The sequence below is a fragment of the Streptomyces sp. CB01635 genome (genome assembly GCF_002803065.1).
Classification (GTDB): Bacteria; Actinomycetota; Actinomycetes; order Streptomycetales; family Streptomycetaceae; genus Streptomyces.
In genome coordinates this window covers 43,532-101,202 of sequence record NZ_NNBL01000026.1, presented here as the reverse complement: position 1 = coordinate 101,202, position 57,671 = coordinate 43,532, and the positions used below count along the sequence as shown (strand labels likewise).

Genomic DNA, 57,671 nt, shown 5'->3' with positions numbered 1-57,671 from the left:
GGGTACTGCTCGGTGACGGTCTTACGCGTCATCGTGCGGAGGGTGACGGCGAGGCCCTTGGCGAGACCTGCGCCTGGGATCGGAGCCACTAGTTGATCGCCACCTTCACGATTCCGGTGAGCGCGATCTGCGCGAGTGCGAGGGGGACGAGGAGGGTCCAGGAGAGTTTCTGGAGCTGGTCCTCGCGGAGACGGGGGTAGGTGACGCGCAGCCAGATCACGACGAACGCGAGGACGGCCGCCTTCAGCAGCGTCCAGACCCAGCCGAGGCCGTCGGCGCCCCACGGCCCGTGCCAGCCGCCCAGGAACAGGACGGTGGTGAGGCCGCACAGGACGACGATCCCGGCGTACTCGGCGAGCAGGAACAGGGCGAAGCGCAGGCCCGTGTACTCGGTGTACGCGCCGAAGATGATCTCGGAGTCGGCGATCGGCATGTCGAAGGGCGGGCGCTGGAGTTCGGCGAGGCCCGCCACGAAGAAGACGAGGGCGCCGACGATCTGCCACGGCACCCACCACCACTCGAACGCCTCGATGATGCCGGGCAGCGAGACGGTGCCGGCGGCCATCGCGACCGAAGCGGCGGCGAGCAGCATCGGCAGTTCGTAGGCGAGGAGCTGAGCGGCGGTGCGCAGGCCGCCCAGGAGGGAGAACTTGTTGGCCGACGCCCAGCCCGCCATGAGCGAGCCGAGCACTCCGACGCCCATGACGGCGAGCACGAAGAAGATGCCGGCGTCGACGACCTGGCCGACCGCGCCCTCGCTCGGGCCCACGGGGATGGCCAGCAGGACGAGGAGGTACGGCAGGAGGGCGACGGCGGGCGCGAGCTGGAAGATGCGGCGGTCCGCGTCGGCGGGAACGACGTCTTCCTTCTGCGCGAACTTCACGCCGTCGGCGACGAGCTGGGCCCACCCGTGGAAGCCGCCCGCGTACATGGGGCCGAGGCGGCCCTGCATGTGCGCCATCACCTTGTGCTCGGTCTGGCCGACGACAAGGGGCAGGACGAGGAAGGCGACGAAGACGACGATGAGCCGCAGAGCGACGTCGAGCACGTCGTTCACTCCGTTCCTCCTGAGGGGGTTTCGGGGGTTTCGGGGGTGTCGGGGGTGGCGTCGGGGGCTTCTTCGGCCTCCGTGGTTTCGGGGGTGGCCGGTGCCTCCGGTGCCGACTCCGGGGTGGCCGGTGCCTCCGGTGCCGACTCCGGGGTGGCCGGTGCCTCCGGTGCCGACTCCGGGGAGGCCGGTGCCTCCGGTGCCGACTCCGGGGTGGCCGGTGCCTCCTCCGGTGCCGACTCCGGGGTGGCCGGTGCCTCAGGCGTGGGCTCCTCCGGCGCGGCCGGTTTCGGCTCGTCGAAGGCCGGGCGGGCGTGGTGCCAGGGCGCGTCGCCGGTGGCGCCGGGCTTGCCCGCGGCGTCCGGCTTGGGCACGGCAGGTGTCTCAGGCGCCGCAGGGGCCCCAGGAGTTGCAGGTGTCTCAGGAGTTGCCGGCGTCTGCGAAGCCGACCCCTGCGACGCACTCCGCGAACGCCTCGGCGGCGCGGCGGCCGCCGCATCCGTGCCCGGCGCGGCGGCCTGACTGGCCGACCCCTCCCCCGCCGTGCGCGTCCGCCGCACCGGACGGTCGCCCGCCGCGCGGCCCGCGCCACGGGCCGGACGGGCCGGGGCGGGCGGAAGCTGGCCCTTCATCGGACCCCACTCGTTCGGATCCGGAACACCCGGCGGCAGCATCTGCCGCCGCTTCGGCCCACCGTGCCCCGCACCCGCCGCAGGCTCACCCGGCTCCTTGGCCCCCGGCCACGCCTTCACGACGCGCGCCGCGAGCACGAAGTCCTTGCGCAGCGGGTGGCCCTCGAAGCCGTCGGGAAGGAGGAGCGGCACCAGGTGCGGGTGGCCCTCGAAGCGGACGCCGAACATTTCGTGCGTCTCGCGCTCGTGCCAGCCGGCGCCCGCGTACACGTCGACCGCGGTGGCCAGGACGGGGGCGTCGTGCGGAACGGTGGTGCGCAGGAGCAGGCGGCGTACGGGAGACAGGGCGACGACGTGCGCGCAGACGCGGAAGCCCGTGCCGGGCTCGTCGACCGCGCTCAGCCAGTCGAAGTAGGTGCAGCCCAGCGTGGTGCGGGCCGTTTCGAGGGCGGCGATCCAGGTGTCCGCGAGAACGTCGACGGTGAGGACCTCGTACGACTCCTCGGCCGTGGCGTCCGGGCCGAAGAGCTCCTCGACGGGTCGGGGCAGCCAACCGGTCACCGCTCTCCCTCCCCGGAGTCGTCGCGCGTGGGGACCGGCGGCTTCACGAGACCACTGCTGAGCGCGGCCGCCGAAGGCCGCCCGGCCGCCGCGTCAGCCGACGCGTACCGCTCGCCCAGCGACTCGCGCGCGATCTTCTCCTGAAGCTTCAGAATCCCCTGGAGCAGCGCCTCCGGCCGGGGCGGGCACCCGGGCACGTACACGTCGACCGGAATGATCTGGTCGACGCCCTTGGTGACCGAGTACGAGTCCCAGTACGGGCCGCCGCAGTTGGAGCAGGCGCCGAACGAGATGACGTACTTGGGCTCGGGCATCTGCTCGTACAGGCGCTTCACGGCCGGGGCCATCTTGTCCGTGACCGTGCCGGAGACGACCATCAGGTCGGCCTGGCGCGGGCCCGGTGCGAAGGGGATGACGCCGAGGCGGATGAAGTCGTGCCGCGCCATGGACGCCGCGATGAACTCGATCGCGCAGCAGGCCAGGCCGAAGTTGAAGACCCAGAGCGAGTAGCGGCGGCCCCAGTTGAGGACCACCTTCATCGGCTCGGGGGCCAGGCGGGACAGCACGCCCAGCTTCTTCGGGCTGACGGGATCCGGCAGGAGCACGGGCTCCGAGGGGGTCACGTCCATGTGAGGACGCCCTTCTTGTATGCGTACAGCAGGCCCACGGCGAGGAAGCCGAGGAAGATGAACATCTCCACGAGCGTCGCCGCGCCGAACTGTGGATCGGCGAAGACGGTCGCCCACGGGAAGAGGAAGATCGAGTCGACGGCGAAGATCACGTAGAGGAACGCGTAGACGTAGTAACGGACCTGGGTGTGGGCCCAGCCGTCGCCGACGGGGTCGACGCCGCACTCGTACGTCAGGAGTTTCTCGGGGGTCGGCACGACCGGCCGCAGCAGCCGTCCCGCGCCGAAGGCGACGGCCACGAACAGGACGCCCACGACGGCGAGCACGCCGACGACGGAGTACGTCTGGAAGTAGTCCGCGGCGACCATGGTCGGTTCCGGCACGTCCGCCCCTCGCTCCGTGGTGTTCGACGATCTGTACGCACGGGAGTCTAGGGCCTGTTAAAGAGACGGTAAGCAGGCGTCCAGGGTTGAGGTGGGGTTATCCCCCGTCGGGTCCGGCAGCCCGCCTCATGGCGCCCCGGCGCCCGGCCGGGCACGCTGTCGCATATGACCGCTCGCATCGTCACCACAGAGCCGGACGTGGACCGTCCGCCGGCCCCGCGCTTCGCCTTCGACCGGCACACCTGGAAGGAGATCGCGTATCTCCTCAGCAATCTGCCGGTCGCCGTGCTCGGCTTCGCCTATGTCGTGACGATGCTGGCCACCGGCGTCGGCCTGGCCGTGACGGTGATCGGTCTGCCCGTGCTCGCGGCCGGTCTGCTCGGCGCGCGTCAGCTCGGGAAGGCGGAGCGCGGACGGGCCCGCGCGCTGCTCGGGCTGCGCATCGAGGAGCCGAGCCCGCTGCCGCGCAGGCGCGACGAGGGCTTCTTCGGCCGGCTGTGGTCCGGCCTGAAGGACCCGGTGGGCTGGCGGGCGATGCTGTACGAGTTCATACGGCTGCCCTGGGGCGTGCTCACGTTCGCGATCACGCTGACCGGGCTCTTCGTGCTGTGGCCGGTGCTTCCGTTCATCGTGCGGGGGCTGACCAACGCGGACCGGGCGATGGCGCGGGCGCTCCTGTCACCCTCGGACGAGCTGGAACGGCGGATCGCCGAGCTGGAGTCGGACCGCGGCGTCGTCGTCGACACGGCCGCCGCCGACCTGCGCCGCATCGAGCGCGACCTGCACGACGGCGCACAGGCCCGCCTGGTCAACCTCGCGATGGGCCTCGGCCTCGCGAAGGAGAAGCTGCTCGAGGACCCGGACGCCGCCGCCGCCATGGTCGACGAGGCACACGGCGAGGTGAAGCTGGCCCTTCAGGAGCTGCGCGATCTGGCCCGCGGCATCCACCCGGCGGTCCTGACCGACCGCGGCCTGGACGCGGCCCTGTCCTCCGTGGCCTCCCGCTGCACGGTCCCGGTGAAGGTCACGGCCGACCTGCCTCAGCGGCCCGCCGCGGCGATCGAGGGCATCGCGTACTTCACGGTGTCCGAGCTGCTCCAGAACGTCAGCAAGCACAGCGGGGCGCGGTCGGCGTCGGTCGACGTGTGGCGCTCCGGGGACCGGCTGCTGATCCAGGTGGGGGACGACGGGCACGGCGGCGCGAGCCTCGACAAGGGCACGGGCATGTCGGGCCTCGCGGACCGGCTCGGCGCGGTGGACGGCCTGTTCGTCGTGGACTCGCCGGAGGGCGGCCCGACGACGGTGACCGCCGAGCTGCCCTGGCGCGACCGCACGCCTGCCTGAGCGGCACCGTGGGGGTAGGGAAAACCCCCGGTCCAAGACGCCGACCGGCTCCATGGCCGCGAGGCGCCGCCACGAGGAGTCTGGAAGTACCAGGCGGACGAGCAGAACGGACGGACCCCACCGATGATCACGCCCACGCAGTACGGACAGGGACATGGCTACCGCGACGACGCGGTGGCCGGGGAACGGCGTCACCTTCTCCCGGCCGGGCTGCGCGCGCCGTTCGAGGGCCGTACGTTCCGCGAGTTCGGCTATCTGCTCCTGAGCCTCCCGATCAGCATCATCACGTTCGTGTACGCGGTGACGATGGTGTCGCTCGGCGCCGGCCTGCTGATCACGTTCCTCGGCATCCCCGTGCTGGCCGGCGCCCTCGCCGGGGCGCGCGGGTTCGCCGCGATGGAACGGGCCAGGGCGCGCGCGCTGCTCGGCATCGACGTCGGCACCCCGGCTCCGCTGCGGCCCCGCGCCCACGGTCCGATGGCATGGATGGGCGCCCTCCTCAAGAGCGGCGAGTCCTGGCGCAACCTGCTGTACACGGTCGTGCACTTCCCGTGGGCGGTCTTCGCTTTCAACGTCGCGCTGGTCTTCTGGACGGTCGGCTGGTCCCTGCTCACGTATCCGCTGTGGCAGTGGGTCTTCCCCATGTACGCGGGCCAGGGCGGCATCCAGCTGTACGGCGACGGCGCGCACAACGTGTACCTGGACAACCCCTTCGAGATCACCGTCACCGCGGCGGTCGGCCTGCTGATCACGCTCGCGACACCGTGGATCATCAGGGCGCTGGCCTCCGTGGACCGGGCGCTGGTGAGCGGGCTGCTCGGCCCCTCGCGGCTCGCCACGCGCGTCGTGGAGCTGGAGTCGGACCGCGGCGTCGTCGTCGACACGGCCGCCGCCGACCTGCGCCGCATCGAGCGCGACCTGCACGACGGCGCACAGGCCCGCCTGGTCAGCCTCGCGATGGACCTGGGTCTCGCCAAGGAGAAGCTGACGGAGGACCCGCGGGCGGCGGCGCGCATGGTGGACGAGGCGCACGGCGAGGTGAAGACGGCACTCCAGGAGCTGCGGGACCTGGCCCGCGGCATCCACCCGGCCATCCTGACCGACCGCGGCCTGGACGCGGCCCTGTCCTCCCTGGCCTCGCGCTGCACGGTCCCGGTACAGGTCGAGGTCGACCTGCCCGCACGGCCCGCGCCGGCCATCGAGGGCATCGCCTACTTCACGGTCGGCGAGCTCCTGCAGAACGTCAGCAAGCACAGCCGGGCGACCCGCGCCACGGTCGACGTGTGGCGGGTCGAGGACCGGCTGATGCTCCAGGTGATGGACAACGGCGTGGGCGGCGCCGACGCCTCCGCCGGTTCAGGCCTCGCGGGGCTCGCCGAGCGGCTCGACGCCGTCGACGGGATCCTCCTGGTGGACTCGCCGACGGCGGGCCCGACGCGGATCACGGCCGAACTGCCGTGGCGGCGCGCCTGACGACCAGCTCCCGCGTGTGCGGTGCACCCTTCCCCGGGGCGCACCGCACACGCGTGTCCTCCCTCTTCCCGGCCAATCCCGGCACCACAGCCCAGGACCGTCCGGATGCTGGGATGCTGATGACTGTTGAACGGGTGGGACGGGCTGTGGGGGGCCGAGAAACGTGGAGGACAGAGTGCGAGTGGTCATCGCCGAGGATTCAGTGCTGCTCAGGGAGGGCCTGACCCGGTTGCTGACCGACCGCGGGCACGACGTGGTGGCGGGCGTGGGCGACGGGGACGCGCTGGTCAAGACCATCACCGACCTGGCCGCGCAGGACGCGTTGCCGGACGTGGTGGTCGCCGACGTGCGGATGCCGCCGACCCACACGGACGAGGGCGTGCGCGCCGCGGTCCTGCTGCGCAAGCAGCACCCGGGGCTCGGGGTGCTGGTCCTTTCGCAGTACGTGGAGGAGCAGTACGCGACCGAGCTGCTCGCCGGTTCCAGCCACGGCGTGGGCTACCTGCTCAAGGACCGGGTGGCCGAGGTGCGCGAGTTCGTGGACGCGGTGGTGCGGGTGGCGCAGGGCGGTACGGCGCTCGACCCCGAGGTGGTGGCCCAGCTCCTGGGGCGCAGCCGTAAGCAGGACGTGCTGGCGGGGCTGACTCCGCGTGAGCGCGAGGTGCTCGGCCTGATGGCCGAGGGCCGGACGAACTCGGCGATCGCGCGTCAACTGGTCGTGAGCGACGGCGCGGTGGAGAAGCACGTCAGCAATATCTTCCTGAAGCTGGGGCTGTCCCCGAGTGACGGGGATCACCGGCGTGTTCTGGCGGTGCTCACCTACCTGAACTCGTGACGACCTGACACCCTGTCAGATATGGCGGGAATCGACCGGTGGACTCCGGGGCGCTCCGGGGCCGGCTTCCGGGTCGACTCGGAGTCGACCCGGAGTCGGTCCTAGAACCAAAGGATGAGTGGGCGCGTCTTCGAACAGGGGGCCATGGGGGTGGGTAAATCATGACAAACAAGGTCATCAGGGTGTCTCATTGTCGCGTCCACCATGCGAACCATCCAGGGAAGGCGACCCTTACCGACGTAGGGTGGGCCATGGAGAGGCCGGTCGGCCGGCCGCTCCCGCAGAGCCGCCTCGAGGGAGGTCCAGTTCAGTGACCAGCCAGGTCAGTAGCCCGGCCGAGCAGGCCGATGGGGCAGTGGTCCGAGAGCAGCGCAGACACGCGAACGACAAGGACGTACGGCGTCTGGACCGGGTCATCATCCGGTTTGCGGGCGACTCGGGCGACGGGATGCAGCTGACGGGTGACCGGTTCACCTCGGAGACTGCGTCGTTCGGGAACGACCTGTCCACGCTGCCGAACTTCCCCGCCGAGATCCGAGCGCCCGCAGGGACACTGCCGGGCGTTTCTTCGTTCCAGCTGCATTTCGCGGACCACGACATCCTCACGCCGGGCGACGCGCCGAACGTGTTGGTGGCGATGAACCCGGCCGCGCTGAAGGCGAACATCGCGGATGTGCCGCGCGGCGCGGAAATCATCGTCAACACGGACGAGTTCACCAAACGGGCGATGCAGAAGGTCGGTTACGAGACCTCCCCGCTGGAGGACGGTTCGCTGGACGGATACCACGTCCATCCGGTGCCGCTGACGACGCTCACGGTCGAGGCGCTCAAGGAGTTCGGGCTGTCCCGCAAGGACGCGGGCCGCTCGAAGAACATGTTCGCGCTGGGGCTGCTGTCGTGGATGTACCACCGGCCCACCGAGGGCACGGAGCGGTTCCTCAAGTCGAAGTTCGCGAAGAAGCCGCAGATCGCCGCGGCGAACATCGCCGCTTTCCACGCGGGCTGGAACTTCGGTGAGACGACGGAGGACTTCGCGGTCTCCTACGAGGTCGCACCCGCCTCGTCCGCGTTCCCGACCGGCACCTACCGCAACATCTCCGGGAACCTGGCCCTGTCCTACGGGCTGATCGCGGCGTCCCGGCAGGCGGACCTGCCGCTGTATCTGGGCTCGTACCCGATCACTCCGGCCTCGGACATCCTGCACGAGCTGTCGAAGCACAAGAACTTCGGCGTGCGCACGTTCCAGGCGGAGGACGAGATCGCCGGGATCGGCGCGGCGCTGGGCGCGTCGTTCGGCGGCAGCCTCGCCGTCACGACCACCTCCGGCCCCGGCGTGGCCCTGAAGTCGGAGACGATCGGACTGGCCGTCTCCCTCGAACTGCCGCTGCTGGTGGTCGACATCCAGCGCGGCGGCCCCTCGACCGGGCTGCCCACCAAGACGGAGCAGGCGGACCTGCTCCAGGCGATGTACGGGCGCAACGGTGAGGCGCCGGTTCCGGTGGTCGCGCCGCGCACGCCCGCCGACTGTTTCGACGCGGCGATCGAGGCGGCCCGGATCGCGATCACGTACCGCACCCCGGTCTTCCTCCTCTCCGACGGCTACCTGGCCAACGGCTCGGAGCCGTGGCGCATCCCCGAGATCGACCAACTCCCCGACCTGCGCACCCAGTTCGCCTCCGGCCCGAATCACACCGAGGACGACGGCACCGAGGCGTTCTGGCCCTACAAGCGCGATCCGCAGACGCTGGCCCGTCCGTGGGCGATCCCGGGCACGCCGGGCCTTGAGCACCGTATCGGCGGGATCGAGAAGCAGGACGGCACGGGCAACATCTCCTACGACCCGGCCAACCACGAGCTCATGGTCCGCACCCGCCAGGCCAAGATCGACGGCATCGAGGTCCCGGACCTGGAGGTCGACGACGCCTCGGGCGAGGCCAACACCCTTGTCCTCGGCTGGGGTTCGACCTACGGACCCATCACCGCCGCCGTACGCCGGCTGCGCACCGCCGGCGAACACATCGCGCAGGCCCATCTGCGCCATCTGAACCCGTTCCCGCGGAATCTGGGCGAGGTCCTGAAGCGTTACGAGAAGGTGGTGATCCCCGAGATGAACCTCGGCCAGCTCGCCACCCTCGTCCGGGCGAAGTACCTGGTGGACGCCCACTCGCACAACCAGGTCAACGGCATGCCGTTCAAGGCTGAGCAGCTCGCCACGGCTCTCAAGGAGGCCATCCATGGCTGACACCGGCACGAAAGGCACGGGCACGATCGAGGCGCTCTCGCTGGTACCCAAGGCCGAGGCCGAGCAGTCCATGAAGGACTTCAAGTCCGATCAGGAAGTGCGCTGGTGCCCCGGCTGCGGCGACTACGCGATCCTGGCGGCCGTCCAGGGCTTCATGCCCGAGCTCGGTCTGGCGAAGGAGAACATCGTCTTCGTCTCGGGAATCGGCTGCTCGTCCCGCTTCCCGTACTACATGAACACCTACGGGATGCACTCCATCCACGGCCGCGCCCCGGCCATCGCGACCGGCCTGGCGTCCTCGCGCCGCGACCTGTCCGTGTGGGTGGTCACCGGTGACGGCGACGCCCTGTCCATCGGCGGCAACCACCTCATCCACGCCCTGCGCCGCAACGTGAATCTGAAGATCCTCCTCTTCAACAACCGGATCTACGGCCTCACCAAGGGTCAGTACTCGCCCACCTCCGAGGTCGGCAAGATCACCAAGTCGACTCCGATGGGCTCTCTCGACGCGCCCTTCAACCCGGTGTCCCTCGCGCTCGGCGCGGAGGCGTCGTTCGTGGCCCGTACCGTCGACTCCGACCGCAAGCACCTCACCGACGTGCTGCGCCAGGCGGCCGCCCACCCGGGCACCGCCCTGGTGGAGATCTACCAGAACTGCAACATCTTCAACGACGGCGCCTTCGATGTCCTCAAGGACAAGCAGCAGGCCGAGGAGGCGGTGATCCGCCTGGAGCACGGGCAGCCGATCCGCTTCGGCACCGACCTCGCCAAGGGCGTCGTGCGGGACCCGCAGACCGGTGACCTGGAGGTCGTCGACGTGACCGAGGACAACCAGTCACAGATCCTCGTCCACGACGCACACGCGGCCTCGCCCACGACGGCGTTCGCCCTGTCCCGGCTGGCCGACCCGCACACCCTGCACCACACACCCATCGGCGTCTTCCGCTCCGCCGAGCGGCCCGTCTACGACGTGCAGATGTCCGAACAGCTCGACGAGGCGATCGAGCAGAACGGCAAGGGCGACCTCGGCGCGCTGCTCGCCGGGGGCGACACCTGGACCGTGGTCGGTTAGGCGGACCGCCCGACGACACAGCCCGCGCCCCTTATGGGGCGCGGGTTTCGTCGTATGCCGCTCTGGCCTCCGTCACCGCTTCCATGCGGCGCTCCGTCCACATCGCGAGCGTCCTCACCTGTTCCGCCGCCTCGCGGCCGAGATCGGTGAGCGAGTAGTCCACGCGTGGCGGGATGACCGGCTTCGCGTCGCGGTGCACCATTCCGTCGCGCTCCAGGGTCTGGAGCGTCTGCGTGAGCATCTTCTCGCTGACGCGGCCGATCTCCCGGCGCAGCTCGCTGAACCGGTACGAGCGCTCCTCAAGCGCGATCAGCACGAGGACGCCCCAGCGGCTGGTGACGTGTTCGAGCACGAGCCGGTACGGGCACAGCTCTTCGCCGTCGGTGCCCCACTTGCTTACTGCCATGCCAGTACCTTACTTCAAAGTGGGTACTTTCCAATAGTTAGTGCCCGGCGTAGGCTCAGCGTCATAACCATCCACCAAGGGAGATTTCAGACATGAGCATCGTCGTCACCGGAGCCACCGGACGCCTCGGCCGTCTCGTCATCGACGGCCTCCTTGCCGCCGGCGTCCCGGCGGAGAGCATCGCCGCCGTCGTCCGCGACAAGGACAAGGCCGCCGGCCTCGCCGCCCGCGGCGTCGAGCTGCGGATCGCCGACTACAGCGCGCCCGGGACGCTGGCCGGCGCCTTCGCCGCCGGGGACCGGGTCCTGCTGATCTCCGGCAGCGAGGTCGGGCAGCGCGTGGCGCAGCATCAGGCCGTGATCGACGCCGCGAAGGGCGCGGGCGTCGCGCTGCTCGCGTACACCGGCGTCCTCGGCGGGCCCGAGGCCGACTTCGACCTGGCGGCCGAGCACAAGGTGACCGAGCAGGCGATCCTGGACTCCGGTCTGCCGTACACGTTCCTGCGCAACGGCTGGTACCACGAGAACTACACCGAGAACCTCGCCCCGGTCCTGGAACACGGCGCCGTCACCGCCTCCGCGGGCGAGGGCCGCGTCGCCTCCGCCTCCCGCGCCGACTACGCCGCCGCCGCGGTCGCCGTCCTCACCGGCGAGGGCCACGAGAACCAGGCGTACGAGCTGAGCGGCGACGTCGCCTGGTCCTTGGCGGAGTACGCCGCCGAGCTGTCGAAGCAGACGGGCCGCACGATCGCGTACAACTCCGTCACGCCCGAGCAGAACCGCGAGATCCTGCTCGGCGCCGGACTGCCCGCACCCTTCGCCGACATCCTCGTGGGCGTCGACACCGCCATCGAGCAGGGCCTGCTCGCCACCACCACCGGCGACCTGTCCCGGCTGACCGGCCGCCCCACGACCCCGCTCGCGGACGCGATCAAGGCCGCGCTCGCCTGAGAAACGGACGGTCTCCCACCTGCACGGACGTCCTGTCATGACCGTATAGAGATACGGACATGACAGCCGGTGCCCCGCGGCGCTACCTTCATGAGTGGCCGCCACGGGGCGTCCGCGTGTGTGAAGGAGGGGCCGTGGAGGCTGGGCAGTCGAGGAGCGAACAGCGCACAGGACTGTTGAACGGCATCGCGGCCTATGGGATGTGGGGCCTGGTGCCCCTGTTCTGGCCCCTGCTCAAGCCCGCCGGCGCCGGTGAGATCCTCGCCCACCGCATGGTGTGGTCGTTGGCCGTGGTCGGCATCGCCCTGCTCTTCGTACGCCGCTGGGCCTGGGCCGGTGAGCTGCTGCGCAACCCGCGCAGGCTGGCGCTCGTCACGGTCGCCGCGGCCGTCATCACGGTCAACTGGGGCGTCTACATATGGGCCGTGAACGCGGGCCATGTCGTCGAGGCGTCACTCGGCTACTTCATCAATCCGCTGGTCACCATCGCCATGGGCGTCCTGCTCCTGGGCGAGCGGCTGCGGCCCGCGCAGTGGGCGGCGGTCGGCGTCGGCCTCGCCGCGGTCCTCGTCCTCGCCTTCGGATACGGGCAGCCGCCCTGGATCTCCCTCTGCCTCGCCTTCTCCTTCGCCACGTACGGTCTGGTGAAGAAGAAGGTGAACCTCGGCGGCCTGGAGTCGCTCGCCGCCGAGACCGCGATCCAGTTCGTGCCCGCGCTCGCCTATCTGCTGTGGATCGGCGCGCAGGGCGAGTCCACGTTCGGCAACGGCGCGGGCCACGCCACGCTGCTCGCGGCGACGGGCCTGGTCACCGCGATCCCCCTGGTCTGCTTCGGCGCCGCCGCCATCCGCGTACCGCTGTCGACGCTGGGGCTGCTCCAGTACCTGGCGCCGGTCTTCCAGTTCCTGCTCGGCATCCTGTACTTCCACGAGGCGATGCCCGCCGAACGCTGGGCGGGCTTCGCTCTCGTATGGGTGGCGCTCACGCTCCTGACGTGGGACGCCCTGCGGACGGCCCGGCGGGGGCGGATCGCGCTTGCCGAGCAGGAGGCGCGGGTGACGGCTCCGGAGACGGTGCCGGAGTCGATTCCGCAGCCGCAGACACAGACTCAGCCGCAGACACAGCCTGAGACGGATCCGCGGCGCGAGCCGGCCGCCTGATCCCGCGCGCCGACACGAGCGCGCCCAGCGTCACCATCACCACCGGCACCACGAGGGCCGCGCGGAAGGCGGAGAGCGTGTCGGCCGCGCCGGCCCCCTTCGAGGCGAGCCCGTACACCGCGGTCACCGCCGAGATGCCGAGCGCCGAACCGAACTGCGTCGACGTGTGGAGCAGCCCGCCCGCGAGCCCCTGCTCCTCCTCCGCGACCCCGTCCGTCGCCGCGATGGTCAGCGGACCGTAGGCCAGCGCGAACGCGGTCCCGGCGAGGATCAGGGTCGGGAACATGGCGGCGTACGTCCAGTCCATGCCGACCGGCAGGAAGAGCCCGTACGCGAGGATCGCCAGCAGGAAGCCGCCGAGGACGACGCGCGCGTTGCCGAACCGCTCGACCAGGCGCGGGGTGAGCGTCGGCGCGAGGACCGCGTCGCAGCCCATCACGACGAGCGCGATCGCCGTCTGCAGGGACGACCAGCCTCGCAGCTCCTGGAGGTACAGGGTCAGCACGAACTGGAACCCGAAGAACGCGCCGACGAACAGCAGTGCCCCCAGGCCGGCGCGGACCACCGTCCCCGTACGGAAGATGCCGAGCCGCACGAGGGGCGCCGCGCTGTGCCGCTCCACGGCGACGAAGACGCCGACGAGCGCGAGCCCCAGGGCGACGGCGGCGGCCGTCAGCGGCCAGTCCGTGAGCCCGTGTTCGAGCCGCACGACGCCGTAGGCGACCAGCAGCATGGCGCCCGCCGCCGCGGCCGCTCCGGCCACGTCGAAGCCGCTGCGCCGCCGCCCGGGCGCGGCCTGCGCCGGAATCAGCCGCACCGCGGCGGCCAGGATCGCCCCGGCGAGCAGCACGGGCGCGAAGAACACCCACCGCCAGCCGAGCTCGGTCAGCAGCCCACCGACGACGAGCCCGAGGGAGAAGCCGCCCGCGGCCGTGCCCGCGAAGACGAGGAGCGCCTTGTTGCGCTGCGGCCCCTCGGCGTACGAGGTGGTGATGAGCGACAGCGCGGCCGGCGTCATGAACGCGGCGGAGACGCCGGTGACGAAGCGCGCGACGATCAGCATCCACCCCTCGGTCGCGAAGCCGCCGAGCCCGGAGAAGGCCAGGAAGACTGCCAGCCAGAACAGGAACATCCGGCGCCGCCCGAGCAGATCGGCCGCCCGGCCGCCGAGCAGCGTGAATCCGGCGTAGCCGAGGACGTAGGCGCTCATGACCCACGCTGCCGTTCCGGTGCCGAGCGCCAGATCGGACCGGATCGAGGGGATCGCGACGGCGAGCATGGCGACGTCGACACCCTCCAGAAAGATCGTTCCGCAGAGGACCAACAGCAGTGCCCAGGCGCGAGTACCCATGACGGGTCGGCTCCTCAAGTCGCATACAGGAATGGGTGGTTACGCGACGGAGGGTCGGTTCCCTCTTGTAACCGCCTCGATCCTGCGGCAGCATCGACGGGCATGGAAGAAGGCACTTCGAAGTCACCGAGTAACTGCGCGAGCACCGCCTCCGGCGCCGGCTACGGCGATGCGGACCCCTTCCAGTGGGACACCCGCGAGGACTGCGAGGTGCGCCAGATCCTCGACCGGGTCGCCGACAAGTGGTCCCTGCTCGTCATCGCGCTCCTCGAACACCGCCGGCTGCGCTTCACGCAGCTGCGCCGCGAGATCGACGGGATCAGCCAGCGGATGCTGACGGTCACACTGCGGCAGCTGGAGCGGGACGGCCTGGTGAAGCGGACGGTGCACCCGGTGGTGCCACCCCGGGTCGAGTACGAACTGACGCCGCTCGGCGGCACGCTGCACGAGACGATCCGGTCCCTGGTGGCGTGGACCGAACACCACCAGGGCGAGATCGCCGCGGCCCGCGCCGCGTACGACACCCGGGCGGCGCAGGAGGCGGCGGCGGCAGCCGGAGCGACGATCGGCGCGAGCGCTCCCTGAGCCGCGGGCGGGCCCCCTGGACGGAATTACTTGCGCATGCATAAACTGCACATGCAGGTAATCGGCGCGACCAACCGACCCCGGAGTGCCCCATGTCCCGCACGTTCCTCTTTCTGCTCGGCAGCAGCCGCGGCGAAGGCAACACCGAGATCCTGGCCCGCAGGGCCGCCGAGCAGCTCTCCCCCGAGGTCGGGCAGCGCTGGATCGACCTCGCCGCGCACCCGCTCCCCGACTTCGAGGACCTTCGCCACGACAGCGACCACACCCGGCCCGCCGGCGACAACACGGCGCTGCTCCTGGACGCGACCCTCGAAGCCACCGACATCGTCATCGCGTCGCCGCTGTACTGGTACTCCGTCTCGGCCCCCACCAAGCGCTACCTCGACTACTGGTCGGGCTGGCTGCGCACCCCCGGCATCGACTTCAAGGCGACGCTCCAAGGGCGCACCCTGTGGGGCGTGACGGCGCTCGCCCACGAGGAGCAGGTCGTCGCGGACCCGCTGGTCGGCACGCTGCGCAACTCGGCCGCGTACATGGGCATGCGCTTCGGCGGTGTCCTGCTCGGCAACGGCAGCAAGCCCGGCGACGTACTCAAGGACGAGGAGGCGCTGCTGCGCGCCAAGTCGTTCTTCGCGCCCGAACGGCAGCCGGAGATCGCCCGTTTCCCGTACGAGGCGTAGCGGTGCGGCAGTCGGCTACGCCGTGACGTCCTTCGTCGTGAAGCGCGCCCACGCCGCCGAGCCGAACACGGCCGCGTACAGGCCCTGCAGGCCAAGGTTCTTGAGCAGGTCGTCCCAGTAGACCGGCTCGCGCATCAGGTCGGCGAAGGACAGCCAGTGGTGCGAGAACAGATACGGCTGGATCGCGTGCAGCTGGGGGATCTGGTCGAGGATCTGGACGGTGATGAGCAGTCCCACCGTCGTCGCCATCGCCGCGATCCCGCTGTTCGTGAGCGTCGAGACGAACAGTCCGAGCGCGGCGATCCCCACGAGTGACGCGGCCACGACGAGGGCGATCAGCAGGGCCCGTACGAGACCCTCGCCGAAGCCGATCCGGGTACCGGAGATCGTGACGAGGTCGCCGAGCGGGAAGAGCAGGGCACCCGTGGCGAGCGCCGTCGCCGCCACGACCAACGTCGCGACCAGGCAGAACGTCATCGTGGTCGCGTACTTGGTGAGGAGCAGGCGGGTGCGGCCCGCGGGGGCGACGAGCAGATAGCGCAGCGTCCCCGCGTTCGCCTCGCCGGCGATCGCGTCGCCCGCGATCACCCCGACGGCCATCGGCAGGAAGAACGGGAGCGTCGCGGCGAGCGAGGTGAAGACCAGGAACAGGCCGTTGTTGGTGATCTGCGCGATGAACGCAGGCCCTCCCCCGCCGCCGCCCGCGGCTTGTGAACCGCCGCTCGTCTCGATCTTGACGGCGATCCCGACGAGGATCGGCACCCCGGCCAGGACCGCGAGCAGGGCGATCGTGCGCCAGCGGCGGAACGTGGTGACCAGCTCGCTGCGGAACAGGCCGAGCGTCCACATCCTCTTCCGCACGGGCGCCGCGTCCTCGGCGGCGGTGACGGCGGCGGCCGTGGCCTCAGCCTGCGACATCGAATCCCTCTCCGGTCAGGGCCACGAACGCGTCCTCCAGCGAAGCCCGTTCGAGTCCGAAGCCGCGGACGCGGACGCCCGCGGTGACCAGTGCGGCGTTCAGCTCGGCGAGGTCGGTGCCGGGACCGGGCGGCTCGCCCGTCACCTGGTCGTCCGTCACGGTCAGGTCCGCGATGCCCCGCTCCTTCAGCACGCGCGCCGCGTCGCCCGGGTCGGGGGTCGTGACCACGAGCCGGCCGCGGGCCCCTGCCGCGAGCTCGGCGACCGGGCCCTGCGTGATGAGCCGGCCGCGCGCCATCACGGCCGCGTGCGTGCAGACCTGCTCGATCTCGTCGAGGAGGTGCGAGGAGAGGAAGACGGTCGTGCCGTCCGACGCCAGCTCCCGCACCAGGGAACGGATTTCGCGCATGCCCTGCGGGTCGAGGCCGTTCGTCGGCTCGTCGAGCACGAGGAGCTTGCGGGGCTGGAGCAGCGCGGCGGCGAGCCCGAGGCGCTGCTTCATGCCGAGCGAGTACGCCTTCGCCTTCTTGCCCGCGGCTGCCGTCAGGCCCACCCGGTCCAGAGCGGTGGCGACGCGGGCACGCCGGGTGCGGGGGTCGGCGGCGGGGTCGGCGGAGTCGTACCGGATCAGGTTGTCCCGGCCGGACAGGAACCCGTACAGGGCGGGGCCCTCGATGAGCGCGCCGACGTGCGGGAGGACCGCGCGGGTCGCGCGGGGCATGGGGCGGCCGAGGACGCTGGCCGCGCCGGACGTCGGCTCGATCAGGCCCATCAGCATGCGGATGGTGGTGGTCTTGCCCGAGCCGTTCGGCCCGAGGAAGCCGAAGACGCTGCCGGCGGGGACGGTGAGGTCGAGGCCGTCGACCGCCGGCTGGTCGCCGCCGTAGCGCTTGGTGAGGGCCCGCGTCTCGATCACGGGCTCCTCGGCAGTGCTCGCCGCCATCTCGCTCCCGTCGTGCCCGTCGGTTCTGGTGGAGTGCGGGAGTGGAGGCACCGGCACCGGCGCCTCCACTCCTGACTGCCAACTCTCGTGGCGCGTACGGCTACTGCGCCGCGTTCGCCGCCTTCACGAGCGCGTCCTTGGTGACCGCGCCCGCGTAGACCTTGCCGTCGTCCGTGATCAGCGCGTTGACCAGGCGGGTCGAGAAGACCGTGCCCGAGCCGAACTTGCCCGTCACATGGTCGCCGAGCGCATCCATGAACTTCTGCGCCTCCGGCGGGACGTCGCCCGAGCCCGAGCCGCCCGTCGGCAGGCCCTGCCCGCCAGGCAGCTTCAGCTCGGCGATGGACGTCCAGCCCTCACCGATGACCTTCATGTCGTTCATGCCGCCGCCCTGAGCGTCCTTCAGCTCCTTGGGCATCCCCTTGGGGAGGTCCTTGGGCAGGTCCTTCGGCGCGTGGGACTTGTCCTGCGCCTTGAGGTCGTCGCCCTCGGTGACCTTGGTGCCCTTCGGCGGGGTGAAGTCGAACGTCGAAGCAGCCGGCTTGGCGAAGTCCACCTTGGTGAAGCCCGCGTCCACGACCGCCTTGCCGCCGCCCGCGGGCGTCAGCGTGAACTTCAGCGGCACACCGGTCTTCGCGTCCACCGAGATGGTGATCCCGCCGACCGTCGAACCGGCCTGCTTCGGCTTGACGAGCAGCTTGTACGCGTCACGCCCCGCGACCTGCGACGTTCCCTCCACCGAGATCGACGTCGTCTTGCCGGACGCCTTCAGGACCTCGTCCGCGAGCTCCTTGGGCGTGGCCGGGACGCCCTTGGGCGTCTCGCCCTTGCTGTGCTTCTCGGCCCGGTCACCGGCGGCAGCGGCGTCCTTGGAGTGGTACGCCTCGTTCGACGCGCTGTCGTAGGCCCAGACCTCGTCGCCGTTGTGGATCACGCTGTACTCGGCCGCGTTGCCCAGGACCGACAGCTTGTGCCGGTCCGGGCCGTCCGCCGCGACGCGCAGCGTGTGCGTGCCGGAGGCGAGCTCCATCAGCTTGGACTGCGGGTCGGCGGAGGAGCCCCCCTTGCCGTCCCCGCCTTCCGAGGAGCCGCCGGCGCCCGGGGTGAAGCCGCCCGCCATACCGCCCAGGGACGGGAGTCCGAGATCCGTGGAGATCTTCACCGTGCCGGACATCTGCTGCACGTCCGATTTGGCGATCTTCTCGATGAGTTGCTGCGCGCTGAGCTTCGGCAGATCGGGGTTGCCGGAGTCGGCCAGCGCGGGGACGAGCCCGATCGTCGCCGCGGCCACCCCCACCACCGCGACCGGGACCACATAGCGGGTCGCCTTGCGACGACCGGCGCTTTCGGATTCGTACGGTGCCATGTTGTTGCCCTACCTCCGTGTTGGGCGGCGGCCTACCGTCCTTGCTCGTCTGTCCACCCCAAGCCGCCATTCTCACCCGAACTGGTCGGGAGTGGTGCTATCAATCTGACCAAATCGGCCGGGCGGAAGCGTCAGACCCCAGGATCAACTCCGCGTACTCCCGCGGTATGACACGAGAGGGCGGCGCCTCCCCCATCCCGTAGGGGAGACGCCGCCGGTTCCGCGGGTCGGTCAGCGCTGCACGAACACGTAGTCGGCCCGGTACGGCACACCGACGACCGTGCCGGGATCGCAGCTGCCCGCCGGGGCGACTCCGCCGACCGTGTTCAGGCGCAGGATCTCGGCGGTGCCGGAGAGCAGCCCGTGCCGCTTGCCGGTCTGCGTGGCCCTGAGGTCCAGCTCAGGGATGTTCCCGTCACCGTTCGGGGTCTTGCTGATGAGCTTGCCGGTGACGGCGCTGCGGTCGGGCGCGGTCCACTGCGGCGTACCGGAGTTGGGCGCCGTGAAGGTGTGGGCGATGTTGCCGCCGAGTACGGCGCGCACGTCGCGCTGCGCGAAGGCGTACGTGCCTGACCCGTCGTCCGCCTTCCGGCACTGATAGATCTGCCGGCCGCGCACGACCGAGGCCTGTACGTGCGAGAGCGCGTCGCGGAAGGCGAAGTCCGTGCTGACCTTGTGGAGCTGACCCCGGACGGCGCCGCCCGGGAACTCGGCGGTGTGCAGATTGGCGTAGAACCCGCCGGGGTTCTTCGTCAGGCGGCCGAGCAGGGCGCGGTCCTTGACGGTGACGGAGCCGGTGACCTGGTGGTTCCTGATCCTGCCGAGGAGGCCGGTGAAGTCGACCTTCACCCCGCCGTTCGTGCCCTTCGCGCCCTCATGGATGTGGAGCATGGTGGGCTTCGCGGTACCCCGCCACTTGACCGCGACCGACACCCGGTCGCCCTTGACCTTGATGAACTCGAGGGCCGCGCCGTCCTTGTCGCCCACGGCGGGGCCACCCTTGACCGGTACCTCCGCCGCGCCCCTGAGACCGGCCGCGAAGAGCGCGCCGCCCCGCCCGCCGGAGAGCGAGCCGTGGGCGTCGAGAGACTGGACGCCGTGCGCCGCGTGGCCGGAGCCCTCGCGCTCGCCGTTGTCCGCGACGGCCGGCAGAACGGCCGCCGTCACGCCGGCTGCGGCAGCGGCCGCCACCCCGGTGAGCACGAGGGTCTTGCGCCGCTTCGAATTCGTTCCGAGAGTGCCCATGATCGTTGTTCCCCCTGTCGGAGCCGGCACCCCCTGCGCCGGCTTCCAGGCATGAGTACGGAACGAATCTCAGTCTGGACTCAATCCAATGATGTGATCTGCGCCACATCGCGATCGGTCGAGTAGGACCTCGCAAGGACCACGGTCCCGGGGTCGAGCAGCAACGGTCACTGACCTCACCGGCCCGCGCGCGGCGGCCCGGTGAGGCGGAAGGGCGTCAGCCCGCCCGGTGCACCACCGCGTCGCACAGCTCCAGGAGAGCCGCCTTCGCGCCGCACTCGGGCAGCGGCGCGAGGGCCGCCCGCGCCTCCTCCGCGTACCGCACCGTGTCCTTGCGGGCCTGCTCCAGGGCGGGGTGGACGCGCAGTCGCGCGAGCGCCTCGGCGTGGCGCGCGTCGTCCGTCAGGTCGGAGTCGAGGAGCTCGCACAGGGCGCGGTCCTCGGGCAGGCCGAGCTGCTCGGCGCGCTCGCGCAGCCGAAGGACCGGCAGCGTGGGGATGCCCTCGCGCAGGTCGGTGCCGGGGGTCTTGCCGGACTCGTGCGAGTCGGAGGCGATGTCCAGGACGTCGTCGGCGAGCTGGAAGGCGACGCCGAGCCGCTCGCCGTACTGGGCGAGGACGTCCACGATGCGCTCGTCGGCGCCCGACATCATCGCGCCGAACCGCACGGCCACGGCGATCAGCGAGCCGGTCTTGCCGCCCAGGACGTCGAGGTAGTGGTCGACCGGGTCGCGGCCGTCGCGCGGTCCGGCCGTCTCCAGGATCTGCCCGGTGACGAGGCGTTCGAAGGCCTCCGCCTGGATGCGGACAGCCTCGGGCCCGAGGTCGGCCAGCATGTGCGAGGCACGCGAGAAGAGGAAGTCGCCGGTCAGGACCGCGACGGAATTGCCCCAGCGGGTGTTGGCGCTGTCGACGCCGCGGCGCACGTCGGCCTCGTCCATCACGTCGTCGTGGTAGAGCGTCGCGAGATGCGTGAGCTCGACGACGACGGCGGCGGGCACGACACCCGGCGCGTACGGATCGCCGAACTGCGCGGCGAGCATCGCGAGGAGGGGCCTGAAGCGCTTGCCGCCCGCACGGACGAGATGCTGCGCGGCCTCCGTGATGAAGGGGACCCCGCTCTTCGTCGCCTCGAGCAGACCCTCCTCGACAGCCGCCAACCCGGCCTGGACATCGGCTTCGAGAGCCTGGTCCCGCACGCTAAGACCGAAAGTCCCGACGACGGTCACGAGAGGTTCTCCTGTCTGCTGACGATCACATGGCGAACTCGGTCGATCATTTGGTCGATGACACGGTTTGTCGATGTGTCGCTGCCATCACTCAAGTCAGCGTATCCGGTCGCGTTTCGATCACAGTGGGGGCCTGCCCGCACAGACCAGGCCGAGCGGCCCACGAACACCCCCGGTATGTTCTTGATCAGCTCATACGACCGAGAAGACCGGGAGTCTCGCTTTTGTCCCGCACCACGGCCGAGGCCGAGCCGAACGAACCGCTGAGCGACCAGCCGCCGCCGGGCGACGACCACGCGTTCTTCGGCCAGCCTCGCGGCCTGCTCACGCTGTCGGGCCTCGAGGTCTGGGAGCGTTTCTCGTTCCTCGGCATGCAGGCCATCCTCGTCCTCTACTTCGCGGACACGGTGGCACACGGTGGCCTGGGCATGTCCGCGGGGACGGCGGCCTCCGTATCGGCAGCGTACGGAACGCTCGTCTACCTCGTCTCGGTGGGGGGCGGCTGGCTCGCCGACCGGATCCTCGGCTCGTACCGCGCGGTCCTGTACGGCGGCATCCTGATCGCCTGCGGCCACTACGCGATGGCGGTGCCGACGGCGGCCATGACCTGGGTCGGCCTCGGCCTGATCAGCGCGGGAACCGGCCTGGTCAAACCCAATGTCGCCACCATGGTCGGCAAGCTCTACCGCACCGACGACGAACGCCGCGACGCCGGCTTCGCGCTGTACTACATGGGCATCAACATCGGCGCCTTCGCGGGCCCGTTGGTCACCGGCTGGCTCGGCGACCACAAGGGCTGGCACTGGGGCTTCTCGGCCGCCGCGATCGGCATGACGTTCGGACTCGTCCAGTACGTCGCCGGGCGACGTCACCTGGCCGGGCGCAGACACGCCGCCGAGTACGCACTGCCACCCGAAGGGATGCGACGCGCGGTCCGGATGATGATCGCGGGCGCGGTCGTCGTCGCCGCACTCGCCGTGATCCTCGTACGGGCCGGCTGGCTGACGATGGACCGCTTCGTGGACGTCCTCACGGTCATCTCGGTCATCGCGCCGGTCGTGTACTTCGCGGTCATGTTCCGCAGCCCCCGCGTGACCGCCGAGGAGCGCGGCAGGCTCAAGCCGTACGTCGTGCTCTTCCTGGCCTCCGTGGTCTTCAACTTCATCCTGTTCCAGGCGTACTCGACGATGATCCTGCTGGCCTCGACGAACGCCAGGACCGAGATCCTCGGCTTCCACTTCCCCGCCAGCTGGTACGCGTCCGCGCTCGGTGCCTTCGAGGTCGCGCTCGCCCCCGTGGTGGCCGGCCTGTGGGCCCGGATGGGACCGCGCCAGCCGCACGCCTCCAACAAGATCGCGTTCGGTGTGATCCTGGGCGGTATGTCGTTCCTGCTCATGGTCATCCCCACCTCGGGCCACAGCGGGGACACGTACAAAATGGCCGCCTGGTGGATCGTCGGCTCGTATCTGCTGCTCGGCCTCGGCGACATCCTCCTGGAGACCTCCGGCATGTCGGCGACGACGAAGCTCGCCCCGAAGGCCTTCTCCAGCCAGACCATGTCCCTGTGGTTCCTGTCGCTCGCCCTCGCCAACGGCATCCAGGCACAGACCGTGAAGCTCTACGGCGAGGTCTCCAATCCCGCGTACTTCGGCGTCAACGGCGCCATCGCCGTCGTCATCGGCCTGGCCGTGATCGCGCTCGCGCCGTGGCTGCGCAGGACCATGCACCCCGTTCACTGAGGTAACTCCCATGTCAGAAACCCCGGCCATCACCATCCGCACCTCCTTCCCCTACGAGACGACCCGCGAGGACGTTCGCGTACCCCTGCCGGACGGCACCACACTGTTCGCCCGCATCTGGCGTCCGGTGACCGACGAGCCGGTGCCCGCCATCCTCGAGTACCTCCCGTACCGCCTCAGCGACTGGACAGCGCCGCGCGACTGGCAGCGCCACCCCTGGTACGCGGGCCACGGCTACGCCTCCGTACGTGTCGACGTACGCGGGCACGGCAACTCGGAGGGCCTGCCCGGCGACGAGTACGACACGACGGAACTCGCGGACGGGGTCGCCGTCGTCAACTGGCTGGCCGAACAGCCCTGGTGCACCGGCAAGGTCGGCATGTTCGGCATCTCCTGGGGCGGCTTCAACTCCCTCCAGATCGCGGCCCTCGCGCCCGAGCCGCTCAAGGCGGTCGTCACGGTCTGCTCGACGGACGACCGCTATGACAACGACGTGCACTACATGGGAGGTTCCGTCCTCGCGGTGGACATGCACGCGTGGGCGGCGACCATGCTCGCCTTCGTGTCGCGCCCGCCCGACCCCCAGTTCGTCGGCGAGGGCTGGCGCGACATGTGGCTGGAGCGCCTCGAAGCGGTCGACCCGTTCATCCACACCTGGCTCGGCCACCAGACGCGCGACGCCTACTGGCAGCACGGCAGCGTCTGCGAGGACTACACCGCCGTACGCGCGGCCGTCCTCGCGGTGGGCGGCTGGCACGACCCGTACCGCGACACCGTCCTGCGCCTCGTCGAGAACCTGCCCGACCAGCAGGTACGCGGGATCATCGGCCCCTGGTCGCACCAGTACCCGGACCGCGGCCTGCCGCCGGGCCCCGCGATCGGCTTCCTCCAGGAGACCCTCCGCTGGTGGGACCACCACCTCAAGGGCGCCGACAACGGCGTCATGGCGGAGCCCAAACTCCGCTCCTGGATCAGCGACTCGCACCCGCCCGCCACCGTCTACCCGACGCTGCCCGGCCACTGGGTCGGCGACCCGTCCTGGCCGTCCCCGAACGTCGCCCCCCTCGCCTACGCCCTTCAGGGCCCACCCGTGATCGTGAAGTCGCCCCAGCAGACGGGCCTCGACGCGGGCCGCTTCTTCCCCTTCGGCAACGACGCGGACCTGCCGCCGGACCAGCGGGACGAGGACGCGAAGTCGGCGTGCTTCGAGTTCGAGGTGCCCTCGGATCTGCAGGTCCTCGGCCGGCCGCAGGTGACGCTGCGCATCACCAGCGAGGCACCGCGCGGGCAGGTCGCCGTCCGGGTGTGCGACGTGGCGCCGGACGGCTCCTCGACGCTCGTCACACGCGGCGTCCTGAACTTCTCCTCTCGCGAGGGCCGGGACAAGGCCGTCGCCTGGTCCCCCGGCACCACGGACGAGGTCTCCTTCGAGCTGAACGGGATCGGTCACACCTTCCCGGCCGGGCACCGCATCCGCCTCGCGGTGTCGTCCGCGTACTGGCCGTGGATCTGGCCGCAGCCCGGATCCGAGGCCGGCTTCACCCTCGACCCGGCGGGCAGCACCCTCGAACTGCCGGTCAGGATGGTCGACGCCGAGAACGGCGCCGACATCGGCTTCGAGCCACCCGAACAGTCCGAGCCCATGGGTGTCGTCCACCCGGCCACCCTGGACGAACAGCGCCCCGAGCGGCTCTGCGTCCGCGACGTCGCCAAGGGCGAATGGCGCCTCGAGGTCGACCCGCGCTACGGCGGCACCCGGGTCTACCCCGACGGCCTCGAATTCACCGAGGACGCCGTGGAGACGTACGTCATCCAGGAGGCGGACCCACTCAGCGCGCGCACCCGTTCCGACTGGTCGATCCGCCTGCACCGGCCCGAGCTGGCATGGGACGTGACGATCAAGACCCGCTCCGAGATCGCCTGCGACGCGACGGACTTCATCACCAGCAACGAGGTGGTGTGCCGGGACGGCGGCGAGGTGGTCTTCCACCGGACATGGGAGCAGCGGATTCCGCGTACGGCGGGGTGAGGTGCGGTGGAGGTGAGGGTGAGGGCGGACCGGGACGGCGGGTCGCCGGCCGATACGGGGCGGCCGGCCTACGCCCGGCCCCCGAACTCCCGCTCCAGGACAACCCCCACCCCGTCCTCCTCATGGGACAGGGTCACCTCGTCGGCCGCCGCCCTGAGTTCGGCGTGGGCGTTGGCCATGGCGACGCCGTGGCCGGCCCACGCGAACATCGGCAGGTCGTTCGGCATGTCGCCGAAGGCGATCGTGCGCTCCGGCGTCAGACCGAGCCGTTCGGCAGCCAGCGCGAGCCCCGTCGCCTTGGTGACGCCCCACGGCTGGAGCTCCACGGTGCCGGGGCCCGACATGGTGACCGTCGCCAGATCGCCGACGACCGCCCGTGCCACCGTCGCCAACTCGTCGTCGCTCAGCCGGGGATGACGGAGCAGCACCTTGCTGATGGGCTCGGCCCACAGCTCCTCGCGGCGCTCGATCCGCACGGCGGGGAGCGTGGGGTGCGGCATCACGTAGCCCGGCTCGATGAGCGTCAGACCGTCCGTACCGTCCTGATCGACCGCCGCGTCGACCTGGCCGACCTCGGCCTCGATCTTGCCGAGGGCCTGCTCGGCGAGGTCGCGGTCGAGGGTCAGGGACCACACGATGCGGTCCGTCGCCGCGTCGTACAGCTGGGCGCCCTGGGCGCAGACCGCGAGGCCGGCGCCGCCGAGCTCGCCGAGCAGCTGCCGCACGCGCGGCGCGGGCCGCCCCGTCACCACGAGGTGCCGGGCCCCCGCGGCTGCCGCGGCCGCGAGGGCGTCGCGCGTCCGTTCGGAGACCGTGTCGTCGCCGCGCAGCAGCGTCCCGTCCAGGTCTGTGGCGATGAGTTCGAACGGAGCGGAGCGAAACGGAGCGGGCATGATCGAGAGAATACGGACCGCTCCGCCGGGTCACTGCGCCCGGTCACCCCCTCCGTCGCCCCGCCCGTTCACCCCAGCGCGGGGCGCCTCACGCGTGTGCCGCCGCGAGATGCTTCACCAGCCGCGGCGACGCGAACTCGGTGCCGCACACGAACCTCATCACCGGCCCGAACGACGACCCTCCCAGCATGCCCGTGAAGTAGAGCCCCGGCACCGAGGACACATAGCCCGTCCCCAACTTGGGGGTGCCCCGGCTGGCGGCGATCCGGGTCCGCAGACCGTCGCCGAGGAAGTCCATCGCGGCGAGGTCCACGCGGTAGCCGGTCGCGGCGATGACGTGGTCCGCGGTCAGCTCCTCGCGGCGCCCGCCGGGGGCCCGCACCGCGAGGGCCGCGCCTCCGTCCGCCGCGGCGGACCCCACGATTGCTTCCACCTCGCGCACCCGCACCTTGTCCTCGAACCGCTCGCGCAGCCACCACGCCCCGAGCGGCCCGAGCACCCGCCGGACGAGGAAGTGCCGTGCCTGCGGCGGGAGATGGCGGTACGGGTGCGGGTAGTACGTCAGCGCGTACAGCGACCAGGCCCGGCCGAACGGCGTCTCGGGGCGCAGCTTCGGCTGGCCCCACGGCGGCGCGCCGAATCGTACGGAACCCGTGCCGCGGGCCACGATCCGCACGCTCGCCCCGGCCTCCGCGGCGAGCGCGGCGGTCTCCAGGGCGGACTGCCCGGCGCCGACGACGATGAGTTCCCTGCCGGAGAAACGGGACAGGTCGTGGTGCTGCGAGCTGTGGGAGACAGGGCCTGTGGGGGCGGGGCCGTCGGGCGCCGCCGCGGCGAGCTCGTGCGGCAGGTGGTCGAGGCCCGACAGGCCGGTGGCGACGACGACCGCGCGGGCCGTGAACTGCTCGCCGGAGTCCAGCTTGACCTCGAAGTTCTCGTGTCCGCGCCGGTCCACCGACACGACCCTGACCCGCTCCAGGTCGGGCACGAGCTTCTGCTGGAACCAGTCCCCGTAGGCGACGAACGTCTCGACCGGGACGATGTCCTCGTCCGTCACGAGGCGCGGGATCCCCGCGGCGTCGCAGTAGTCGACGAGGTCGTGGCCGCGCTGCGGGGCATCGATGTTCGAGGCGGACGGCACGGACTTCAGGAGCATTCCCGCGGGCATGTGCGAGCGCCAGCTCACCATGGGTTCGCCGAAGACGCGTACCGGAATGCCGCGTGCCCTCAGATGGGCGGCGGTCGACAGGCCGTACGGGCCCGCTCCGATGACAGCTACCGGATGAATCACGAAGTCCCCTCCCCAGGGAAGAACATTTGCTTCCTACTTCGCGTTGACACTTGGCACTTGGTACTCAGTGGTGGTCGTGCGCTATTTGGTCCTGGTCGTGCCGCTGCCTCGGCGGTTGGTCCGCCACAGCTGGTGGAGGTGGCGGGCTCCTGGGCCCACGAAGCGGGCGAGCATCGTGAACAGGGGCCGCAGGTCGTCGGTGGCGAGCCAGGCGAGCTCCGTGCCCGTGGCGCGGGCCGGTGCGTGCGGGGTCGTGTAGCCGCTGCGGCGGTAGGCGATGAGAGCGGGCAGGTCGATGTTCTCCACCACGTACCGGTGGCCCGCGCGCTGTTCCCCCTCCGGGACGGCGCGGCCGGTCAGGTCGAGGTGCATGGCACGGACGACGTCGATCCCGGACTCGCTCTCGAAGAGCCGGAACTGGGCGCCCATGCGCGGATTGAAGTCGAGGAGCTTGTACTGGCCGTCGCGCCGGTCGAAGCGCAGGTCGAGGTCGATGACGCCGGTGAAGCCGATCTGTTTGATGAAACGCGCGGCGAGGTCCGCGAGTTCCGGATTGTCGACGACGTACGCGTTCGCCGTCATGCCCGCGTGCGGCGGCCAGGAGCGCACCTTGACGCCGGTGAAGAGGGCCAGTGGCGAAGAGTCCGCGTCGAAGTACGCGTGCACGATCCAGTCCTCGGCCTGCTCCCTCGGCAGGTACTCCTGGAGGATCACGCCGGGCTGCCCGCCCCAGTCGCGGGCGAGTTCGAGCAGGCCCTCGGGGGTCGCGATCTTCGTCGTGCCGTTCACCGCGGGCTGTTTGCGGCGCGTGAACGCCTCCCGGTTCTTGGCGACCACCGGGAAGCGGGCCGACGCGGCGAACTCCTCGATGTCGGCGTACGACTCGGGGAACGAGGCCGCCGGCGACGCGACGCCGTGCTCCACGCACAGTTCGTGCAGCCCCTGCTTGCTGGCGAGGCGGCGCGGCAGGTCCCGCTCGACGCGGGGGAACAGGAACTTCCCCTCGTCTGCCAGCTCTTCCTGGTGCTCGGCGATGAGGACGGCCGCCTCTTCGTCGGTCGGGATCAGGACCGTGGGCCTGCCGATCCGGCGCGCGATGCGCAGCATGCCCTCGACGAGCCGCTCCGGTTCCTCGGCCCCGGTGGTCCGCCAGGGAAAGGCCCGGCGCAGATAGCGCGAGGACGCCGCGGGCGTGTAACGGTCCTCCGTGATCGCGTACATGGGCACGCCGAGGCGGCCCAGGCTGCGGATTGCTCCCACTCCTCCGTGATGCAGTGGATAGTCTCCGAACTTGACGATCAGGCCCGGCACGTCCCGGTCGCATTCGAACGGCACGCTGCTGGCGCTCCTGGCCACGGGTCCCCCCACGTGTCCTGTCCCCCTTCGGACCCGGACCCACCCCGCCCGCGTCCCCCGATAGGACGCTAAGCCGGAATTGACCACTCCAGCAAGGCTTATCCGGACATTGCGAACTCTTTAGACACTGCCCCAACGCGCCGCTCCCACGTAACGTGTGGCCCACCCATATGGAAAGCGAGGCAGGTACGCATGTCCGAGCAGACCCCGCTCACCCCCCTCGACCTCCCCGAAGGCGACCCCTTCGGACCGCACAACCTCCCGTACGGGGTGTTCTCCCTGCCGGGAGAGGCCGTGGAAGCGCGCCGGGTCGGCGTGCGCCTCGGCTCGTACGTGCTGGACGCGGGCGCCGCGGCGGCCGCGCTCGGCTCGCCCTACGTCTCCCTGCTCGCCCGTCCCACCCTGAACCCGCTCATGGCGGCGGGCCGCACCGCCTGGTCGGACGTGCGCCGCGCGCTCACGGCCTGGGTCACGGTCCCGGCGCACCGCGAGACCGTGCGCCCCCTGCTGCACCCGCTCGCCGAAGTCACGCTGCACCTCCCCTTCGAGGTCGCGGACTACGTCGACTTCTATGCCTCGGAGAACCACGCCCGGAACCTGGGCCGGATGTTCCGCCCGGACGAGGAGCCCCTGAAGCCCAACTGGAAGCATCTGCCGGTGGGTTACCACGGTCGCGCCGGGACGGTCGTGGTCTCGGGCACGGACGTGGTCCGCCCCTCGGGCCAGCGCAAGCCCCCGGCCGACCCGGCCCCGGTCTTCGGCCCGTCGGTGCGGCTCGACATCGAGACGGAGCTCGGCTTCGTCGTCGGGACGCCGTCCGCGCAGGGCACGCCGGTGCCGCTGTCCGCGTACCGCGACCACGTGTTCGGGCTGTGCCTCCTCAACGACTGGTCGGCGCGCGACATCCAGTCCTGGGAGACCGTGCCGCTCGGCCCGCACCTCGGCAAGTCGTTCGCCACGTCGGTCTCGGCCTGGATCACCCCGCTGGACGCGCTGGACGAGGCGCGCGTGGCGCCCCCGGAGCGCACATACCCGCTGCTGCCGTACCTGGACGACACGGCGCCCTCCCCCGACGGCATCGCGGACGAGCCCGGCGGCTACGACCTGCACATCACTGTCACCCTCAACGGCCATGTCATCTCCGAGACCTCCTCCGCCTCCCTGTACTGGACGGCGGCGCAGATGCTGGCGCACATGACGGTGGCCGGCGCCTCCCTGCGCACGGGCGACCTGTACGGCTCCGGCACCATCAGCGGCGCCTCGGAGAACGCACGCGGCTCCCTCATCGAAATCACCTGGAACGGCCGCGACCCCATCGAACTCCCCGACGGCAAGCGAACGTTCCTCGAGAACGGTGACGTGGTCACGATGACGGCCTGGGCCCAGGGCCCGGACAACACCCGCGTGGGCCTCGGCGAAGTGACGGGGCGGATCGTGGCGGGCGCCTGAGCAGAGCTCGGCCCCGGGGTCAGTACTGGAGCGCCGTCGCCACGTCACGGCCGATGCGTTCGACGGCATCGAGGTCGAGGCCGTAGTGCACGAAGCGGCCGTCGCGTTCGGTGCGCACGAGGCCGAGGTCGCGCAGCGCGCGCAGATGGCGGGAGACCTGCGGGCGGGTCATCGAGAGCCTGTCCGCCAGGTCGGCCGTGGTCAGCGGCTGACGCGCGATGAGCCGGCACAGGCGCACCCTGCGCGGGTCCGTGAGGGCGAGCATCCGGCTGCGGGCCAGAGTGACGCCGACCTCGGGGGCGTCCACCGGGAAGTGCAGGACGGGCGGCAGCCCGGGTTCGTTCTTCACGATCAGGTGCGGCGCCCCGTAGCGGGTGGGGATCAGCAGCACCTGGGTGCGGGCCGGGGTGATCACCGAGTGGTGCAGCTTGTCGAAGACGACGCGGGGCGGGCCGGCAAGGAGGGTGCTCGACGGTGCCAGCGAGGTCAGGGCCTCTGCCGGCCCCTCGTCGGCGAGGCGCTGGCGCATGCGGTGGGCCGCGGCGGCCAGCGCGGGTTCCGCCTCGGCCCACAGGTCGGTGAAGAAGGCGGGACGGCACAGGCCGAGGAAGGCGAGCAGTTCGGCGCGCACTCGTTCCGGATCGCCCAACAGGTCCGCGGCGAGCGCCCGGTGGGGCGCGGGCAGCCCGGAGACCGCGTGCCGCAGCGCCGCGGCCCGCGCGGGTTCCTGGAGCAGCCGGGCGAAGTCGAAGCCGCGGTAGCCGCTGGCACAGGCGTAGGCCGTCAGCTCCGCGAACCGGTCGGTCGGCAGCTCGGCGAGGGCGCGCAGCTGCTCGGGCAGGGTGCGCCGGGCGCCGTCGGCCGCGAGGTAGAAGCCGCGCCAGCGCAGGGCGGCCCACAGCGGCGAGAACCGTTCGAGACCGGCACGGAAGTCGTTCCGCGCCGCGCCGACGACCCGCTCGGCCAGCGCACGGTGCTCGGGGTGATGGGACCGCTCGGTCAGCACGTGCAGGGCCGCGGCCAGCTCAGCGAGCGGGGACACCCCGACGGCGAAGTGGGCGGGGGTGGCCCCTTCGAGTACGAGGACGACCGACATGAACGGGAGTGTACGGAGCGACGGCGCTCCGCTTCGGGCCTGGCCGCACTGACGTGCCGGCCCGCTTCCCGGGGTGGACGGCCGGGATGCGGCAGACCGTGTCCTGGGGTAGGCGGTTGGACGCCGCGGGGCGCTTCCCGGGGTGGGCGGTGGATACGAGGGGGCGCCGCCCGGCCAGGACGGTTGGGAAGCGGCGGACCGCATCCGGACCAGGACAGCTGAACCGGCAGGCCGCACCCTGGCCTGGACGGTCGGACGCGGCGGACCGCTTCACAGCGCGGACGGCCGGGATGCGGCAGACCGTGTCCCGGCCAGGGCGGCTGATCACGGCGGACCCCATCCGGGTCTGGCCCGGGCGCCCGGGCCAGGCCCGTTGAACTCCGCGCCCGGGTCAGGCCCCGTTGAACTCCGCCCGGGCCGCCGCCAGGAACGCCGGGTCCGTCGTCAGGTCCAGGACCACCCGGGCCAGGCCCGTCGCGGCGATCTGCGCGCGGTCGTGGGCGAAGCCGGTCGCCGCCGCGTCGCGCATCGCCTCGGAGTGGCTGGGCGTGCCGTGCGGGGCGATCTGCACATAGGGGTGGATGACGGGCACGAGCTGCGACAGATTGCCGATGTCGGACGATCCCGCCGGGGTGTCCGGGTCGCCGGGCACGATGTCGGCGAGACCGAGGCCGCGCACCGTGCCCCCGAAGCGTTCGGCCATCACGGCGTTGTTGCGCCGGTCCGCATACATGGGCCCGGTCTCCGTCAGCTCGGCCTCGGTCTCGGTGGCGAGCGCCGCGCCCAGGGCGGCCTTGCGCACCCGCCTCACCAGCGCCTCTGCGGAGGCTGCCGTCCGGTCGCGCACATAGAGGTCGACCGAGGCGTGGGCGGGCACCACGTTGGGGGCCTGCCCGCCGTCCGTGATGATCCCGTGCACGCGGGCCGAGGGCGGCATGAACTGGCGCATCGCGTCGAGCGCCTGGAGGAAGAGCTGGGCGGCCGCGAGCGCGCTGCGCCCCTCCCACGGCGACTTCGCGGCGTGCGCGCTGACGCCCGTGAAGTCGGCCCGCAGGTGCGCGGCGGCCAGGCCGTGCCGGGTGGTCAGGGAGCGGTCGGCCGGGTGGAACATCACCGCCGCGTCGACTCCCTCGAAGACCCCGGCATCGGCGAGCCGGATCTTGCCCGCGCCGCCCATCTCCTCGCCGGGCGTGCCGATCACCGCGATCGTGCCCGGGTGGTCGGGCATGGCGCGCACGGCCGCGATCGCCGCCGCCGCGCCGCCCGCCGCGATGAGGTTGTGACCGCATCCGTGCCCGATCCCGGGCAGCGCGTCGTACTCCGCGAGCACGGCGACGTACGGGCCCGGCGTGCCTGTCCCGTGCACCGCGACGAACGCCGTTTCCAGTCCGCCGGCGGGCGACTCGACGGTGAAGCCCTCCTCGCCGAGCCACCCGGTGAGCGCGTCCCGCGCGTGGAACTCGGCGAACTTCAGCTCGGGCCGCCCGTGCACGGCCCGGCTCACCTCCTCCATACGCGGCCGCAGCGCGGTCAGCTCCGCGGTGAGCATCTCGGTCGAGGTCGCCGTGGCGGCGGTGGCGGGGGTGGGGGAAGCGGCGGGCACGGGGGACTCCTGACGTGCTGATGAGCTGGGTCGTACGTCGAGACTGCGGCCGGCGTCCCACTCCTCGGCCGCGATTACCGCACGCCAGGTAACCCTGGTCAGACTCCTTCCTGCTGCTCGTAGGGTCGCCGCACCGCAGACCACCCCCAGCAGACGTACGACAGAAGGAGGGACCGATGGCAGCCGTGGACGCCCCTGCCGCAGCACCCGCGCCCCCGCACGGATTCATGAGATTCCTGGGCGGGATCGAACGGGCGGGCAATCGCCTGCCGCACCCCTTCTGGCTCTTCTGGATCCTGTTCGCCGTCACGGCCGTGGCCAGTTGGGGCATGGCCGAGGGCGGGCTCGGCGTCGCCGACCCGGGCACCGGCAAGCAGGTCGCCGTACGGACCGTGCTCACCGTGAACGGTGCCCGCGAGTTCCTGTCCTCCGTCGAGCAGAACTTCGTGACGTTCGGCCCGCTCGGCACGGTCACGATCGTGATGCTCGGTGTCGCGGTCGCGGAGCGCACCGGCCTGTTCGAGGCACTCGCTGTGAAGTCGCTGTCGCGTGTCTCGGCGAAGTACGTGGTGCTCGCCGTAGCCCTCGCCGGCGCCCTGTCGAAGTTCCTGTCCGACTCGGCCTACATCATCCTGATCCCCCTCGGCGCGATCGCGTTCCAGACCGTGGGCCGGTCCCCCGTACTCGGCATGATCGTCGCGTTCGTCTCCATCAACGCGGCCGGGGACGCCAACCCCCTCATCGCCCCCGGCGACGCGGCCTTCGCCGCGATGGCGACCGAGGCCGCCCAGACCGTCTCCCCGCACGCCTCCGTGCGCCCGACGGACAACATGTACTTCACGACCGTCTCGGCGATCGTCCTCGCGCTCGTCATCACCTACGTCACCGAGAAGGTCCTGGCCCGCCGGGAGCACACTCTGCTGCCCGACGACGCCGAGGCCGCAGTGGAATCGGCCCGCCCGGCTCCCGGCCCCCGTGAGGTACGGGCGCTGAAGCTCACCGGCCTTGCCGCGCTTACCTATTGGAGCCTGGTCGCGCTCGCCGTCCTGCCCCGGAACTCGCCGCTGCGGGCCCCCGACGGCGCGATCGTCGAATCCCCGCTCTTCGACAACATCGCCGTCTTCCTGGCGCTGTTCTTCCTGGTCATCGGCTTCGTCTACGGACGCCTGACCGGGGTCATCGGCTCCAACCACGACGTGCCCGCCTTCATGGCGGACGGCCTGCGCTCCATCGCACCGCTGCTCGTGATCTTCTTCGCGGTCTCGCAGTTCGTGGCGCTGTTCAAGTGGACCAACATCGGTACGTACGTCGCCGTGCGCGGCGCCGACGCCATCCGTGACGCGGGTGCGCCGACGCTCGTCCTCTTCGCCCTGCTCATCGTCGCAGTCGCCTGCATGAACCTGCTGATCACCAGCGGGCAGGCGCTGTGGGCCCTCGTCGCGCCCGTCCTCGTACCGATGCTGATGCTGCTGCACATCAGCCCCGCCACGACCATGGCCCTGTACCGGATCGCCGACTCCTGCACGAACTCCATCACCCCGATGTCGACGACCTTCATGCTGACCGTCGGCTTCATCCAGACCCGCAAGAAGCGGGCCGGGATCGGCACACTCGTCTCCTGCACGCTGCCGGTGGCGCTCAGCATGCTCGTGGTGTGGACGGTCCTGTTCTTCGTCTGGTGGCTGTTCAGGATCCCGCTGGGGCCGGGGGCACCCGTGCGATGACGGGCTGAGGAACCGTCACCAGTCGATGTCGTCGGGTTCCGGCTCCGGCTCGTGCTCGGGCCAGTGCTCCTCCGGCGCCGCCTCCGTGGCGGTGGCGGAGGCGGTCGGGGCCGAGCCGCCACCGGAACCGGCGCCGTCCAGGCCCGCCAGGACGCCGAGCACACCCTCGCCCCACGTCGCCAGCTTCTTCTCGCCGACGCCGCCGATCGTGCCCAGTTGGCCGATGGACGTCGGGTGTTGGAGGGCGATCTCCTTGAGCGTCGCGTCGTGGAAGATGACGTACGCCGGGACCCCGTTCTCCTTCGCCTGCGCGCCGCGCCATGCGCGCAGCGCCTCGAACACGGGCAGCAGCTGCTCCGGCAGGTCCGCCGCGGGCGACTTCGTCTTGCGGTCCCGCGAGGCCGACCGGGACGTGGCGGGGCGCGGCGCCTCCTTGCGCAGCCGCACCTCCCGCCGGCGCCCGAGGACGCTCCCGCTCTCCTCGGTGAGCACCAGCGTCCCGTACTCGCCCTCGACCGCGATGAGTCCCTGCGCGAGCAACTGCCGTGCCACGCCCCGCCATTCGGCCTCGCTCAGGTCCTCGCCGATGCCGAAGACGGAGAGCTGGTCGTGGTCGAACTGGATGACCTTGGCCGTGCGCCGGCCCATCAGGATGTCGATGACCTGGCCCGCGCCGAACTTCTGCCTGCGCTCCCGGTCGAGACGCACCACCGTGGAGAGGATCTTCTGAGCGGCGACGGTGCCGTCCCAGGTCTCCGGCGGCGAGAGGCACGTGTCGCAGTTGCCGCAGCTTGCCGCCTGCGGCTCCTGGCCGAAGTACATGAGGAGCTGGGACCTGCGGCACTGCGCCGTCTCGCACAGCGCCAGCATCGCGTCGAGGTGGGACCCCGCCCGACGCCGGAACGCCTCGTCCCCCTCCCCCATGTTGATCAGCTTCCGCTGCTGGACGACGTCCTGCAGCCCGTACGCCATCCAGGCCGTGGACGCGAGCCCGTCACGGCCGGCGCGACCCGTCTCCTGGTAGTAGCCCTCGACGGACTTCGGGAGATCGAGATGCGCGACGAACCGGACGTCCGGCTTGTCGATGCCCATGCCGAACGCGATGGTCGCGCAGACGACCAGGCCCTCCTCACGCAGGAACCGGGACTGGTGCGCCGCGCGGGTGCCCGCGTCCAGGCCCGCGTGGTACGGGACCGCCTCGATGCCGTTGCGGCTGAGGAACTCGGCCGCCGCCTCCACCGACTTGCGCGACAGGCAGTACACGATGCCCGCGTCGCCCTCGTGCTCCTGCTTGAGGAAGCTGAGGAGCTGCTTCTTCGGGTCCGCCTTCGGCACGATCCGGTACTGGATGTTGGGCCGGTCGAAGCTCGCCACGAAGTGCTTCGCGTCCGGCATGCCCAGGCGCTCGGTGATCTCCTGGTGCGTGGCGTGCGTCGCCGTCGCCGTGAGCGCGATGCGCGGCACGTCCGGCCAGCGCCGGCCGAGGACGGACAGGGCCAGGTAGTCCGGGCGGAAGTCGTGCCCCCACTGCGCCACACAGTGCGCCTCGTCGATCGCGAAGACGGAGATCCTGCCGCGGGAGAGCAGGTCGAGCGTGGAGTCGAGGCGCAGCCGCTCCGGCGCCAGATAGATGACGTCCAGCTCGCCCGCGAGGAACTCGGCCTCGACGGTGCGGCGCTCGTCGAAGTCCTGCGTCGAGTTCATGAACCCGGCGCGCACGCCCAGCGCGCGCAGCGCGTCCACCTGGTCCTGCATGAGGGCGATGAGGGGCGAGATCACGACGCCCGTGCCGGGCCTGACCAGGGCCGGGATCTGGTAGCACAGGGACTTTCCGCCGCCGGTCGGCATCAGGACGACGGCGTCCCCGCCGTCCACGACGTGGTCGATGATCGCTTCCTGCTCGCCGCGGAACGCGTCATATCCGAAGACGCGGTGCAGCGTCTCCAGCGCGCCGCCGCGCATCGCCGTCGCCACGCCGGGCTCCGTCACCTCGCTCATGCCACCGATCCCATTCATCGCCCTGTCCCCCGTACGTCCATACTTTGTGGTTCGACCACTGCTGCCACGATAGGGCTCCGCACCGACAGCCCGAAAAGTTATCCACAGGCTGGGGGTGAAGTCACCTCCCGGCCGGGGTCCCGGAACGCCTCCGCCCGGCATCCCCTCGCGGGGACACCGGGCGGTGACGACGGTGCGTGGCGCGGTTACCGCACGAACACGCTCGCCTGGTTCGCCAGGTCCAGGAAGTACTGCGGCGCGAGGCCCAGCACCACCGTGACCGCCACACCCACCGCGATCGTGGTCATGGTCAGCGGCGAGGGCACCGCGACCGTCGGGCCGTCCGCCTTCGGCTCGCTGAAGAACATGAGCACGATCACCCGGATGTAGAAGAACGCCGCGATGGCCGACGAGATCACACCGACCACGACGAGCGCGCCGGCCCCGCCCTCCGCCGCCGCCTTGAACACGGCGAACTTTCCGGCGAAGCCCGAGGTCAGCGGGATACCGGCGAAGGCGAGCAGGAACACCGCGAAGACGGCCGCGACCAGCGGCGAGCGGCGTCCGAGCCCCGCCCACTTCGACAGGTGCGTGGCCTCGCCGCCCGCGTCCCTGACCAGCGTCACCACGGCGAACGCGCCGACGGTCACGAAGGAGTACGCGCCCAGGTAGAAGAGCACGGACGAGATGCCGTCGGGCGTGGTGGCGATGACACCGGCGAGGATGAATCCGGCGTGCGCGATCGACGAGTACGCGAGGAGCCGCTTGATGTCGGTCTGGGTGATCGCGACGATCGCGCCGCCCAGCATCGTGATGATCGCGATGGCCCACATGACCGGCCGCCAGTCCCAGCGCAGGCCGGGCAGGACCACGTACAGAAGCCGCAGGAGGGCGCCGAAGGCGGCGACCTTCGTGGCGGCCGCCATGAAGCCGGTGACCGGTGTCGGCGCGCCCTGGTAGACGTCCGGGGTCCACATGTGGAACGGCACGGCGCCGACCTTGAACAGCAGGCCCATGACGACCATGGCGACGCCGATGAGCAGCAGCGCGTCGTTCCCCATGGTGTCGGCGAGCGCCGGGTCGATGTTCTGGATCGATCCGTCGACGACGTCGGCGATCGTCGCGTACGACACGGAGCCCGCGTACCCGTACAGGAGGGCGATGCCGAACAGGGTGAACGCCGAGGCGAAGGCGCCGAGGAGGAAGTACTTGACCGCGGCCTCCTGCGACATGAGCCGCTTGCGGCGGGCCACGGCGCACAGGAGGTAGAGCGGCAGGGAGAAGACTTCCAGGGCGATGAACAGCGTCAGGAGGTCGTTCGCCGCGGGGAAGACCAGCATGCCGCCGATCGCGAAGAGCGCGAGCGGGAACACCTCGGTGGTGGTGAACCCGGCCTTGACGGCGGCCTTCTCGCTGTCGCTGCCGGGCACGGACGAGGCCTGCGCGGCGAACGAGTCGACGCGGTTGCCGTGCGCCTCCGGGTCCAGACGGCGCTCGGCGAAGGTGAAGATCGCGACGAGGCCGGTCAGCAGGATCACGCCCTGGAGGAACAGGGCCGGGCCGTCGACGGCGATCGCGCCCATGGCCGCGATGTGCGCCTTCGTGGTGCCGTACCCGCCGGCCGCGAGCCCGACCACCGCGGCGAACGCGGCGGCCAGGGCGACGACGGCGAGGAACACCTGGACGTAGTAGCGGGACTTGCGCGGCACGAACGCCTCGACAAGGACCCCGAGGACCGCCGCACCGAGGACGATCAAGGTGGGCGACAATTGGCCATATTCGATCTTTGGCGCGTCGATCTTGGAAATGGGATCGGCCGCCGTTGTCCACAGGCTGTGGACGGCTGCTGCGCTCACTTGGCCGCCTCCACCGCTGGCTTCGGGTCCTTCTTGTGTACGTCGGACAGGGTCTGCTTGACCGCCGGGTTCACCAGGTCGGTGACCGGCTTCGGGTAGACGCCCAGGAAGATCAGCGCGGCGATCAGCGGAACGACCACCGCGAGTTCCCGCACGCGCAGGTCCGGCAGGGACGAGACCTCCGGCTTCACCGGGCCCGTCATCGTCCGCTGGTAGAGGACGAGCGTGTAGAGCGCGGCGAGCACGATGCCGAAGGTCGCGATGATCCCGATCACCGGGTAGCGCGAGAACGTGCCGACCAGGACCAGGAACTCACTCACGAAGGGCGCGAGGCCCGGCAGCGAGAGGGTCGCGAGGCCGCCGATCAGGAACGTGCCGGCGAGCACCGGGGCGACCTTCTGCACGCCTCCGTAGTCCGCGATCAGGCGCGAGCCACGGCGCGAGATCAGGAAGCCCGCCACCAGCATCAGGGCGGCCGTCGAGATCCCGTGGTTGACCATGTAGAGCGTCGCGCCCGACTGGCCCTGGCTCGTCATCGCGAAGATGCCGAGGACGATGAACCCGAAGTGCGAGATCGACGCGTACGCCACCAGGCGCTTGATGTCCCGCTGGCCGACCGCGAGCAGCGCCCCGTAGACGATGCTGATGAGGGCCAGTACGAGGATGACCGGCGTCGCCCACTTCGAGGCCTCCGGGAAGAGCTGGAGGCAGAAGCGGAGCATCGCAAACGTGCCGACCTTGTCGACCACCGCCGTGATGAGGACGGCGACCGGGGCGGTGGCCTCCCCCATCGCGTTCGGCAGCCAGGTGTGCAGCGGCCACAGCGGCGCCTTCACCGCGAAGGCGAAGAAGAAGCCGAGGAAGAGCCAGCGCTCGGTGCTGGTCGCCATGTGCAGCGAGCCGTCGGCCCGCGCGGCGGCGATCTCCTGGAGCGAGAAGTTCCCCGCCACCACGTAGAGACCGATCACGGCCGCCAGCATGATGAGGCCGCCGACGAGGTTGTAGAGCAGGAACTTCACGGCGGCGTAAGAGCGTTGGGCCGCCGCGTTCTCGTCGCTGCCCGCGTGGGCACGGTCCCCGAAGCCGCCGATGAGGAAGTACATCGGGATGAGCATGGCTTCGAAGAAGATGTAGAAGAGGAAGACGTCGGTGGCCTCGAAGGAGATGACCACCATCGCCTCGACGCCGAGGATCAGGGCGAAGAAGCCCTGCGTCGGGCGCCACCTCGAACTTCCCGTTTCCTGCGGGTCGGCGTCGTGCCAGCCCGCGAGGATCACGAACGGGATCAGGAGGGCGGTGAGCGCGATGAGCGCCACCGCGATGCCGTCCACGCCCAGCTCGTACCGCACCCCGAAGTCCTTGATCCAGGAGTGGGATTCGGTGAGCTGGTAGCGGGCGCCGCCGGGCTCGAAGCGCACGAGCACGACCGCGGCCAGCACCAGCGTGGCGAGCGAGACGAGCAGCGCCAGCCACTTCGCCGCCGTGCGCCGCGCGGCCGGTACGGCAGCCGTGGCGATGGCTCCCACGGCGGGGAGCACCGCCGTCGCTGTCAGCAGAGGAAAGGACATTGCTATCAGACCGCCCTCATCAGCAGGGTCGCGGCGACGATGAGTGCCGCACCGCCGAACATCGAGACGGCGTACGAGCGGGCGTAGCCGTTCTGGAGCTTGCGCAGCCGGCCGGAGAGCCCGCCGACCGAGGCCGCCGTCCCGTTGACCACGCCGTCGACCAGGGTGTGGTCGACGTAGACCAGGGAGCGGGTGAGGTGCTCGCCGCCGCGGACCAGGACCACGTGGTTGAAGTCGTCCTGGAGGAGGTCACGGCGGGCGGCCCGGGTGAGCAGCGAGCCGCGTGGGGCGACGACCGGGACCGGGCGCCGGGCGTACTGGAGGTAGGCCAGGCCCGCGCCGATCACCAGGACCACCATGGTGGCGGCGGTGACGGTCGTGGCACTGATCGGCGCGTCCCCGTGGCTGTGCTCGGTGACCGGCTCCAGCCAGTGCAGGAAGCGGTCGCCGATGCTGAAGAAGCCACCCGCGAAGACGGATCCGACGGCGAGCACGATCATCGGGATCGTCATGGACTTCGGCGACTCGTGCGGGTGCGGCTCGTGGCCCTCCGCGTCCGGCTGCCAGCGCTTCTCACCGAAGAAGGTCATGATCATCACGCGCGTCATGTAGTACGCGGTGATGGCCGCGCCGAGCAGGGCCACCGATCCGAGGATCCAGCCCTCCGTGCCGCCCTTCGCGAACGCCGCCTCGATGATCTTGTCCTTGGAGAAGAAGCCGGACAGACCTGGGAAGCCGATGATCGCGAGATAGCCGAGCCCGAACGTGACGAACGTGACCGGCATGTACTTCCTGAGGGCGCCGTACTTCCTCATGTCCACCTCGTCGTTCATGCCGTGCATGACCGAACCGGCGCCGAGGAAGAGGCCCGCCTTGAAGAAGCCGTGCGTCACCAGGTGCATGATCGCGAAGACGTAGCCGATGGGGCCGAGGCCCGCGGCCAGCACCATGTACCCGATCTGCGACATCGTCGAGCCGGCCAGCGCCTTCTTGATGTCGTCCTTCGCGCAACCGACGATCGCACCGAACAGGAGCGTGACCGCACCCACGATGACGACGACGAGCTGTGCGTCCGGCGACGCGTTGAACACCGCGCCGGAGCGGACGATCAGATAGACACCGGCGGTCACCATGGTCGCGGCGTGGATGAGGGCCGAGACCGGGGTCGGGCCCTCCATCGCGTCACCGAGCCAGGACTGCAGCGGCACCTGGGCGGACTTGCCGCACGCGGCGAGCAGCAGCATCAGGGCGATGCCCGTCAGCGTCGCGCCGCCGCCCTGGTGCTCCTCCGCCGCCTTCAGGACCGGCGCGAAGGCGAACGTCCCGAACGTCGTGAACATCAGCATGATGGCGATCGACAGGCCCATGTCGCCGACGCGGTTGACCAGGAAGGCCTTCTTCGCCGCGGTCGCCGCGCTGGGCTTGTGCTGCCAGAAACCGATCAGGAGGTACGAGGCGAGGCCCACGCCCTCCCAGCCGACGTACAGGAGCAGGTAGTTGTCGGCGAGGACCAGGAGCAGCATCGCCGCGAGGAACAGGTTCAGGTAGCCGAAGAAGCGGCGGCGCCGCTCGTCGTGCTCCATGTACCCGATCGAGTAGATGTGGATCAGCGTGCCCACACCGGAGATCAGGAGCACGAACGTCATCGACAGCTGGTCCAGCTGGAAGGAGACGTCGGCCTGGAAGCCCTCGACCGGGATCCAGCTGAACAGGTGCTGGGTGAAGGTGCGGTCGTCGGCGCTCTTGCCGAGCATGTCGGCGAAAAGGAGGACGCCGATGACGAAGGAGGCGGCCGAGAGCAGCGTGCCGAGCAGATGGCCCACACGGTCCAGCCGCCGTCCGCCACACAGCAGTACGGCCGCTCCGAGCAGTGGCGCCGCTACCAGCAGCGCAATCAGGTTTTCCACTGTGCAGCGACCCCTTACAGCTTCATCAGGCTGGCGTCGTCGACCGAGGCCGAGTGGCGGGAACGGAACAGCGACACGATGATCGCGAGCCCGACCACGACCTCCGCGGCGGCGACGACCATCGTGAAGAAGGCGATGATCTGGCCGTCGAGATTGCCGTGCATCCGGGAGAACGCGACGAACGCGAGGTTGCAGGCGTTGAGCATCAGCTCGACGCACATGAACAGAACGATCGCGTTCCGCCTGATGAGCACGCCGGTGGCGCCGATCGTGAACAACAGGGCGGCGAGATACAGGTAGTTGACCGGATTCACTTCGACGCCTCCTCGGTCCGCTCAAGGCGCTCGGCCGAGCGCTGCTCCAGGGCCTTCAGATCACCGAGCGCCTCGTCCGACACGTCGCGGATCTGACCGCGCTCGCGCAGCGTCTGCATGACCGTGAGCTCCGACGGGGTGCCGTCGGGGAGCAGGCCCGCGATGTCGACCGCGTTGTGCCGGGCGTAGACACCCGGGGCGGGCAGCGGCGGGAGGTGCTTGCCCTCGCGCACGCGCTGCTCGGCCATCTCCCGCTGCGTCCTGGCCCGCTCGATGCGCTCTCGGTGCGTGAGCACCATGGCTCCGAGGGTGGCCGTGATCAGCAGGGCGCCGGTGATCTCGAAGGCGAAGACGTACTTCGTGAAGATGAGGGCGGCGAGCCCTTCCACGTTCCCCCCGGCGTTCGCCTTGCCCAGTCCGCTGAACTGGTGGAGCGAGGCGTTCCCGATGCCCGCGAGGAGCAGGATCCCGAAGCCGAGTCCGCACAGCAGGGCCAGCCAGCGCTGCCCCTTGATGGTCTCCTTCAAGGAGTCCGCCGCGGTGACACCGACGAGCATGACCACGAAGAGGAACAGCATCATGATCGCGCCGGTGTAGACGATGATCTGGACGACGCCCAGGAAGTACGCGCCGTTGGCCAGGTAGAAGACCGCCAGGATGATCATGGTCCCGGCGAGGCACAGCGCGCTGTGCACCGCCTTCTTCATCAGGACCGTGCACAGGGCGCCGATGACGGCGACCGTGCCGAGGACCCAGAACTGGAAGGCCTCACCCGTGGAGGTCGCGTAGGCGGCGAGCTGGCTCATGCCTCCGCCCCCTCGGGTTCGGGCTTCTCGCCCTTGGAGACGGCGACCTGACGGACCGTGCCGGGCGCGGCCTCCGTCACCAGACCCCGGTAGTAGTCCTGCTCGTCCGTGCCGGGGAAGATCGAGTGGGGCGATTCGACCATGCCCTCCTCGAGTCCGGCGAGCAGCTGCTCCTTGGTGTAGATCAGGTTCTCGCGGCTGCTGTCGGCGAGCTCGAACTCGTTCGTCATCGTCAGCGCGCGCGTGGGGCACGCCTCGATGCACAGGCCGCACAGGATGCAGCGGGCGTAGTTGATCTGGTAGACGCGGCCGTAGCGCTCGCCCGGCGAGTAGCGCTCCTCGTCGGTGTTGTCCGCGCCCTCCACATAGATGGCGTCCGCGGGACAGGCCCAGGCGCACAACTCGCAGCCGATGCACTTCTCCAGGCCGTCCGGATGACGGTTGAGCTGGTGCCGGCCGTGGAAGCGCGGGGCCGTGGTCTTGGGCTGCTCCGGGTACTGCTCCGTCAGCCGCTTCTTGAACATGGCCTTGAAGGTCACGCCGAAGCCGGCCACGGGATTCTGGAAGCCGGGCTTGGTCTGCCCGCCCTCCGTCGACTCGTCAGCCATGGGACGCCTCCTTTCCGTCACTGGGACTCTCACCGGTTTCGTCACTGGCAGTATCCGGTCCGCCACTGACAATCAACTCCCGCTCCCCGCGCGGGCGTCGGCGCGGCACGGCCGGCGGAGTCTGGCCGGGCAGCGGCGGGACCGGGAAGCCGCCTGCCATCGGGTCGAAGGCCGCGGCCTGTTCGGCCGCCTCCCGCGCCTCGCGTTCCTTGCCGCCGCGGTCCCTGAAGATGTCGACGAGGAACGAGAGCAGCAGCAGGGTGAGAACGCCTGCGCTCACGTACAGGGCGATGGGCCAGAAGGAGTAGTTCTCGTTCCGCAGGGTCCGCACGGTGGCGACGAGCATCAGCCAGACCACGGAGACCGGGATGAGGACCTTCCAGCCGAGCTTCATCAGCTGGTCGTAGCGCACGCGCGGGAGCGTGCCGCGCAGCCAGATGAAGAAGAACAGCAGCAGCTGGACCTTGATGACGAACCAGAGCATCGGCCACCAGCCGTGGTTCGCGCCCTCCCAGAAGGTGGACACCGGCCACGGGGCCCGCCAGCCGCCCAGGAAGAGCGTCACCGACACGGCCGAGACCGTCACCATGTTCACGTACTCGGCGAGCATGAACAGCGCGAACTTGATCGACGAGTACTCGGTGTTGAAGCCGCCGACGAGGTCGCCCTCGGACTCCGGCATGTCGAACGGCGCGCGGTTCGTCTCGCCGACCATCGTCACGATGTAGATGAGGAACGAGACCGGCAGGAGCACGATGTACCAGCGGTCGTGCTGCTGGGCGACGATCTCCGAGGTGGACATCGACCCGGAGTAGAGGAACACCGACGCGAAGGCCGCGCCCATCGCGATCTCGTACGAGATCATCTGGGCGCAGGACCGCAGACCACCCAGCAAGGGGTAGGTCGATCCGGAACTCCAACCCGCGAGCACGATCCCGTAGATGCCGACCGAGGCGACCGCGAGGATGTAGAGCATCGCGATCGGCAGGTCGGTGAGCTGCATCGTGGTGCGGTGGCCGAAGATCGAGACCTCGTTGCCGGACGGCCCGAAGGGGATCACGGCGATCGCCATGAACGCCGGGATGGCGGCGACGACCGGGGCCAGGATGTAGACCACCTTGTCGGCGCGCTTGACGACGACGTCTTCCTTCAGCATCAGCTTGATGCCGTCGGCGAGCGACTGGAGCATGCCCCAGGGGCCGTGCCGGTTGGGGCCGATGCGCAGCTGCATCCAGGCGACGACCTTGCGCTCCCACACGATGGAGAAGAGCACGGTCACCATCAGGAAGGCGAAGCAGAAGACCGCCTTGACCGCGACCAGCCACCAGGGATCGCGGCCGAACAGCGAGAGGTCTTCCAAAGCGAGCGGGATCATGACTGCACCTCCTTGGCCTCGTCGATGCCCGCGGGACCGATCCGGACGAGTGCGCCGGGCACGGCCCCCGTGTCGGAGGCCACGCCCCCGCCGGTGGAGTTCAGCGGAAGCCACACCACGCGGTCCGGCATCTCCGTGACCTGGAGCGGGAGTCGGGTCGTCCCCGCCGGTCCGGTGACGGCGAGCTCGTCGCCGTCCTTGACGCCCGCCTCGGCAGCCGTGGCGGCCGACACACGCGCGCGTGCCGCGTGCCGCGTGCCGGCGAGCGCGTCGTCGCCCTCCTGGAGGCGGCCCTGGTCGAGCAGCAGCCGGTGCCCCGCGAGGACGGCCTCACCGGACGCGGGCCGCGGCAGCTGCGAGGCCGTCTCCAGCGAGTCCGTCGCGCGGAGCCCGCTCCACCCGCCGAGGCGGTCGAACTCCCCCCGCGCGGCCCGCAGGTCCGGCAGGCCCAGGTGTACGTCCATGGCGTCCGCGAGCATCTGGAGGACCCGCGCGTCTGCGGGCGCCAGGGATCGCGTCATCTGGTCGGGCTTGAGCGCGGCCTCGAAGAGGCGTGCCCGGCCTTCCCAGTTGAGGAACGTGCCCGCCTTCTCGGCGACCGCGGCGACCGGAAGCACGACGTCCGCGTGGTCGGTGACCTCGCTGGGACGCTGCTCCAGGGAGACGACGAACGCCACCTCGTGCAGTGCTTCACGCGCGCGTGCCGGGTCGGGCAGGTCCGCGACCTCGACACCGGCGACGACCAGGGCCCGCAGCTCGCCGCCGGCGGCGGCCTCGACGATCTGGCCCGTGTCGCGCCCGTAGCGGTGCGGGAGTTCGGACACTCCCCAGACGGCGGCCACCTCTTCCCGCGCGCGCGGGTCGGTGGCCGGACGTCCGCCGGGAAGAAGCGACGGCAGGGCGCCCGCCTCGATCGCGCCGCGCTCCCCGGCCCGGCGCGGAATCCACACCAGATGGGCGCCGGTCGCCGTGGCGGCCCGTACGACGGCGGTCAGGGCGCCCGGCACGGACGCGAGCCGCTCGCCGACGACGATGACGGCATCCTCGGCACGCAGCGCCTGGGACGCCTCGGCGCCGCCGTCCTCCAGGCCGAAGCCGGAGGCGAGTGCGTCCAGCCACTCGGTCTCGGTGCCCGGAGCGGCCGGCAGCAGCGTGCCGCCCGCCTTCTCCAGGCCCCTGGTCGCGAACGGGGCGAGCCCGAACGTCCGCTGGCCGTGCCCGCGCCACGCCTTGCGCAGCTTCAGGAAGACGCCGGGCGCCTCCTCCTCGGCCTCGATCCCGACGAGGAGGACAGCGGGCGCCTTCTCCAGAGACGTGTACGTGACCCCGACACCGTCGAGGTCACGCCCGCGTCCGGCGACCCGCGCCGCCAGGAAGTCGGCCTCCTCGCTGCTGTGCACGCGCGCGCGGAAGTCGATGTCGTTCGTGTCGAGCGCCACGCGCGCGAACTTGCTGTACGCGTACGCGTCCTCAACGGTGAGCCGGCCACCGGTCAGGACCCCGGCACGACCGCGGGCCGACAGCAGACCCCGGGCCGCGACATCCAGGGCTTCGGGCCAGGAAGCGGGCTCGAGGACACCGTCCGCGTTACGGACGAGCGGCGTGGTCAGCCGGTCGGGCTTCTGCGCGTAACGGAACCCGAAGCGGCCCTTGTCGCAGACCCACTCCTCGTTGACCTCGGGGTCCGGCGACGCGAGGCGCCGCATGACCTTGCCGCGCCGGTGGTCCGTGCGGGTCGCACAGCCGCCCGCGCAGTGCTCGCACACGCTGTGCGAGGACACGAGGTCGAAGGGCCTGGAGCGGAATCGGTACGCCGCCGAGGTCAGCGCCCCGACCGGACAGATCTGGATCGTGTTCCCGGAGAAGTACGACTCGAAGGGGTCGCCCTCGCCGGTGCCGACCTGCTGGAGCGCGCCGCGCTCGAGCAGCTCGATCATCGGGTCACCGGCGATCTGGTTGCTGAACCGCGTGCAGCGTGCGCAGAGCACACACCGCTCACGGTCGAGCAGGACCTGGGGCGAGATCGGGACCGGCTTCTCGAACGTCCGCTTCTTCCCGTCGAAACGGGAGTCGGACTGGCCGTGCGACATGGCCTGGTTCTGCAGCGGGCACTCGCCGCCCTTGTCGCAGACCGGGCAGTCCAGCGGGTGGTTGATGAGGAGCAGCTCCATCACGCCTCGCTGCGCCTTCTCGGCGACGGGCGAGCTGAGCTGGCTCTTGACCACCATGCCGTCGGTGCAGGTGATGGTGCAGGACGCCATCGGCTTGCGCTGGCCCTCGACCTCGACGATGCACTGGCGGCAGGCGCCGGCCGGGTCGAGCAGGGGGTGATCGCAGAAGCGGGGGATCTCGATGCCGAGCTGTTCGGCGGCGCGGATCACCAGCGTGCCCTTGGGCACGCTGATCCCGATGCCGTCGATCGTCAGCGAGACGAGATCTTCCGGCGGCACCGCCGCCTCACCGCCCCCGGAGGGAGCGCCTGTGGTTACCGTCATGCGTTCACCTCCGTGCGCTGGTCCGCCCAAGCGGTCGACTTGGCGGGGTCGAAGGGGCAGCCCTTGCCCGTGATGTGCTGCTCGTACTCCTCGCGGAAGTACTTGAGCGAGGAGAAGATCGGGGACGCGGCGCCGTCGCCGAGCGCGCAGAACGACTTGCCGTTGATGTTGTCGGCGATGTCGTTCAGCTTGTCGAGGTCGGCCATCAAGCCCTTGCCGGCCTCGATGTCGCGCAGCAACTGCACGAGCCAGTACGTTCCTTCACGGCACGGTGTGCACTTGCCGCAGGACTCGTGGGCGTAGAACTCGGTCCAGCGGGTGACCGCCCGCACGACGCAGGTCGTCTCGTCGAAGCACTGGAGCGCCTTCGTGCCGAGCATCGATCCCGCGGCGCCGACGCCCTCGTAGTCGAGGGGCACGTCGAGGTGCTCGTCGGTGAACATCGGTGTCGAACTGCCGCCGGGCGTCCAGAACTTGAGGCGGTGACCGGGGCGCATGCCGCCGCTCATGTCGAGCAGCTGGCGCAGCGTGATGCCGAGCGGCGCCTCGTACTGGCCGGGGTTGGTGACGTGCCCGCTGAGCGAGTACAGCGTGAAGCCCGGGGACTTCTCGCTGCCCATCGACTTGAACCAGTCCTTGCCGCGATTCAGGATCGCGGGAACCGACGCGATGGACTCGACGTTGTTGACAACAGTGGGGCACGCGTAGAGCCCCGCGACCGCGGGGAAGGGGGGACGGAGCCGCGGCTGGCCACGGCGGCCTTCCAGCGAGTCGAGCAGTGCGGTCTCCTCGCCACAGATGTACGCGCCCGCGCCCGCGTGCACCGTGAGTTCGAGGTTCAGCCCGCTGCCCAGGACGTTCTCGCCGAGGTAGCCCGCCGCGTAGGCCTCCCGTACGGCCTCGTGGAGCCGTCGCAGTACGGGGACGGCCTCGCCCCGCAGATAGATGAAGGCATGCGAAGAGCGGATCGCGTAGCACGCGATCACGATCCCCTCGATGAGGGAATGCGGGTTCGCGAAGAGGAGCGGGATGTCCTTGCAGGTCCCGGGCTCAGACTCGTCGGCGTTGACAACCAGATAGTGCGGTTTGCCGTCGCCCTGCGGAATGAACTGCCACTTCATTCCGGTGGGGAAGCCCGCGCCGCCGCGGCCTCGCAGGCCCGAGTCCTTCACATAGGCGATCAGGTCGTCCGGCGACATGGCGAGCGCCTTGCGCAGACCCTCGTAGCCGTCGTGCCTCCGGTAGACGTCGAGGGACCAGGACTTGTCCTCGTCCCAGAACGCCGAAAGGACCGGCGAGAGCAGCTTCTCGGGGCTGGTGTCGTTGTTGATCTCGGCTGCCAAGGTCATCACTCCCCCTCCTCGGCGACAGGTCCCGCCGGGTGGGCCGGATCGGAGGACGACGTGTCCTGCGGCGCGTCGTGCGAACTCAGGTGCTCGGCGGGCGACGTGTCGTGCGGTGCCGCGTTGTCGGCGTCCCGATGGGGGCCTCCGTCGCGCGGATGGACCACCCGCGCGGGGGCGGCCTCCCCCTTGGCGAGGCGCAGGCCGATCAGCGAGGCAGGTCCCGCGCTGCCGCTCGCCTCGACGGCGCCGGGCCGTTCGTCCGGGAAGCCGGCGAGGATCCGCGCGGTCTCCTTGTACGTGCACAGGGGGGCACCGCGGGTGGGTTCGACCTGCGCGCCCGCGCGCAGGTCGTCGACCAGCCGCTTCGCGCTGCCCACCGTCTGGTTGTCGAAGAACTCCCAGTTGACCATCACGACGGGCGCGAAGTCGCAGGCCGCGTTGCACTCGATGTGCTCGAGGGTGACCTTGCCGTCCTCGGTGGTCCCGCCGTTGCCGACACCCAGGTGCTCCTGGAGGGCCTCGAAGATGGCGTCGCCGCCCATCACTGCGCACAGCGTGTTCGTGCAGACCCCGACCTGGTAGTCACCGCTCGGCTTGCGCCGGTACATCGTGTAGAACGTCGCGACGGCGGTGACCTCGGCGGTGGTCAGGCCCAGCATGTCGGCGCAGAACTGCATGCCCGTGCGCGTGACATGGCCCTCCTCCGACTGCACGAGGTGCAGCAGCGGGAGGAGCGCGGAGCGCGATCCCGGGTAGCGGGCGATGATCTCGCGCGCGTCCGTCTCGAGCCTGGCTCGAACGTCGTCCGGGTAGTCGGGCGCGGGCAGTCGGGGCATGCCCAGGCTGACGCCCTGGCCCTGCTCGGAAGGAGTGGTGGTCACCGGTCGACGCCTCCCATCACGGGGTCGATGGACGCGACGGCGACGATGACGTCGGCGACCTGGCCGCCCTCGCACATCGCCGCCATGGCCTGAAGGTTGGTGAAGGAAGGGTCTCGGTAGTGGACCCGGTAAGGGCGGGTGCCGCCGTCGGACACGACGTGCACCCCGAGCTCCCCCTTGGGGGATTCGACGGCGGAGTACGCCTGCCCGGCGGGGACCCGGAAGCCCTCCGTCACCAGCTTGAAGTGGTGGATCAGGGACTCCATGGAGGTGCCCATGATCTGCTTGATGTGGTCGAGCGAGTTGCCGAGGCCGTCCGGGCCGAGCGCGAGCTGCGCCGGCCAGGCGATCTTCTTGTCGCCGACCATGACCGGGCCCGGGGCGAGCCGGTCCAGGCACTGCTCGACGATGCGCAGCGACTGCCGCATCTCCTCCAGGCGGATCAGGAAGCGTCCGTAGGAGTCGCAGGTGTCGGCGGTCGGGACCTCGAAGTCGTAGTTCTCGTAACCGCAGTACGGCTGCGATTTGCGCAGGTCGTGCGGGAGGCCCGCCGAGCGCAGGATCGGTCCGGTGGCGCCGAGGGCCATGCAGCCGGTGAGGTCGAGATAGCCGACGTCCTGCATACGGGCCTTGAAGATGGGGTTCCCGGTGGCGAGCTTGTCGTACTCGGGAAGGTTCTTCGACATCTTCTTCACGAACTCGCGGATCTGGTCCACCGCGCCGGGCGGCAGGTCCTGGGCGAGTCCGCCGGGCCGGATGTACGCGTGGTTCATGCGCAGGCCGGTGATGAGCTCGTAGATATCGAGAATGAGTTCACGATCACGGAAGCCGTAGATCATGATCGTCGTGGCGCCGAGCTCCATGCCGCCGGTGGCGATGGCGACCAGGTGCGAGGACATCCGGTTCAGCTCCATCAGGAGTACCCGGATGATCGACGCGCGGTCGGGGATCTCGTTCTCGATGCCGAGAAGTTTCTCGACCGCGAGGCAGTACGCCGTCTCGTTGAAGAACGGCGTCAGATAGTCCATGCGCGTCACGAACGTGGTGCCCTGCGTCCACGTGCGGTACTCGAGGTTCTTCTCGATGCCCGTGTGCAGATAGCCGATGCCGCAGCGGGCCTCGGTGACCGTCTCGCCGTCGATCTCCAGGATCAGCCGGAGCACGCCGTGCGTGGACGGGTGCTGCGGGCCCATGTTGACGATGATGCGCTCGTCGTCGGCCTTGGCCGCGGACTGGACGACCTCGTCCCAGTCGCCGCCGGTGACCGTATATACGGTCCCCTCGGTCGTCTCGCGCGCCGAAGCGGCCGATGCCGCAGAAGAAGTAGACATCAGGAGTACGACCTCCGCTGGTCCGGAGCCGGGATCTGGGCGCCCTTGTACTCGACGGGGATGCCGCCGAGGGGGTAGTCCTTGCGCTGCGGGAAGCCCTGCCAGTCGTCCGGCATCATGATCCGCGTCAGCGCCGGGTGGCCGTCGAAGACCAGACCGAAGAAGTCGTACGTCTCGCGCTCGTGCCAGTCGTTCGTCGGATAGACGGCGACCAGCGAGGGGACGTGCGGATCCGCGTCGGGGGCGCTGACTTCGAGACGGATCAGCCGGTTGTGGGTGATCGAGCGCAGGTGGTAGACGGCGTGCAGCTCGCGGCCCTTGTCGTCCGGGTAGTGCACCCCGCTCACGCCCGTGCAGAGCTCGAAGCGCAGGGCCGGGTCGTCGCGCAGCGTCTGGGCGACGCGCACCAGGTACTCGCGTTCGATGTGGAACGTGAGCTCGTCGCGGTCGACGACGGTCTTGTCGATGGCGTTCTCGGGGACGAGGCCCTGTTCCTCCAGAGCCCCCTCCAGCTCGTCGGCCACCTCGTCGAACCAGCCGCCGTACGGCCGCGTGGCGGCGCCCGGCAGCCGTACGGAGCGGACGAGGCCGCCGTAGCCCGAGGTGTCGCCGCCGTTGTTGGCGCCGAACATGCCGCGCTGGACGCGGATCTCCTCGCCCTGGTCGCCCCGCTGCCCCGGGAGGTTGGCCGCGCTGAGGTCCTTCTCGGGGTTGACCCCGTTGCTGTCCGCGTCGCTCACCGCAGCAGCCCCTTCATCTCGATCGTCGGGAGCGCCTTGAGCGCCGCTTCCTCCGCCTCACGGGCCGCCTCCTCGGCGTTCACGCCGAGCTTGGAGGACTGGATCTTCTGATGGAGCTTGAGAATCGCGTCCATCAGCATCTCCGGCCGCGGCGGACAGCCGGGCAGGTAGATGTCCACAGGGACTACGTGGTCGACGCCCTGCACGATCGCGTAGTTGTTGAACATCCCGCCCGACGAGGCGCACACGCCCATGGAGATGACCCACTTGGGGTTCGGCATCTGGTCGTAGACCTGCCGCAGGACGGGCGCCATCTTCTGGCTCACGCGCCCGGCCACGATCATCAGGTCCGCCTGCCGCGGCGAGCCGCGGAAGACCTCCATACCGAAGCGCGCCAGGTCATAGCGGCCGGCGCCCGTCGTCATCATCTCGATGGCACAGCACGCCAGGCCGAACGTGGCCGGGAAGACGGATGACTTGCGCACCCAGCCCGCGGCCTGCTCGACGGTGGTCAGCAGAAAGCCGCTCGGCAGCTTTTCTTCGAGTCCCATGGCTTAAGGCCCCTCAGTCCCATTCCAGGCCGCCGCGCCGCCATACGTACGCGTACGCGACGAAGACGGTGAGCACGAAGAGCAGCATCTCCACGAGCCCGAAAACACCCAGGGCGTCGAAGGTGACGGCCCAGGGGTAGAGGAAGACGATCTCGATGTCGAAGACGATGAAGAGCATCGCCGTCAGGTAGTACTTGATGGGGAAGCGCCCGCCGCCGGCCGGCGTGGGGGTCGGCTCGATACCGCACTCGTAGGCCTCGAGCTTGGCCCGGTTGTATCGCTTTGGACCGATAAGCGTGGCCATGACCACGGAGAAGATCGCAAAGCCTGCCCCGAGGGCTCCCAGTACGAGGATGGGCGCATACGCGTTCACCGCTCCTCGCTCCTCTCAGTCGGCGCTGACTGCTGGCGGATACGTGGGGCCCGCCTCCCGCTCCCCGCGAAGCCACCCCCGGTTGTACGAAGATCGCTCACATGTGAAGCAGGTCACAAGCCCAACTGCCCCGCATCCTATGCCTGCCGGTCTGTGATCTGCGACACGGGGTGCGCCAACAGCTTTGTGATCTCCACCACCTGACGAAGGATCATGAAGTCGGATGAGCGGTGATCTTCACACGCGAAGCGCCTGAGTGATCACCAGACGTGACATCTTGGCGCGTTACCCCAGGTGACAGCGCTGGCCCAATATCAAGAGGTGGCGCGCCCAGGCAAATTGGCGCTGGACAGAACTGGCTGATAGCGGACGCCGTTCACACATCAGAGGGAGAGGTGTGGACGTAAGTGGACGCGGGCACGCGCTCACGAGGAGCGTCCGACCGCGAAGGCGGCCCCATTGTGACCTGCGTCACGGCGACCGTTATCGATTGGAAACCGGGCTTGGCCATCGGTATCAACGAGTGGTAGGCCGAGGGCAATTCGGGCGTATTACAGAAAGCCCATGATCACAGGCTTGATCAGCCCTGTCCGTATTGCCCGTTACGGCGTCAATAAAGGCCGCCGCGCCCGGGATTCAAACGTTCTCACGACAACTGTGGCGCACCACACGTTTCTTGAAGGAACCATGGAGGCCCTGATAGCGGTTGTACTCATGTCCCACACCGCTCACATACCCAGCCACCGGAAGCCCCGTCGCAGCGCGTCGAAAATCGCCCTGCGCGCCGGAGTTGCCGGTGGCGTACTCAGCACCCTGGCAGTGGCCGGTGCGTCCGGCCCGGCGTTTGCCGCCGAGCCGGTGACCGAGACCATCGAGATGCCGACCATCACGGCGGACCTCTCCGCTCAGGTCGCCCAGTCGGCGGACGCCACCCAGCAGGCCGCGAACTCCTATGCGCTGCAGGCCGAGCAGGACCAGGCCGTCGCAAAGGCCGCGAAGCAGGCCAAGTCGGACCAGGCTCTCGCCGAGAAGAAGGCGGAGGCCAAGAAGAAGGCCGAGGCCGAGGCGAAGCGCAAGGCCGAGGAAGCGCGTGCGTCGCGCTCCGCCGAGCGCACGACCCTCTCCGCCGCCTCCTCCGCGAAGTCCGACGTCGTGGCCCCTGCCAGCGGCAGCGTCGCGTCCGTCATCGCCTTCCTGAAGGCGCAGCTCGGCGACGCGTACGTCATGGGCGGCACCGGCCCCAACTCCTGGGACTGCTCCGGCCTGACCCAGGCCGCGTTCGCGCAGGCCGGCATCAGCCTGCCGCGCGTCTCGCAGGACCAGTCGACGGCCGGCACCCCGGTCTCCCTCGACAGCCTGCAGGTCGGCGACCTCCTCTACTGGGGCGCCGCGGGCTCGGCGTACCACGTGGGTGTGTACATCGGTAACGGCCAGTACCTGGACGCCGCGAACCCCTCCAAGGGCGTCGTCATCCAGGACCTGTCCGGCTACCCGGCGAGCGGTGCGGTTCGCGTTCTCTGAGATTTCACGGCAAAGGGCCATCACCCCCTCTCGGGAGTGATGGCCCTTTGCCGTATAACCAGCAAATTCCGTGTAGCTCGCGAATCAGCTCTTCGGTGACAATTCACCCATTGGGCCCCAACTGCCGCCCGGGATCTCCGTATTGATGATCTCCGGTACGGAGGCGATCAGACCGGACATCGTCTCCAGGCCGGCCTTGAAGTGGTCGGAGCCCACGTGCGCGGCCCCCGCGTCCCCGTCCCGGAAGCCCTCCAGGAGGACGTACTGGTTCGGGTCCTCGACGCTGCGGGACCAGTCGAAGAAGAGGTTGCCCTCCTCGGCGCGCGTGGCACGGGTGAAATCGGCGGTGTGCTCCAGCCAGGAGTCGGCGTACTCGGGCCGGGCGGTGAACTTCACGGCGATGAAAATCATGCAGCCAGGGTGCTCCGTGCCGCCCCGCTCGGCCAGTTCGGCGCGCACGATTCCGGGAGCGCCGGAAAAGCCGTGCCTACGCGGCGCGGGCCGAGCGCCGCAGGAGCGCCGTGAGCGCCCGCTGCCGGTCGCGGAGCGCGACGGCCGGCAGAGCCCACCGACAGGGCGCGTCCGGGCCGCTCACGCCTTCGGCGCCACCTTGCTCAGGCCGTTGATGATGCGGTCCATCGCGTCGCCGCCCGTCGGGTCGGTCAGGTTGGCGAGCATCTTCAGCGTGAACTTCATGAGCACCGGGTGCGACAGGCCACGCTGCGTCGCGATCTTCATGACCTTCGGGTTGCCGATGAGCTTCACGAAGGCGCGGCCGAGCGTGTAGTAGCCGCCGTAGGTGTCCTTGAGGACCTTCGGGTAGCGGTGGAGGGCGAGTTCGCGCTGGGCGTCGGTCGCGCGGGCGTGCGCCTGCACGATGACATCGGCCGCGATCTGGCCGGACTCCATGGCGTACGCGATGCCCTCGCCGTTGAACGGGTTCACCATGCCGCCCGCGTCGCCGACCAGGAGCAGGCCCTTGGTGTAGTGCGGCTGGCGGTTGAAGGCCATGGGCAGGGCGGCGCCGCGGATCGGCATCGTCATGTTGTCCGGGGTGTAGCCCCAGTCCTCCGGCATCGAGGCGCACCAGGCCTTCAGGACCTCGCGCCAGTCGAGCTCCTTGAAGGCGGCGGAGGAGTCGAGGATGCCGAGGCCGACGTTCGACGTGCCGTCGCCCATGCCGAAGATCCAGCCGTAGCCGGGCAGCAGCCGGTCCTGGGCGCCGCGGCGGTCCCACAGTTCCAGCCAGGACTCCAGGTAGTCGTCGTCGTGGCGGGGCGAGGTGAAGTACGTGCGGACCGCGACGCCCATCGGGCGGTCCTCGCGCCGGTGCAGGCCCATCGCGAGGGACAGACGGGTCGAGTTGCCGTCCGCCGCGACGACGAGGGGCGCGTGGAAGGTGACTTCGCGCTTCTCCTCGCCGAGCTTGGCGTTGACACCCGTGATGTGGCCCGTGCGGTCGTCGATGATCGGGGCGCCGACGTTGCAGCGCTCGTACAGGCGCGCGCCCGCCTTCTGCGCCTGCCGGGCGAGCTGCTCGTCGAAGTCGTCGCGCTTGCGGACGAGTCCGTAGTCCGGGTAGGAGGCGAGATCCGGCCAGTCCAGCTGGAGCCGGACGCCGCCGCCGATGATCCGCAGACCCTTGTTCCGCAGCCAGCCCGCCTCTTCGGAGATGTCGATGCCCATCGACACGAGCTGCTTGGTGGCCCGCGGGGTGAGGCCGTCGCCGCACACCTTTTCCCTGGGGAACGCGGTCTTCTCAAGAAGGAGGACGTCGAGTCCGGCCTTGGCCAGGTAGTACGCGGTCGTCGAACCGGCTGGCCCGGCCCCGACGACGATCACATCTGCGCTGTGCTCGGAGAGGGGCTCGGTCACGGCGGGTTCTCCCGAAGACTCGAAATCTGCGTGCCGCGCGGCACCGGATGTGGGCAGTCTATGCAGCGGTACTGATCACCCAGTCGAAGGGCCGCCCTGTGAACCGAGCTCTGCCTGATGTACAGCTGCGTGTCCCCACCGACGAGGACGCCTTCGCCTGGCACCGCGTCTTCGACGACCCGGAGGTCATGGAGTTCCACGGCGGGGCCGCTGCCGAGCTGTCCGTGTACGAGGAGCTGACTGCCCGGCAGCGCCGGCATGACGCGGAGCGCGGCTTCTGCCTGTGGACGATGACCGACCCGGACGGCGACGTCATCGGTTTCACGGGCGCGCAGCCCTGGCCGCACGCCTGGGGTCCGGCGGGCGAGATCGAGATCGGCTGGCGGCTCGGGCGCGCGCACTGGGGCCGCGGCTACGCGACGGCCGCCGCGCAGGCGACGCTGGAGCGCGTACGGGCCGCGGGTGTACGGAGCGTGGTGGCGATGGTCGACTCGCGCAACGAGCGCTCGGTGGCGGTGACGCGGCGCCTCGGCATGGAGCCCGCCGAAACGTTCACCGTCCCGGGTGACCCACGCACGGGCCTCTGCTTCAGGCTCGCCTTGTAGGCCCTGCCGCTTCCGGTCGGGGGTCCGGCGGAGCTACCCTTCGGGTACCGCTGGGGGTGAAGTCTGTGCGCATTACACCCAAGACGCCCGAAGTGCGCGTACCGAAGTTCGTCGGCCTCATGGCCGTCGACGCGCGCGAGGCCGCGGCGGCGCGCGGCGTGCAGCTGGCCGCGCCCGACCGCCCCGACTTCCGTCTCACCGTGGTCGACTACGTCGTACGCCAGTACCCACTGCCCGACACCGAGGTGCCCCGCGGCGCCGTCGTCACCGTCTGGTTCGACCTGGCGGACGGCGAGGGCCACGGCGGCTCCGGGGTGAACGAGCCCCGCATGCCGGGACCGCGCGGCGGCGGGCTGCAGCGCGAACTGGACGAACCGGGCGGGACGTACTCGGTGGTCGGCACGTAACGCTCGGCATGCAGCGGCGCCCGGCCGGGTCAGTTCGTCAGGCGCCAGGACTCCAGGCCGGTCCGGTACGTCTTCTTCAGGTCGGCACACACGTCCTGCTGCCCCACGAGGAAGATCGTGTACTCGGTGCCGTCCTCGGCGACGTACGACTGGTCGATGCCGTGCATCGTCCGGCCGCCCTCGTCGCGGTAGGTGTACTCCCAGATCGCGCCCTGCCGCCCCTGGAAGGTGTTCCGGCGCAGGTCGATCCGCTGGTAGTCCTGCTTCTTCTTGTCCTCCTTGGCGTGCTTCTCCATGTTGAGGACGTTGTCGTACGAGGTGTAACCCGCGTTCGGGATGACGCCGATGAGGTAGTGCTCGGCGCCGGTGCTGCCCGCGTAGGTGATCTGGCTGCCGTTCTCGACGCCCTCGCGCGACCACACGTCGGGGATCACGAAGGAGAAGCCCATGGGGTCGGCGACCTTGCGGTAGCCGGACGGAACGGTGGCGTCCGGGGTCGCGTCCGGCGCGGGGTCCGTGGCCCGGTCCGGCGTCGCGCTCGGGGTGGGGCTCGGCGCCGGGGTCGGCTGCTGCGACGTGGCGGGCTGCTCGGTGCTGACGGCGGGTCTGTCGTCGCGGCCCGCCTTGTCGTCCTTGCCGCCGTTGTCCTGGAGCAGCAGCACGCCGGCCGTCACACCGCCCCCGATGACGAAAGCGCCCGCGATGGTGGCGACCCAGATCCCGGCGCGGCGCGGGGACTTGGCGGGCGCGGCGTCCGGCCGCACACCGAGCTGGAAGGTGTGCGGGTCGTAGACGGGGGCGGGGGCGGCCGGGCCGGGGGTGGGCCCGGGAGGAGGCGTGGGTGTGGGCGTGGGAGCGGCGGTGGCCGTCGGCAGGGCGGCCG

49 protein-coding genes and 2 pseudogenes (1 of these 51 cut by a window edge) are annotated in these 57,671 nt (G+C 70.3%); 16 read left to right on the top strand and 35 right to left on the bottom strand.

Annotated features, from left to right (window positions below; translation table 11 throughout):
- The 5 genes in view from CG723_RS37800 to CG723_RS37780 are tightly spaced (each overlapping or abutting the next) and all read right to left on the bottom strand, a layout consistent with a single transcriptional unit that may run on beyond the window.
- On the bottom strand, positions 1-89 hold the beginning of the coding sequence (locus CG723_RS37800; RefSeq protein WP_100598059.1) for a NuoI/complex I 23 kDa subunit family protein. 535 nt of this gene lie to the left of the window's left edge; only the first 89 of its 624 coding nucleotides appear in the window; the start codon lies at positions 87-89; the stop codon falls past the left edge of the window.
- Positions 89-1,057 (bottom strand): complex I subunit 1/NuoH family protein, encoded by a 969-nt coding sequence (locus CG723_RS37795; protein WP_100598058.1) that lies wholly within the window; start codon positions 1,055-1,057, stop codon positions 89-91. Before CG723_RS37795 ends, CG723_RS37800 begins: the two co-directional genes overlap by 1 nt.
- Positions 1,054-2,241 carry an NADH-quinone oxidoreductase subunit C gene (locus CG723_RS37790; RefSeq protein WP_100598057.1) on the bottom strand — a complete coding sequence of 396 codons (1,188 nt, stop codon included), beginning with the start codon at positions 2,239-2,241 and terminating at the stop codon, positions 1,054-1,056. Before CG723_RS37790 ends, CG723_RS37795 begins: the two co-directional genes overlap by 4 nt.
- The gene (locus CG723_RS37785; RefSeq protein WP_100598056.1) at positions 2,238-2,870 is read right to left on the bottom strand and encodes an NADH-quinone oxidoreductase subunit B; all 633 of its coding nucleotides are present in this window, start codon (positions 2,868-2,870) and stop codon (positions 2,238-2,240) included. Before CG723_RS37785 ends, CG723_RS37790 begins: the two co-directional genes overlap by 4 nt.
- Positions 2,861-3,238: an NADH-quinone oxidoreductase subunit A gene (locus CG723_RS37780; RefSeq protein WP_100598081.1), complete on the bottom strand. Its 378-nt coding sequence runs from the start codon at positions 3,236-3,238 to the stop codon at positions 2,861-2,863. The genes CG723_RS37785 and CG723_RS37780 overlap by 10 nt, the downstream gene beginning before the upstream one ends.
- Before the next feature lie 180 nt (positions 3,239-3,418).
- Here CG723_RS37780 and CG723_RS37775 point away from each other — a divergent pair, with 180 nt between their 5' ends.
- From CG723_RS37775 to CG723_RS37755, 5 genes are all read left to right on the top strand, one after another.
- Positions 3,419-4,597 carry a sensor histidine kinase gene (locus CG723_RS37775; protein WP_100598055.1) on the top strand — a complete coding sequence of 393 codons (1,179 nt, stop codon included), beginning with the start codon at positions 3,419-3,421 and terminating at the stop codon, positions 4,595-4,597.
- 123 nt (positions 4,598-4,720) lie between these two features.
- Positions 4,721-6,070 (top strand): sensor histidine kinase, encoded by a 1,350-nt coding sequence (locus CG723_RS37770; protein WP_100598054.1) that lies wholly within the window; start codon positions 4,721-4,723, stop codon positions 6,068-6,070.
- 175 nt (positions 6,071-6,245) lie between these two features.
- Positions 6,246-6,905 carry a response regulator transcription factor gene (locus tag CG723_RS37765; RefSeq protein ID WP_276314690.1) on the top strand — a complete coding sequence of 220 codons (660 nt, stop codon included), beginning with the start codon at positions 6,246-6,248 and terminating at the stop codon, positions 6,903-6,905.
- Positions 6,906-7,215: 310 nt separating this feature from the next.
- On the top strand, positions 7,216-9,147 hold the full coding sequence (locus CG723_RS37760; RefSeq protein WP_100598052.1) for a 2-oxoacid:acceptor oxidoreductase subunit alpha: 1,932 nt from the start codon (positions 7,216-7,218) through the stop codon (positions 9,145-9,147).
- Positions 9,140-10,219: a 2-oxoacid:ferredoxin oxidoreductase subunit beta gene (locus tag CG723_RS37755; RefSeq protein WP_100598051.1), complete on the top strand. Its 1,080-nt coding sequence runs from the start codon at positions 9,140-9,142 to the stop codon at positions 10,217-10,219. The genes CG723_RS37760 and CG723_RS37755 overlap by 8 nt, the downstream gene beginning before the upstream one ends.
- Before the next feature lie 31 nt (positions 10,220-10,250).
- Here the strand turns inward: CG723_RS37755 and CG723_RS37750 are convergent, their stop codons facing one another.
- Positions 10,251-10,625, bottom strand: coding sequence for a winged helix-turn-helix transcriptional regulator (locus CG723_RS37750; protein WP_100598050.1), 375 nt, complete (start codon positions 10,623-10,625; stop codon positions 10,251-10,253).
- A gap of 92 nt (positions 10,626-10,717) precedes the next feature.
- On the opposite strand from CG723_RS37750, the gene CG723_RS37745 reads away from it, so the two are divergent.
- The gene (locus tag CG723_RS37745) at positions 10,718-11,575 is read left to right on the top strand and encodes an SDR family oxidoreductase (RefSeq protein WP_100598049.1); all 858 of its coding nucleotides are present in this window, start codon (positions 10,718-10,720) and stop codon (positions 11,573-11,575) included.
- A 134-nt stretch (positions 11,576-11,709) separates the two neighbouring features.
- Positions 11,710-12,735: an EamA family transporter RarD gene (gene rarD, locus CG723_RS37740; RefSeq protein WP_234374717.1), complete on the top strand. Its 1,026-nt coding sequence runs from the start codon at positions 11,710-11,712 to the stop codon at positions 12,733-12,735.
- Here the strand turns inward: rarD and CG723_RS37735 are convergent.
- Positions 12,722-14,086 (bottom strand): annotated as a pseudogene (locus CG723_RS37735) (MFS transporter); the annotation flags it as partial. The gene rarD and the pseudogene CG723_RS37735 overlap by 14 nt on opposite strands.
- 102 nt (positions 14,087-14,188) lie before the next feature.
- On the opposite strand from CG723_RS37735, the gene CG723_RS37730 reads away from it, so the two are divergent.
- Positions 14,189-14,671, top strand: coding sequence for a winged helix-turn-helix transcriptional regulator (locus CG723_RS37730; protein ID WP_100598048.1), 483 nt, complete (start codon positions 14,189-14,191; stop codon positions 14,669-14,671).
- Positions 14,672-14,763: 92 nt separating this feature from the next.
- Positions 14,764-15,351 carry a flavodoxin family protein gene (locus tag CG723_RS37725; protein WP_100598047.1) on the top strand — a complete coding sequence of 196 codons (588 nt, stop codon included), beginning with the start codon at positions 14,764-14,766 and terminating at the stop codon, positions 15,349-15,351.
- 15 nt (positions 15,352-15,366) lie between these two features.
- Here CG723_RS37725 and CG723_RS37720 read toward each other — a convergent pair whose 3' ends face one another.
- The 5 genes from CG723_RS37720 to CG723_RS37700 form a co-directional block, all read right to left on the bottom strand.
- The gene (locus tag CG723_RS37720) at positions 15,367-16,269 is read right to left on the bottom strand and encodes an ABC transporter permease (RefSeq protein WP_100598046.1); all 903 of its coding nucleotides are present in this window, start codon (positions 16,267-16,269) and stop codon (positions 15,367-15,369) included.
- Positions 16,256-17,212, bottom strand: coding sequence for an ABC transporter ATP-binding protein (locus tag CG723_RS37715; RefSeq protein ID WP_100598045.1), 957 nt, complete (start codon positions 17,210-17,212; stop codon positions 16,256-16,258). The genes CG723_RS37720 and CG723_RS37715 overlap by 14 nt, the downstream gene beginning before the upstream one ends.
- Before the next feature lie 100 nt (positions 17,213-17,312).
- A complete protein-coding gene (locus tag CG723_RS37710) occupies positions 17,313-18,578 on the bottom strand; it encodes a LolA family protein (protein ID WP_100598044.1) in 1,266 nt (421 codons plus the stop codon).
- A 231-nt stretch (positions 18,579-18,809) separates the two neighbouring features.
- Positions 18,810-19,823, bottom strand: a complete 1,014-nt coding sequence (locus tag CG723_RS37705; protein WP_100598043.1) for a CHRD domain-containing protein — start codon at positions 19,821-19,823, stop codon at positions 18,810-18,812.
- Positions 19,824-20,040: 217 nt separating this feature from the next.
- Positions 20,041-21,051 carry a polyprenyl synthetase family protein gene (locus CG723_RS37700; protein WP_100598042.1) on the bottom strand — a complete coding sequence of 337 codons (1,011 nt, stop codon included), beginning with the start codon at positions 21,049-21,051 and terminating at the stop codon, positions 20,041-20,043.
- Between the two features lie 224 nt (positions 21,052-21,275).
- Between CG723_RS37700 and CG723_RS37695 the strand changes: the two genes are divergently transcribed.
- Both CG723_RS37695 and CG723_RS37690 read left to right on the top strand, forming a co-directional pair.
- The gene (locus CG723_RS37695) at positions 21,276-22,790 is read left to right on the top strand and encodes a peptide MFS transporter (protein WP_199842053.1); all 1,515 of its coding nucleotides are present in this window, start codon (positions 21,276-21,278) and stop codon (positions 22,788-22,790) included.
- Between the two features lie 28 nt (positions 22,791-22,818).
- Complete coding sequence (locus CG723_RS37690) at positions 22,819-24,819, top strand: CocE/NonD family hydrolase (RefSeq protein WP_100598078.1); 2,001 nt, start codon at positions 22,819-22,821, stop codon at positions 24,817-24,819.
- Between the two features lie 68 nt (positions 24,820-24,887).
- Here the strand turns inward: CG723_RS37690 and CG723_RS37685 are convergent, their stop codons facing one another.
- From CG723_RS37685 to CG723_RS37675, 3 genes are all read right to left on the bottom strand, one after another.
- The gene (locus CG723_RS37685; RefSeq protein ID WP_100598041.1) at positions 24,888-25,712 is read right to left on the bottom strand and encodes an HAD family hydrolase; all 825 of its coding nucleotides are present in this window, start codon (positions 25,710-25,712) and stop codon (positions 24,888-24,890) included.
- Between the two features lie 88 nt (positions 25,713-25,800).
- Positions 25,801-27,003, bottom strand: a complete 1,203-nt coding sequence (locus CG723_RS37680; protein ID WP_100598040.1) for an NAD(P)-binding domain-containing protein — start codon at positions 27,001-27,003, stop codon at positions 25,801-25,803.
- Between the two features lie 81 nt (positions 27,004-27,084).
- Positions 27,085-28,338 (bottom strand): carboxylate--amine ligase, encoded by a 1,254-nt coding sequence (locus CG723_RS37675; RefSeq protein ID WP_100598039.1) that lies wholly within the window; start codon positions 28,336-28,338, stop codon positions 27,085-27,087.
- A 213-nt stretch (positions 28,339-28,551) separates the two neighbouring features.
- Between CG723_RS37675 and fahA the strand changes: the two genes are divergently transcribed.
- On the top strand, positions 28,552-29,808 hold the full coding sequence (gene fahA, locus CG723_RS37670) for a fumarylacetoacetase (RefSeq protein ID WP_100598038.1): 1,257 nt from the start codon (positions 28,552-28,554) through the stop codon (positions 29,806-29,808).
- A gap of 19 nt (positions 29,809-29,827) precedes the next feature.
- Here fahA and CG723_RS37665 read toward each other — a convergent pair whose 3' ends face one another.
- Complete coding sequence (locus CG723_RS37665) at positions 29,828-30,904, bottom strand: DUF5937 family protein (protein WP_100598037.1); 1,077 nt, start codon at positions 30,902-30,904, stop codon at positions 29,828-29,830.
- 391 nt (positions 30,905-31,295) lie between these two features.
- On the bottom strand, positions 31,296-32,507 hold the full coding sequence (locus CG723_RS37660) for a M20 family metallopeptidase (RefSeq protein WP_234374716.1): 1,212 nt from the start codon (positions 32,505-32,507) through the stop codon (positions 31,296-31,298).
- 176 nt (positions 32,508-32,683) lie between these two features.
- Between CG723_RS37660 and CG723_RS37655 the strand changes: the two genes are divergently transcribed.
- Complete coding sequence (locus CG723_RS37655; RefSeq protein ID WP_234374715.1) at positions 32,684-34,231, top strand: AbgT family transporter; 1,548 nt, start codon at positions 32,684-32,686, stop codon at positions 34,229-34,231.
- A 15-nt stretch (positions 34,232-34,246) separates the two neighbouring features.
- Here CG723_RS37655 and recQ read toward each other — a convergent pair whose 3' ends face one another.
- The 15 genes from recQ to CG723_RS37580 form a co-directional block, all read right to left on the bottom strand.
- A complete protein-coding gene (gene recQ / locus CG723_RS37650) occupies positions 34,247-36,229 on the bottom strand; it encodes a DNA helicase RecQ (RefSeq protein ID WP_442802625.1) in 1,983 nt (660 codons plus the stop codon).
- 206 nt (positions 36,230-36,435) lie between these two features.
- Positions 36,436-38,085 (bottom strand): NADH-quinone oxidoreductase subunit NuoN, encoded by a 1,650-nt coding sequence (gene nuoN, locus CG723_RS37645; protein WP_100598035.1) that lies wholly within the window; start codon positions 38,083-38,085, stop codon positions 36,436-36,438.
- Positions 38,082-39,653: an NADH-quinone oxidoreductase subunit M gene (locus CG723_RS37640; RefSeq protein ID WP_100598034.1), complete on the bottom strand. Its 1,572-nt coding sequence runs from the start codon at positions 39,651-39,653 to the stop codon at positions 38,082-38,084. The genes nuoN and CG723_RS37640 overlap by 4 nt, the downstream gene beginning before the upstream one ends.
- 5 nt (positions 39,654-39,658) lie before the next feature.
- The gene (nuoL, locus tag CG723_RS37635) at positions 39,659-41,560 is read right to left on the bottom strand and encodes an NADH-quinone oxidoreductase subunit L (RefSeq protein ID WP_100598033.1); all 1,902 of its coding nucleotides are present in this window, start codon (positions 41,558-41,560) and stop codon (positions 39,659-39,661) included.
- A gap of 14 nt (positions 41,561-41,574) precedes the next feature.
- Positions 41,575-41,874 (bottom strand): NADH-quinone oxidoreductase subunit NuoK, encoded by a 300-nt coding sequence (nuoK, locus tag CG723_RS37630; protein WP_100598032.1) that lies wholly within the window; start codon positions 41,872-41,874, stop codon positions 41,575-41,577.
- Entirely contained in the window at positions 41,871-42,680 is an 810-nt protein-coding gene (locus CG723_RS37625) for an NADH-quinone oxidoreductase subunit J (protein ID WP_100598031.1), read from the bottom strand. Before CG723_RS37625 ends, nuoK begins: the two co-directional genes overlap by 4 nt.
- Positions 42,677-43,288 carry an NADH-quinone oxidoreductase subunit NuoI gene (gene nuoI, locus CG723_RS37620; protein ID WP_100598030.1) on the bottom strand — a complete coding sequence of 204 codons (612 nt, stop codon included), beginning with the start codon at positions 43,286-43,288 and terminating at the stop codon, positions 42,677-42,679. The genes CG723_RS37625 and nuoI overlap by 4 nt, the downstream gene beginning before the upstream one ends.
- On the bottom strand, positions 43,281-44,663 hold the full coding sequence (gene nuoH / locus CG723_RS37615; protein ID WP_100598029.1) for an NADH-quinone oxidoreductase subunit NuoH: 1,383 nt from the start codon (positions 44,661-44,663) through the stop codon (positions 43,281-43,283). The genes nuoI and nuoH overlap by 8 nt, the downstream gene beginning before the upstream one ends.
- Positions 44,660-47,158: an NADH-quinone oxidoreductase subunit G gene (locus tag CG723_RS37610; RefSeq protein WP_100598028.1), complete on the bottom strand. Its 2,499-nt coding sequence runs from the start codon at positions 47,156-47,158 to the stop codon at positions 44,660-44,662. The genes nuoH and CG723_RS37610 overlap by 4 nt, the downstream gene beginning before the upstream one ends.
- Positions 47,155-48,510, bottom strand: coding sequence for an NADH-quinone oxidoreductase subunit NuoF (gene nuoF / locus CG723_RS37605; RefSeq protein ID WP_199842052.1), 1,356 nt, complete (start codon positions 48,508-48,510; stop codon positions 47,155-47,157). Before nuoF ends, CG723_RS37610 begins: the two co-directional genes overlap by 4 nt.
- The gene (gene nuoE, locus CG723_RS37600; RefSeq protein ID WP_100598026.1) at positions 48,507-49,385 is read right to left on the bottom strand and encodes an NADH-quinone oxidoreductase subunit NuoE; all 879 of its coding nucleotides are present in this window, start codon (positions 49,383-49,385) and stop codon (positions 48,507-48,509) included. The genes nuoF and nuoE overlap by 4 nt, the downstream gene beginning before the upstream one ends.
- Entirely contained in the window at positions 49,382-50,716 is a 1,335-nt protein-coding gene (locus CG723_RS37595; RefSeq protein WP_100598025.1) for an NADH-quinone oxidoreductase subunit D, read from the bottom strand. The genes nuoE and CG723_RS37595 overlap by 4 nt, the downstream gene beginning before the upstream one ends.
- Positions 50,716-51,456 (bottom strand): NADH-quinone oxidoreductase subunit C, encoded by a 741-nt coding sequence (locus CG723_RS37590; RefSeq protein WP_100598024.1) that lies wholly within the window; start codon positions 51,454-51,456, stop codon positions 50,716-50,718. Before CG723_RS37590 ends, CG723_RS37595 begins: the two co-directional genes overlap by 1 nt.
- Positions 51,453-52,007: a NuoB/complex I 20 kDa subunit family protein gene (locus tag CG723_RS37585; protein WP_006133126.1), complete on the bottom strand. Its 555-nt coding sequence runs from the start codon at positions 52,005-52,007 to the stop codon at positions 51,453-51,455. Before CG723_RS37585 ends, CG723_RS37590 begins: the two co-directional genes overlap by 4 nt.
- Positions 52,008-52,020: 13 nt before the next feature.
- The gene (locus tag CG723_RS37580; protein WP_007383963.1) at positions 52,021-52,380 is read right to left on the bottom strand and encodes an NADH-quinone oxidoreductase subunit A; all 360 of its coding nucleotides are present in this window, start codon (positions 52,378-52,380) and stop codon (positions 52,021-52,023) included.
- A 714-nt stretch (positions 52,381-53,094) separates the two neighbouring features.
- On the opposite strand from CG723_RS37580, the gene CG723_RS37575 reads away from it, so the two are divergent.
- Complete coding sequence (locus CG723_RS37575) at positions 53,095-53,901, top strand: C40 family peptidase (RefSeq protein ID WP_234374714.1); 807 nt, start codon at positions 53,095-53,097, stop codon at positions 53,899-53,901.
- 84 nt (positions 53,902-53,985) lie between these two features.
- On the opposite strand, the gene CG723_RS37570 is transcribed toward CG723_RS37575, so the two are convergent.
- Positions 53,986-54,312, bottom strand: a complete 327-nt coding sequence (locus tag CG723_RS37570) for a putative quinol monooxygenase (protein WP_100598075.1) — start codon at positions 54,310-54,312, stop codon at positions 53,986-53,988.
- Positions 54,313-54,492: 180 nt separating this feature from the next.
- Positions 54,493-55,776: a geranylgeranyl reductase family protein gene (locus CG723_RS37565; RefSeq protein ID WP_100598022.1), complete on the bottom strand. Its 1,284-nt coding sequence runs from the start codon at positions 55,774-55,776 to the stop codon at positions 54,493-54,495.
- A gap of 98 nt (positions 55,777-55,874) precedes the next feature.
- On the opposite strand from CG723_RS37565, the gene CG723_RS37560 reads away from it, so the two are divergent.
- Together CG723_RS37560 and CG723_RS37555 are read left to right on the top strand one after the other, a co-directional pair.
- Positions 55,875-56,381, top strand: a complete 507-nt coding sequence (locus CG723_RS37560; RefSeq protein WP_100598074.1) for a GNAT family N-acetyltransferase — start codon at positions 55,875-55,877, stop codon at positions 56,379-56,381.
- 65 nt (positions 56,382-56,446) lie between these two features.
- Positions 56,447-56,788 carry a PASTA domain-containing protein gene (locus tag CG723_RS37555; RefSeq protein WP_100598021.1) on the top strand — a complete coding sequence of 114 codons (342 nt, stop codon included), beginning with the start codon at positions 56,447-56,449 and terminating at the stop codon, positions 56,786-56,788.
- A 29-nt stretch (positions 56,789-56,817) separates the two neighbouring features.
- On the opposite strand, the pseudogene CG723_RS46565 reads toward CG723_RS37555, so the two are convergent.
- Positions 56,818-57,671: pseudogene (locus CG723_RS46565) on the bottom strand (hypothetical protein); the annotation flags it as partial.

Coding starts and splice junctions, on each gene's coding strand:
- CG723_RS37785 (WP_100598056.1), bottom strand. CDS start 2,870: ATGGACGTGACCCCCTCGGAGCCCGTGCTCCTGCCGGATCCCGTCAGC.
- CG723_RS37780 (WP_100598081.1), bottom strand. CDS start 3,238: ATGGTCGCCGCGGACTACTTCCAGACGTACTCCGTCGTCGGCGTGCTC.
- CG723_RS37775 (WP_100598055.1), top strand. CDS start 3,419: ATGACCGCTCGCATCGTCACCACAGAGCCGGACGTGGACCGTCCGCCG.
- CG723_RS37770 (WP_100598054.1), top strand. CDS start 4,721: ATGATCACGCCCACGCAGTACGGACAGGGACATGGCTACCGCGACGAC.
- CG723_RS37755 (WP_100598051.1), top strand. CDS start 9,140: ATGGCTGACACCGGCACGAAAGGCACGGGCACGATCGAGGCGCTCTCG.
- CG723_RS37750 (WP_100598050.1), bottom strand. CDS start 10,625: ATGGCAGTAAGCAAGTGGGGCACCGACGGCGAAGAGCTGTGCCCGTAC.
- CG723_RS37745 (WP_100598049.1), top strand. CDS start 10,718: ATGAGCATCGTCGTCACCGGAGCCACCGGACGCCTCGGCCGTCTCGTC.
- CG723_RS37730 (WP_100598048.1), top strand. CDS start 14,189: ATGGAAGAAGGCACTTCGAAGTCACCGAGTAACTGCGCGAGCACCGCC.
- CG723_RS37725 (WP_100598047.1), top strand. CDS start 14,764: ATGTCCCGCACGTTCCTCTTTCTGCTCGGCAGCAGCCGCGGCGAAGGC.
- CG723_RS37720 (WP_100598046.1), bottom strand. CDS start 16,269: ATGTCGCAGGCTGAGGCCACGGCCGCCGCCGTCACCGCCGCCGAGGAC.
- CG723_RS37715 (WP_100598045.1), bottom strand. CDS start 17,212: ATGGCGGCGAGCACTGCCGAGGAGCCCGTGATCGAGACGCGGGCCCTC.
- CG723_RS37710 (WP_100598044.1), bottom strand. CDS start 18,578: ATGGCACCGTACGAATCCGAAAGCGCCGGTCGTCGCAAGGCGACCCGC.
- CG723_RS37705 (WP_100598043.1), bottom strand. CDS start 19,823: ATGGGCACTCTCGGAACGAATTCGAAGCGGCGCAAGACCCTCGTGCTC.
- CG723_RS37685 (WP_100598041.1), bottom strand. CDS start 25,712: ATGCCCGCTCCGTTTCGCTCCGCTCCGTTCGAACTCATCGCCACAGAC.
- fahA (WP_100598038.1), top strand. CDS start 28,552: ATGTCCGAGCAGACCCCGCTCACCCCCCTCGACCTCCCCGAAGGCGAC.
- CG723_RS37665 (WP_100598037.1), bottom strand. CDS start 30,904: ATGTCGGTCGTCCTCGTACTCGAAGGGGCCACCCCCGCCCACTTCGCC.
- CG723_RS37655 (WP_234374715.1), top strand. CDS start 32,684: ATGGCAGCCGTGGACGCCCCTGCCGCAGCACCCGCGCCCCCGCACGGA.
- recQ (WP_442802625.1), bottom strand. CDS start 36,229: ATGAGCGAGGTGACGGAGCCCGGCGTGGCGACGGCGATGCGCGGCGGC.
- CG723_RS37640 (WP_100598034.1), bottom strand. CDS start 39,653: ATGTCCTTTCCTCTGCTGACAGCGACGGCGGTGCTCCCCGCCGTGGGA.
- CG723_RS37625 (WP_100598031.1), bottom strand. CDS start 42,680: ATGAGCCAGCTCGCCGCCTACGCGACCTCCACGGGTGAGGCCTTCCAG.
- nuoI (WP_100598030.1), bottom strand. CDS start 43,288: ATGGCTGACGAGTCGACGGAGGGCGGGCAGACCAAGCCCGGCTTCCAG.
- nuoH (WP_100598029.1), bottom strand. CDS start 44,663: ATGATCCCGCTCGCTTTGGAAGACCTCTCGCTGTTCGGCCGCGATCCC.
- CG723_RS37610 (WP_100598028.1), bottom strand. CDS start 47,158: ATGACGGTAACCACAGGCGCTCCCTCCGGGGGCGGTGAGGCGGCGGTG.
- CG723_RS37595 (WP_100598025.1), bottom strand. CDS start 50,716: ATGTCTACTTCTTCTGCGGCATCGGCCGCTTCGGCGCGCGAGACGACC.
- CG723_RS37585 (WP_006133126.1), bottom strand. CDS start 52,007: ATGGGACTCGAAGAAAAGCTGCCGAGCGGCTTTCTGCTGACCACCGTC.
- CG723_RS37575 (WP_234374714.1), top strand. CDS start 53,095: ATGTCCCACACCGCTCACATACCCAGCCACCGGAAGCCCCGTCGCAGC.
- CG723_RS37570 (WP_100598075.1), bottom strand. CDS start 54,312: ATGATTTTCATCGCCGTGAAGTTCACCGCCCGGCCCGAGTACGCCGAC.